Here is a 57,671-nt window from a genome sequence, read left to right on the forward strand (position 1 = left end):
GATCTGGTCGTCCGCGGCCTCGTGCGGCGGGCCGGGATGCGCTACGAGGCGCTCAACCTGGTGCGCGCGGCGGTGCTCGAACCCCAGCCGGACCGCGACTTCACCGGAGGCGTCGCCCTGTCCTGGCCCTGTTAGCGCACGGCACCGCTGGCGCGCTCCGGGAGTGGCCGGTCCGCCGATAGGCAGGAACAGCTGGGCGCCGCGCCAGAGGTGCCGTCCCGCCGTTCCCTTCCCGCCCGCCCACCCGCCCACCCGCCCGAGTGTCATCCGCCAGTGTTCACCCCCTCCTCAACGTGACGTGGCTATAGGACGCGGGGGCCCCGCGTATCACTGGAGGGAACGCGGGGCTCCCGCGTTCCCGACGGGAAACACGAAAGAGAGTCGCGGGCGGGGTGGGGCGTTACGGACAGTACTTCGGCGAGGGACAGGGCCGCAGGCTGTGCCGCGACGGCGACACCGAGGTGTGGGGTGAAGGGCATGTCCGGCGGGCCGGTGGTGACGCTGCTCAACCGGGGCGCGGACCCACGCCCGTCACGGCGGCGGAGATCGGCGTGCCCGCCGCCGCGTCGTACCGGGTGCTCGGCCTGTGGAACGGCGAGCTGCCCGCCACGCCGGGACCGCTCGGCGGTGAGGTGGCCGGGCACGGCGTCCTGGCGCTGCGGGTGTGGCCGGTGGGCTGAGGGACCCGCGAGGTCAGAACGCGGCGGTGAGGCAGGCGAGGCGGTCGCCCGCGGTGCCGGCCTTGCCGTGCTCGGTGCTGGTGTGCGCGGCGTGCAGGACCACCGAGTTCGCCTCGCCCCGGCGGAACTCCCAGGCCACGGTCGACGACGCGGAACCCGCTCCCTGCGCGTCGGTGGTGAGGTCGAGCCAGATCTCGTTGCGCGCGTTGGCGTACGCCGGGTCGACGCTCGGCGTCACCGGGTCCTTCTCGTGCTGGTAGTGCGGGCCGGAGTCGGCGGGCGCGGCACCGCACGGCTTGGTGTGCACGTGTGAGCCGTACCGGGTGCCCGGCAGCAGGCCGGAGACCCGCAGCACGACCGTCGTCCGTCCATTCGAGACGGACGAGGAGGTGGAGATCCTGGCGCCCGGCGGGACCCGGCCCACGTCGTGGGTGATGCCCTTGGGCTGCTCACCCGACTCGGCGGGCGCCGCCACCGCGGTCTCGGCCACCGGAGTGGTGGTCGTCGACGTGGTGGAGGCCGACGGGCCGGACGCCGGGACGTCCTGTGCGGAGCCGGAGTCCGAGCAGGCGGGCAGCGTGAGCAGAGCGGCTCCGGCGAGGGCAGCCACGGTCGTGCGCATGGTTCTCCTTGGGTCAGCTGTCCTCCAGGTTCCCATTCCTCTCTCCGCCACGAACGGGTGACCGGGGCTTCGCGACGAGCTCCGCGAACGCCTCGCGGTAGGCGGCGCACAGGTGGTAGTCGCTGTGGGTCTCCACCTTGTCCGGTGCGCCGCCGGTCTCGCCCGCGCGGCGGTCGACGGTGTTCTCCGCCCAGCCGTGCACCGGGAAACCGAGATAGTCGGTGCGCCGCCACAGGTTGATCCAGTGCCCCTCCAGCAGCGCGCTGAGCCCGGAACCCCCGGCAGGACCGGGAGCACGCCGCCACGGGTCGCACGAGAACATCGCGCCCGCCCGCACCGGCGGCGTGCCCAGGACGGCGGGACCCAGCAGCTCGGGGAAGATCCGGCCGAAGTACGGGCGCAGCTGCACGCCGTATGTCAGCAACTGGACACGGTCGAGGTATCCGGCGGGCAACGCGTACAGCGCCGCCACGGCCAGCACGGCGCCCAGGCTGTGCGCCGAGAGCACCACGCGGTTCGACTCCGACTCGTCGAGGAACTCCCTGGTGCGGTCGGCGATCTCGGGTACGGCCCGTTCCGCGTAGCACGGCGGCGCGAACGGGTGGGCGGTGCGCGGCAGGAAGCACATCAGGTCCCACAGCAGTCCCAGCGGCCTGCGGTTGGTGAGCATCCCGGCGCCGACGAACGACCCGACCACCGCGACCCCGGCGAGGCCGGTGACCCAGTCGCCCTTGCCCACGACCCAGGTGACGCCCTCCCACCGGGCCCATTCCGGGGAGGCGAACGTCAGGTAGCACGTCAGCGCCACCGCCAGCACGCCCAGCGTGGACAGCACCCCCACGACGTTCTCGGCCCGGTGCGCGACGGCGACGACGTGCCGTGCCCGCACGACGAGCACCGAGGCGTCGTCGTCCAGCACCGCGGGCGGCACGACCCGCTTCAGCAGCACCGCTGCCTGCGCGAGGACCAGCAGCACCAGCGGGACCAGCGCGCAGGCGAACGCCGCGCTGAACCACGAGTAGAACGCGGGCGCCACGAGCCCCGTCCCGGCCCAGCCCCGGAACGTCAGCACCAGCACGGTCGACGACATCACCGAGGTGAGCAGCGACAGTCCCAGCAGCACACCGGGTCCCGCGCCGTGCCACGCCTGCCACCGGTCACCGATGCGCGGCCGGGCCCGCCACGCCAGCGCGCCGCCGGACGCGGCGGCGCCGGCCCACGCGAGCGGAACCCAGTACGTGGCGACCATGAACGCCACGAACAGCAGGAGCAGCACCAACGGTCCCTTGGCGTCGTTGCGCCGCCACGACCACGCCGCGAGCACCGAGCCGAGCAGCGCCGTCGTCACCACCGCGGGACCCCATGACGCCAGCCACAGCGGTCCGGTGAAGACGGGCGCGAAGCCGTAGAGCCCGAAGCCGTGCGCCACCAGGACGACCACCGCGGACACCATCAGCAGCCACGACCACAGCCCGCCCTTCTCGTGGGACGGCACGTCCGGGCAGTCCGCCGCGGTCACCACGACCCTGCCCACCACGACCGCCAGCACCCCGGCGGCCAGCACGGTGAGGGCCAGGAAGAAGCCGTGCCGCCACAGCTGTGCGCTCGTCACCAGCACCACCACGCAGCACCCCGCCGCGATGTGCAGCCGGGTGAGCCGCCGGATGCGCGGGCTGCCCTCCCACATGGACGGCCGGCTGAGCACGACGCCGGGCCGCGGCTCGGGAACGCGCCGCATCGCCGTCATCTCGTACCGGCTGCGCGCCAGCGAGGTCAGCACCATCAACCCGAGCAGCAGCACCACCGGCACGGCCGACGCGGCGAGCACCCGGACGTGCTGCGGAGGGCCGCCGAGCAGGTCCATGAACTCCGGCAGCCGCCTGCACGTGGTGCCCGGCAGCGAGCACTGCACCGCGTAGAGGTCGACGGCCACCTCGCAGACGGCGAGCACGAGCAGCATCGTGAGGCCCAGCCCGAACAACCGGGTGGAGGCCGCACCGCGTCCGTTGTTCCACCAGACTCCGCGCCGCGCCGTTCCCGAGTCGTCCGGCAGCTTGCGCGACCAGTAGGCGACGTTCGCGAGCCCGAACGGCAGCAGCAACGCCCATCCGACGCGCCCCAGCGCGTTCGCGAGCACCGACGGCACCCCGCTGCCGGGAACACCGGGGCTGCTGCGCGCCATGCCGCCCCACGAGTACGCCTCCCGCCGCACCTCGGCGGGCACGCGGCCGGGGTGGTCGGGCGGCAGGTCGGCGAGCTTGTCCTGCCGGGGACGCCAGAAGCTGCCGAACCGGTCGCCGCGGAACTGCTCCACCGCGTGGTCGGGGAGCGCCAGCATCGCCGTCGGGGGTGTGTTGTTGACGCCGTGGATGCGCAGTTCCAGGACGCGTGGACTCATCGCCGGCCTCCCTTTACTCCGGTTGTCGTCATGGAGGTGCCGCCGGTTAGCGGCCGAACGGGTGAAAAGGGTGTATCCCGGCGCCTGCGGAAGCCTCTACTTGGCAAGGAGGCCCCACCATGACCACAACAGCTCACCCGAACGTCGCAAACTCCGTCGGACTCGCCGAGTTCCTGGCCACCGCGGGCACGCTCACCCTGGCGCAGCGCAAGCTCATCGTCGACCAGGCGCTCGTCCTGCTGGAGCAGAACTACGCGCATCTGCCTCTGAAGGTCGCCATGCACGCGGTGAACCCGGTGCAACGCCTCAGAGTCCTGAGAGCCAGACTCGAACGGCAGACCGACGCCACGGCCGAGCCCGAGTGGCAGTTCCACCGCGAACTGTCGAGCACCTTCCACTCGGTGCGCGACCTGCACACGAACTACCTGCTGCCCGCGCCGTTCGCGGGCAAGATCGCCTTCCTGCCGTTCCAGCTGGAGCGGTGCTTCGCCGCGGACGGCACCGAGCAGTACCTCGTCACCCGCGTGGTCGAAGGCTTCGACGGCCTGTCCGTCGGCACGGAGGTGACGCACTGGAACGGCACGCCGGTCGCGCGGGCCGTCGCGTTGAACGGCGCGGTCTTCGCGGGCAGCAACACCGCCGCGAACCTCGCCCGCGGCCTGGAGTCGCTCACGTTGCGCCCCTTGGTGATCCAGCTCCCGCCGGACGAGGACTGGGTCGTCGTCACCTACCGCGGCGAGGACGGCACGCGCGAGGACGTCCGCGTCGAGTGGCAGGTCACCGAGAACCTGCCGCCGATGACCGACGTCGACTCGCTGTCCCCGGCCGCGGCGGCGCAGGGCGTCGACCTCGACTCCGACGAGAAGGCGCGCGCCAAGAAGCTGTTGCACGCGCCCAAGGTCGTGCGCGCGGAGGCCGCGGGCGGCGCCGTCGCGATGGGGACGCAGGACGTCCCGACGACGATGCCCGGCGTGTTCCGCGCGCGTCCGGTCGTGACGCCGTCCGGCACGTTCGGGCACCTGCGGATCTTCACGTTCAGCGTCGACGACCCGGACGCGTTCCTCGCCGAGTTCGTGCGGCTCGCGGCCCTGCTGCCGCAGAACGGGCTCATCGTCGACGTGCGCGACAACGGGGGCGGCCACATCTTCGCCTCGGAGTTCCTGCTGCAGACCATGACCCCGCGCCGCGTCGACCCGGAACCCGTGCAGTTCCTCAGCACCCCGCTGAACCTGCGGATCTGCCGCCGCCACGCGGACGACCCGACCGGGCAGATCGACCTGGGCCCGTGGTTCCCCTCGCTCGACTCGTCGACCGAGACGGGACAGGCGTTCTCCTGCTCGCACACCATCACGCCGGTCGAGGGCGCGAACGCCGTGGGCCAGACCTACCACGGCCCGGTCGTGCTCGTGACGGACGCGCGCTGCTACTCCGCGACCGACATCTTCGCGGCGGGCTGGGCCGACCACGAGCTGGGCCCGATCCTCGGCGTGGACGACAACACCGGCGCGGGCGGCGCGAACGTGTGGACGCACGGCCTGTTGATGACGCTGCTGAAGATCCCGGCGCCCGGCGACACCGAGTCGCCGTACAAGCCGTTGCCCAACAAGGCGAACATGCGCGTGTCGATCCGCCGCACGTTGCGCGTCGGCAAGCTCGCCGGCACGCCCGTCGAGGACCTGGGCGTGCGGCCGACGCACCAGCACAAGCTGACGCGCGCGGACCTGTTGCAGGGCAACGTGGACCTGCTCGCACGGGCGGGCGAGCTGCTGGCGGAGCAGCCGGTGCGAAGGCTGGGCGTGGCGGTCGACGGCACGACCGTCTCACTGGACACCGTGAACCTCGACCGGGTGGACGTCTACGTCGACGGCCGCCCCATGACGTCCCTGGACGTGGCCGACGGCGTGCACACCGTGCCGCTGACCACGACCGGCGAGGAAGTGCGCGTCGACGGTTTCGCGCAAGGACGACTGGTGGCCGCGCGCAAGGTCACCGGTTGAGGGGAGCGGGCGCTTCCGGTGGCACCACGACCGGAAGCGCCCGCTCGCCTGCTACCGGTTCGCTACCCGGTGAAGGTGTACGCGCGGTCGGTGGCGACCGCGGTGAGCTCCGTGCCGAGGCCGAGCCGCCACGCCTGTGCCGTGACGACCTCGCCGTTCGGACGGAAGCTCGTCACCAGCTGCGTCCTGGACTCCTCGTCCTCCGCGACCACGACGACGCCGCCGAGCAGGTCGTCCTCGACCGAGACGCACTTCGTCCGTTCGCAGACCTGCGCGGGGGAGTCGGTGCGGAAGCCGGGGGCGAAGATCTCCAGGTACACGGAGGTGTACCGGTCGCCCTGGTACGTGAACCTGATCTGGTTGCCCACGAACTGCATCCCGTCGAACAGGCCCGCCGCCAGACCGCCCCACGCTCCCGGCGTGACGCGCTCGGCGCCGGGGAAGATCAGCGGGAACGTCGTGCTTTCGTGCGCTGACAACGCTTCCGTCATCACCTGGAGCTCTTCTTTGGTCTTGTGGATCGGTGTCACGTCCGCGACGGCCGTGCCCGCCAGTCCTGCGAGCGCGAGTCCTGCGAGAGCCATCGCGATCACTGTGCGCATGTTTCCCCCAAGCGGTTGTTTGCTTGCTTACGAGGACACAAACGCCCGCAAAGCCGTGGGAGGTTGCAAGGGCGCTTCCGGCACTGGACCGGAAGCGCCCGTCAGCGACTACCTGGTGAAGGTGTACGCGCGGTCGGAGGCCACGGCCGCCAGCTGCGGGTACACGTCAGCACGCCACGCCTGTGCCCACACGACCTCGCCGTTGGGGCGGAAGTTGTACGCCGCCGCGATGTTGAACGGCTCGAACTCGGTGAGCACCGTGACACCGCCGCGGTGGTCGGTGAACTCGCCGACGCACTTGTCGCGCTTGCACAGCTCCTCCGGCGAGTCCACGAACTCACCGGGGGCGTTGACCTGCGTGTAGACCTGCGTGTCCTCGCCCCGGTAGCGGAACGACACCACGTTGCCCATGTACTGCATGCCGTCGAACACGCCCTCGGACTCGCCACCCCAGTTGCCGGGAGTGACGTCCGCGGCGCCGCGGAAGGTCCGCGGGAACGTCTTCTCCTGGCGTTCGGAGAACTCGGCGGCCTGCTTTTCCAGCTCCGCCTTGGTCTTGTGGACCGGAGTGACGTCCTGCGGCGGCCACGTGAGGCCAGTGTCCGCCGAGGCCGTGCCGGCGAGACCCACGAGGGCCAGTCCCGTCAGAGCGGCCGCCATCACCTTGTGCATGCGCATTAATCCCCCTAGTGATCGGAAAACGCGTGCACCTGTTCAGAGGCCGGCGATGATCAAAAGGTTGTCAGCCGTCTTGAGATGGCCGATGTGCGGTGCCGTCCACGGTTCCCGCCTCACAGCCAGCCGCGGCGCATCGCCTGCACCCCTGCCTGGAACCGGGTCTGCGCGCCGCACCTGTCCATCAGCTGCCGCACCCGCCGCTGCACGGTCCGCGGTGCCAGCCCGAGCTGCCGCGCGATCGACTCGTCGGTCAGCCCGGCCGCGAGCAGGCCGAGCAGGTTCGGGTCCACACCGGACTCGGCCGCGTAGATCCCGCCGGGGCTGAACGGGATCCCCTTGTCCCAGTACAGCTCGAACGTCGAGCGCAGCACGTCCAGCAACGGCGACGGGCGGACCAGCAGCACCTTGTCGATCACGTCGCCGTTGACGACCGGCAGCACGGCGGCGTGCGTGTCGACGACGGCCAGCTTGAACGGCAGCGTCGGCGTGACGCGCGCCCGTTCGCCGGCCGCGACCAGCTCGATGATCTCGGTGACGCGGCCGGGCAGGTCCACGGCGGACCGGTCGTAGACGACGCGCCACCGCACGTCGCGCTGCCGCGTCGAGTCCTCCAGCACGGCGTGCTCCTCCTGCGGCGAGAGGTAGGGCGGCTGGTCGAGCACGCGGACCTCCTCCCGCGCACCGCGCAGCAGCGTCCGCCACAGGTCGAGCACGGCGTCCCGGCCGGACACCACCTCGACGAACGCGTTGTCCGCCAGCTCCTCGTCGCGGTTGCGCAGGTACAGCTCCATCAACGGGCCGACGTCCGCCCGCGCCCGGCGGTGCTCCTCCTCGCGTGCCGCGATCACCGCCTCGACCGCGAGGTCGGGGGCGACGGCCTGCCACACGTCGCCGGGCAGGTGCCGGACCACGCCGAGCTCCCGCAGCCGTTGCAGCTGGGCGCCGGAGACGCCGATCTCGTCGGTGGTGCGGCTGCCGCCGGTGACGAGGAGCTCGTAGACCGCCGTCAGCTCCGGCGAGACGCCCAGATGTCCGAACACGGCGCCATTCTGCTCCATTCGGGGCAACCGGGGTGTCGTGAACACGCCACTGTCGCCAATCGGTCTCCGCGAGACCTGTCTTCGCGGGTGTGGCCCGACTTACGGTCCTCGTCACCTCCGCAGCCGGTTCAGAACCCTGACGCCCTCAACGGCACGCGGAGGCCCTGCGTGGAAGGACCTCACGTGACCGGATTGCGACGCACGAGCCTGTGCGCCGCGGCGGTGTCCGCCGCCGTGCTCAGCATCGTCACCCCCGCCGGGGCGGCTCCCGCCCAGCCCCAGGCCCAGCCCGACTCGACTCAGCCCGGCCCGGCCCAGGCGGCCCGCCCGTTCGAACGGCTGATCGTCGGCTACAAGCCCGGCACCGCCGAAGCGATGTCCGACTCCGCTGCCTCGGACGACGTGCGCAGCAAGGGCAAGTCCCTGCACCGCCGCATGTCCGGCGGCGCCGTCGTCGTGAACCTCGGCGTGAAGACCGCCAATGCCGACGCGGCGATCCAGGCGTTCAAGAACGACCCCGATGTCGCCTACGTCGAGCCGGACCTGCTCATGCAGCCGTTCGCCGACCCGAACGACACCGAGTACTCCCGCCAGTGGGACCTGTTCGAGGCCACCGCGGGCATGAACGTGCCCGGCGCGTGGAACAGCAGCACCGGCGCGGGCGTGACCGTCGCCGTGATCGACACCGGCTACGTCGCCCACAGCGACCTGGCCTCCAAGGTCGTGGCGGGCTACGACTTCGTGTCCGACTCGGCCCGTGCCCGCGACAACAACGGCCGTGACGCCAACCCTGCCGACGAAGGCGACTGGGTGGCGCGCGGTGAGTGCGGCGTCGACGCCCAGGGCAACCCGGTGCCCGCCTCCGACCAGTCGTCGTCGTGGCACGGCACGCACGTGGCCGGCACGATCGCCGCCGCCACCAACAACGGCAAGGGCATCGCGGGCATCGCCTACGACGCCAAGATCCAGCCGTTGCGCGTGCTGGCGAAGTGCGGTGGCGCCACCTCCGACATCGCCGACGCGATCACCTGGGCCTCTGGCGGCACGGTCAGCGGCGTCCCCGCCAACGCCACGCCCGCCAAGGTCATCAACATGTCGCTGGGCGGCCAGTCGTCCTGCTCGACGACCTACCAGAACGCCATCAACGGCGCGGTCAACCGCGGCACCACGGTCGTCGTCGCGGCCGGCAACTCGAACCTGAACGTCGCGAACTTCACCCCGGCCAACTGCAACGGCGTCATCACCGTCGCGGCGTCGTCCCGTGAGGGCAACAAGGCGTTCTACTCGAACTACGGCACCCGCATCGACATCGCGGCACCCGGCGGCGAGACCCGCCGCGGCACCGACACCCCCGGCACGATCACCACGCCGCAGAACGGCATCTGGTCGACGCTGAACGCGGGCGCCACCACCCCCGGAGCGGAGAACTACCAGCCGTACCAGGGCACGTCGATGGCGGCACCGCACATCGCGGGCCTCGCGGCGCTGCTGATCGCGAAGAAGCCCTCCCTGACCCCGGCCCAGGTGAAGGACCTGATCAAGATCAACGCCCGCGCGCTGCCCGGCACCTGCTCCGGCGGCTGCGGCGCGGGTCTCGCCGACGCGGCGAAGACCGTCGCGGCAGTGGACTCGGCGCCGTCGACCGGCTTGGAGAACACGACGGACGTGGCGATCCCGGACCGCGGCGCCGCCGTCACGTCCTCGATCACCTCGACCTTGTCCGGCAACGCCTCCTCGGCGACCAAGGTGGGTGTGAACATCGTCCACACCTACCGCGGCGACCTGGTGATCGACCTGGTCGCGCCGGACGGCACCGCCTACCGGCTGAAGAACTCGTCCTCTTCGGACAGTGCGGACAACGTGGTGGCGACCTACACGGTCAACGCCTCGTCCGAGGTCGCGGCGGGCACGTGGAAGCTGCGGGTCCAGGACGTCTACTCCGGTGACACCGGGTACGTCGACTCCTGGAACCTGACCCTGCGATAGCTCCGCGGGTTCGCCGTGGGCGGCGCCTCCTCCCCAGTCCAGTGGAGGCGCCGCCCGTTCACGTTCCGCGGGTACCGTCGCGATCATGGCGACTTTGGTGACGTTCCACGCGCATCCGGACGACGAGTGCATCCTGACCGGTGGCGTGATGCGCAAGGCGTTCGAAGAGGGACACCGGGTCGTGCTCGTCGTCGCGACCCGCGGCGAGGCGGGCCTCGTCCCGGACTTCCTGGAGCCCGGCGAGGACCTGCCGCGACGCCGGGTCGCCGAGACGCACGCGTCAGCCGAGCTGCTCGGCGCGGCCCGCGTGGAGTTCCTGGGCTACCGCGACTCCGGGATGATGGGCGACGACCTCAACGACGCGCCCGGTTCGTTCTGGACGGCCGACGCCGAGGAGGCGGCACGCCGGCTCGCGGCGATCCTCACCGAGGAGAACGCCGACGTGCTCACGATCTACGACAGCTTCGGCGGCTACGGCCACCCCGACCACATCCAGGTGCACCGCGTCGGCAGGCGGGCGGCGGAGATCGCCGGGACCTCGAAGGTCTACCAGGCGATGGCGCGCAGGTCGGAGATCATCGAGGCGCACCGGCGTGCGGGGATGGAAGTGCCGGACGTCTTCGACGACGGCGTGCCGGAGTCCGAGATCAACGTCGGTGTCGACGTCCGGAAGTACCTGGACGTGAAGCGCAAGGCGATGCGCGCCCACGCCTCGCAGATCACCGAGGACTCGTTCTTCCTGTCGCTCGACGAGGAGACGTTCGCGCTCGCGTTCGGCACGGAGTGGTTCATCGGGGACGGCGAAGGCCCGTCCGACGCCTTGGCTCTCTAGCAAGCAGAACGGGGGCGGCCTCCTCGGCCGCCCCCGTCCCTTCACTCAGCTAGCTCACGCCGAACGGCGGCGGCGCAGGAACAGCAGGGTGCCGGCACCGGCACCCACGAGGCCGACGCCCGACAGCAGCATCACCATCGGGGCGGCACCGGTGGACGCGAGCGGCTCGTCCGGGGTGCTGCCACCCGGCGCGGGGGCCGGGGTGGTCGACGGAGCCTCGGAGGACGAGGGCTCCTCCGAAACCGAGGTGCTCGGCGCCGTCGACTCCGAGACCGTGGTGGTCTCGACCGGCGGGGTCGTCGTCTCGACCGGCGGGGTCGTGGTGGTCGTCTCCACCGGCTTCGTGGTGGTCGTCGTGGTCGGCTTGACGCACGGCGGGGTCGTGTGGGTCTTCTCGTAGTTGTACTGCTTGCCGTCGGACGCGGTCACCTTGATGGTGAACGTGTGCCCGACGGTGCCGTCCGCTTCGAACGTCTTCGGCTCCAGCTTGTTGCCGACCTGAACACCCCAGTTCTGGCCGAACTTCTCGTCGGCCAGAACCGTGTCACCGTCCTTGATCAGCACGGTGTTCTTGTTGCCGCCCGCGTACTGGGTCAGCTTGACCTTCAGCACAGCCTTGTCCTTGACGCACTCCGCTGACGACACCGGGGTGTGCGCGCTGGCCGGGGTGGCCAGCGCCAGCGAAGCGAGGGTCGCGGTCGCCGCCACCGCGAACGCGCCGAGAACTCTGCTTGCCATGGAAACTCCTGCTCTGCATTGGTGCGTTGGCGGTTCAAACACAATGAACTACTAAATCACCCGACCGGGTGAATCGCGTCACGCTAGCAATCCATAGCGCTCGAAAGGTCACCGTATGGCAACGTTGCGGTGTCACCACGGATAGCGCGGCATGTTTTCTGTTAATCCGATGACCCCCGCTACCAAGCGCATCTGCTCGACTCCGCGCGCGTCGGCGTCCAGCAGGCGGGGCGAGCAGATCATCACGGCGAGCACCTGGGCGCGCGAGAGCGCCACGTTGATTCTGTTTCGTGACAAAAGAAAGTCCAGGCCACGCGGCAGGTCCACGGTGGACGACGACGTCATGGACATGACGACCGCGGGTGCCTCCTGGCCCTGGAAGCGGTCCACAGTGCCCACGCGGGTGTTCTCGAACCCCGCCTCGGCGAGCTTTCTGCGGATGACCCGCACCTGGAGGTTGTACGGGGCCACCACCAGCACGTCCGCGTCGGTGAGCTCCCGTGAGCTGCCGTTGTCCGTCCACGTGCGACCGACTAGCCGCCGCACGGTGTCCACGACCGCGTCGGCCTCCTCTGTGGACGACGTGATGTTGTGGCGGTGATCGACTTCCCGCAGGTAGATGCCCGGCTCGATGCCCGCGATACTCCGTTCGGACGCGGACTCGTGCGAACGGAGCAATCCGGCGTAAGAAAGTTTCGAAACAGGTTCGCAGACGGCCGGGTGCATTCTTCTGGTCTCGGCCAGGAAATAGCCGAGATGCTCCGGAATGACGTCCGCGTCGCCCAGCAAATGGCCCAGGGCGGATGCGTCCGATCCCGGTGGGTGGACGCCCTGGACGACCTGGGGCAGCTGCTGCGGGTCGCCCAGCAGGACGAGGTTGCGCGCCGCGGTCGCCACCGCCACGGCGTCGGCGAGCGCGAACTGACCGGCCTCGTCGATGATCATCACGTCGAACGGCTGCGCCTTGATCACGGCGTTGGAGAAGGTCCACGCCGTGCCGCCGACCAGGTGTCCCTGCGGGTGCTCCTCACGCCAGCGGGCCAGCGCGCCGTTGTCCTTCGGCTGGTCCCACGGCACGCCCTCCTCGGGCTTCTTCCCCTTGTGGCGCTTGGCCATCGGGATGTCCGGGTCGACCGACGACAGCACGTTCTCCACGGCCTTGTGCGACGTGGACGTCACCGCGACCGTCTGGCCCTGGTCGATCAGGTGCTTCACGAGCTTGGTCGCGAGGTACGTCTTGCCCGCGCCGGGCGGCCCCTGCACCGCGAGCGTGCCGCCGTCGAGCTGGTCGACCGCCTTGATCACGGCCTGCACCACGTCGGGGTGCTGCGGCAGCGGCTGCGCGGGCGGGGTGCGCAGCAGCAGGTCGATGCCGGGGTTGCGGGGCAGCAGCGGCAGCAGGTGCACGGCCTGTTCGGCCAGCTCCGCGACGGCCTCGTCCTTCGGCGACGCGGGCACCGGGCTGCCCGGCAGCACCGCGAGCGGCAGGTCGCCGTGCTCCTGCGCCGCGCTCTCGGTCACCACCAGCTCGTACGGGTTGTCGTCGGCCACCACGGCCGGGCGCGTGACGCCGCCGGGGTAGAGCAGCCGCACCTGCTCGTCCTTGCCGAACGGGTGGGGCCGCTCCGGGTCGATCCGCGCCTTCACCTCGCGCTTGTGCGTGCGGACCCGTCCCTTGGGCGGCACCCAGTCCTCGGCCCTGAGCGTGATCGGCACCGCGCAGTTCGAGTCGGTCTCCAGGTCCGAGATCGGCGCGCTCGCCTGCCGGAAGAAGTCGCCCCACGCGGGGCTGGCCTCCCGCCGGTGGTACCCGACCGTCGCCGCGAACAGCGTGTGCCCCTCCGCCAGCAACGGCTCGGTGAGCGCCGCCATCCGCCGCGCCCGCTCGGCCGCCTTCTCCAGCGCGGCCTCGTCCCGCTCCGGCGGCGGCGCCGTCTCGACCTCGTGCTCGTGCTTGACCCGCACCAGCAGGTCGCGAATGCCGCGCGTGGGGTTCTCGTCGTCCAGCAACGGTTTCAACGCCTGCAGCGTGTACTCCCGCGTCGACACCCGAAGCGCCCGCCGCGTCAACGCGCCGAGGTCGACGCACCGCCGCACCAATTCGTCCACTTCGGACTCCTTGGTGGCACTGCGCGCCGCCCGGCCGGTGAGGTCGTGCGGCGTGAAGTGGTAGACCGTGCCGGTGGGCGTCCGTTCGACGAACTCCGCGAACGTCCCTTGCCAGCCCGGCGTCCGGAACGTGTCGCCGTCGACCTCCAGGAACACGTCGTCCTCGGCGGGCTCCGGCAGCACCGCCAGCGCTTCCGGCGCGACGACCTCGTAGCTGGTCACGCCCGTGCGTTCCTGCCGCACCTGCAACCGCGCCTGCGCCGCGAGCGCCGCGAAGCTGGCGGGGGAGAGCGTGGCGGGCCGCTCCTCGGTCTCCGCAAGCGCGTCGATGGTTTCAATGCCGACCGAAACCAGCTTCCGTCGCTGGTCCGCCCGCAACCCGGCCACCAGCGACAGGTCCCGCGCCTCCTCGCGACCGGAAGCGCAATGACGGGCGAACCGGCACCCCGTGCACGCCGCCCGCACCTCACCCCACGACCGCTCCGGCGCGGGGCCGGGCGTCGCGAGGCGGTTCTTCAACCGCCCGAGCAACGGCGCGAAGTCGGCGACGCGGAACGCGGTGCGCCGCCCGTCCACGATCAGATGTGCCCGCTCGGCCCCCAGCGCCTGCGCCGCCGCCACCAGCGACAGCACGGCCAGCGGAGTCGCCTCACCGGCCTCGTCGCACGGCTCATAGCCCTCCGGCGTGCGGACGAGCGTCCGCGCCGAGCAGTGGAACGTGCCGTCGAAGAACACGGCGTCCTCGACGAGGTCCTTGCCCGCCCGCATCTCCTCGGCGGTCCGCGCGGCCCGTCGGCGCAGCTCAGCCGGGTCGCCCCGCCGTTCCGCACGCGCCAGGTGGCTGCGGTGCTCGCATTCGAGCAGGTCGACGAGGTCGGACGGGCTGACGAGCATGGGGACCGATGGTAGTGCGCCGGTCCGGCGGAACCGGGAGGCGCGTCACCCGCGAGAGGCGAGTGCTCCCTCGACCACGGCCCGCCGCGGCACCCCGGCTCGCCGGCGCAGGAGCGAGACGACGAGAACGATCGCGAATACGGTACCCAGCACCGCGTGGTAGGCGACGTTGAACGCGGACTCCGGCACCACGTTCACCCAGAAGAGCAGCTCCCGGCTCAGGACACCGGTGCCCACGAGCAACGCGAAGCCGTGCCACGCCAGGGAAGGCAGGACGGCCGCCGCCGTCGCCCCGTCGGGACCCCGCTTCTTCGAGATCTGCCATCCCAGCAGGCCGACGGTGCCGGCGTTGACCGCGAGCGCGACCAGCGCCGTCAGGGCGATGAGCAGGTAGTGCCCCTGGTTCATCTCGGTGGCGGGCCGGCTCACCCACGCGGCCACCGCCTGCACGCACATCGCGGTCAGGGCCGCCCAGTGGAAGGCAGTGGTGCGCTGGTCGTTCACGGTTCCCCATTCGAACGCGGTGGCGGCAACTCACCCGGCACCACGATCATGCCGCAAGACCGGCGGAGAGCCCCGCACCGCGACTCCTGGCGGCACGGGCGGACGACCCGCGTCCATCCCCGGGACGCGGGTCGTCCACCCGTACCGCCAGGCCCCGCACGGCCCGGCGGCGAGGTCCTCAGACGTTCGCCTCCACGAGGTGCAGCAACGCCTCGTGGTGCGTGTCCGGGTAGTCGCGCGGCTTGAACGGACGCGTCTGCGCCCGCACGAGGGCCGCCGCGGCGGCCAGCTCCCCGGTCCGCACCTCGGTGTCCCGGTGCAGGAACGCGAAGTGCGGCTCACGGACCTCATCGGGCCAGAGAAGCGTGTGCAGGACGAGAACACCATGCTGTGGGCGGATGGCGGCGAGCGTCTCGCGTCCGCGCAGCGCGAACTTCACGATCGCCGCGGCTTTCGTCCGTTCGAGGGTCTCGCGCAGCAGCACGTACGACCTGACCGCCAGGTCGTCCGGCTCGACGTAGTACGGCCGGTGCAGCGCCACCGGGTCCAGGTCGCCCTGCGGCGCGAACTGCTGGACGTCGATCACGCCGTCCTCCGGCGCCGGCAGGTCGCCGGGGTCTATCTGCACGATGCGCCCGTCTTCGAGCTCGTAGCCGCGCCCTATGTCGTCAGGTGTCAGGCGCAGCGAGCATTCGCCGCACACCTGCTGGTGCCGCACGCGCCCGCTGTCCTCGCGGTGCACCAGGTGCATCCTGCTGCGGTGTTCGGTCGCGGCCGAGACCAGCCGGACCGTCATCGTCGTCATCCCGAACCGAAGTGCTCCCCGCCACACAGTCCTCATGACAAATGAGTACTCGAACAGGTGTTCAAATAGACCTGCTCAGTGACGAAACGGCTCGTTCGGGTGCGTCCGACGGGTACCCCGGACGCGTGCGTCACCAGCTCTGCCGGGGAACGCGGGGGCCCTACGTTTCCTTCAGGGGAACGCAGGGCCCCCGCGTTCCCCTGAAGGACGGCGGTCAGCGGAGGGCGCCGGCCAGGGGTCACCAGGCGGCGGGGGCGTAGTCCTTCAGGAAGCAGCCGTACACGTCCTCACCGGCCTCGCCGCGCACGATCGGGTCGTACACCCGTGCCGCGCCGTCGACCAGGTCGAGCGGGGCGTGGAAGCCCTCGTCGGCCAGGCGCATCTTCAACGGGTGCGGGCGCTCGTCGGTGATCCAGCCGGTGTCGACGGCGGTCATCAGGATGCCGTCGCTGTGCAGCATCTCCTCGGCACTGGTGCGGGTCAGCATGTTCAGCGCGGCCTTGGCCATGTTCGTGTGCGGGTGGCCGGAACCCTTGTAGGCGCGGGAGAACTGGCCCTCCATCGCGGACACGTTCACCACGTACTTGCGGCGGTGCGACGACTTGGCCATCGCCGGGCGCAGCCGCGAGATCAGCAGGAACGGCGCCGTCGAGTTGCACAGCTGCACTTCCAGCAGCTCCACCGGGTCGACCTCGTCGACGTTCTGCACCCACGAGTTCGTGTCCGCGGTGTCGGGCACCAGGCCGCCCGCGTCGATGTCCTTCGACCCGGCCATCAGCGCGAGCGTCGTGACGGAATGCGCCTCCGGGACGGCGGTGCCCGGCAGGGCGAGCTGGCCGTGGCCGCCGAACGAGATCAGCTCGGGGCGGCGGGCGTCGCCGGTCAGCGCCTCGTGCTCGGCGGCGGCCAGCGGCGCGTAGGCGCCGGGGGAGCGGCGGACGGTCTGCGCGGCGTTGTTGATCAGCACGTCGAGCGGGCCGTGGGCGGCGACCTCGTCGGCGAGCGCCAGCACCTGCGACGGGTCACGCAGGTCGATGCCGACGATCTTGAGCCGGTCGATCCAGTCGGCCGCGTCGGGCATCGAGGCGAACCGGCGGGCGGCGTCCTTGGGGAAGCGGGTGGTGATCGTGGTGTGCGCGCCGTCACGCAGCAGGCGCAGCGCGATGTACATGCCGATCTTCGCCCTGCCACCGGTCAGCAGCGCGTTGCGGCCGGTCAGGTCCGTGCGGGCGTCGCGCTTGGCGTGGTTGAACGCGGCGCAGGACGGGCACAGGTTGTGGTAGAAGGCGTCCACCTCGACGAACCGCGTGCGGCACGTGTAGCAGGAACGCGCGCGCATCAGCGTGCCGGCGGTGGCGCCCTGCGCGTTCGACACGAGCGGCAGGCCCTGCGTCTCGTCGTCGATGCGGTCGGGCGAGCCGGTGGCGGTCAGCGCCGTCACCGCCCGGTCGTTGGCCACGATGGCGGCCTTGCGCTCGGACTTCCGGAACTTCTTCGCGGCCTTGAAGATCTTCGCGGTGGCCCGGCGGACGCGCACCGCGTCCTCGTGCTCCGCGGGCAGGTCCTCGACCTGGGCAAGCACGCGCAGGCAGACTTCCAGCTCTGCGGGGTCGATCGAGGTCATGAGCAGGAATTTTACGCGTGGAGGGGTGGTGGTCCGGTGACCGGGCCTGAACTGCTGGTGCTGTGGGACATCGACAACACGCTGATCACGGCGCGCGGCTTCGGCCACCGGATGTACCGGCTGGCGTTCCGGGACGCGTTCGGCAGGGAGCTGAGCGGCCCCGTCGACCTGGGCGGACGCACCGAGCTGGACGTCATCGCCGAGATCTTGCGCGAGCACGGCATCGAGCACACCGACGAGTCGTCGCGGCTGCTCGCCGACGCGCTCGCCGGCTCGTTCCACAGCCGCCGCCACGAGCTGCCCGACCACGCCACCGTGCTGCCCGGCGCGCTGCGGGCGCTGGAGCACTTCGCGGCCGACCCGCGGGTGCACCAGGGTGTGCTGACCGCGAACCTGCGCAGCGTCGCGCTGCTCAAGCTGGAGGCCGTCGGGCTGGCGCACCTCGTCGACTGGGACGTGAGCGCGTTCGGCGACGAGCACCTGGACCGCGCGGGGCTCGTGACGCTCGCCCGCGACCGCGCCCGGCACCTGCGCCCGTTCGGCGCCGACGAGGTCGTGCTGGTGGGGGACACCCCGCACGACGTCCGCGCGGCTCTGAACGCGGGGGTGCGGGTGGTCGCGGTGGCCACCGGCCGCAACACGCCCGGCGAGCTCCGCGAGGCGGGCGCCGGGGCGGTGGTGGACGACCTGAGCGACCTCGGCGAGCTGGTCCGGCAGGTGTGGAAGGGCGTGCGGGAGGGAAACCGCACGACATGAACCCTGAAGCACCCGACGCCGACGTCCAGGAGCAGCGGCAGGAGGTCGTCCCGGAGCCCGCGGAGCCGTCCGGCGCCGCGCCGCTGGAGGCGAACGAGGCCGACGCGTACGAGCAGCACCAGGAGGTCCCGCTCGACGAGGAGGATGGCGTCTAACGGCCTCTTCTCCTCCGACGATCACGGCGTTATCGTGCGCGGCATGCCCACAGCAGGCGGCCCGACAGTCAAACGGCTGTCCGAGCCGGACGCCGACATCAAACCCAAGGCCCTCGGGTTGCCCAGGGGCCGGGCGGTGATCTCGGTCTTCGGCTCCACACAGGACATCGAGACGGATCTCGCGGCGAAGTTGTTGCCCGTGCTCAGATCCGTGGTCGTGACGGCGGCGCGCAACGGCGCCGTGTTCGTCACCGAAGGCACCGACAGAGGCGTTGTCCACTTGCTGGGCATGGCTTTGCAGGCGTGCGAGCAACGCTGGCCCGTCGTCGTCGGTGTCGCGCCGAGCAGCAAGGTGCACGACCTCACCGAGACCTCCACCAACGGCCAGGTCGCGCTGGAGCCCCACCACAGCGTCGCCGTCATCGTCCCCGGTTCGGAGTGGACGGACGCGACACCGGTGCTGTTCCGCACGATCGACGCCGTCCGGCACAAGAAGCCGGTGGTCGCTCTCGTCATCGGAGGCGAGAACGAGAAGGAGGTCGTCGACCACCTCAGCGGCGACAACCCGTTGCTGGTGCTCGCCGGGACGGGGGGACTCGCGGACCGCATCGCGACGGGTGACCTCACCGGCGACCTGGCGGTGCTCGTGCGCAGCGGCAGGATCTTCGTCGTCCACGTCGACGAGGGTGCCGGCAAGGCGGTCACCGCGCTGGAACGGTTGCTGGGCAAGGAGAAGCCCGTCCGTCCACCGAGGATCTGGCCGCGCCTGCGGTACCGGGCGCCGGAACCGCGCCCGCTCGTGGACCCCGGTTTCGTCGTGGCCTACCCGTTGCTCGCCGACGCGATCCACGACGCCAACCAGGTCGTGGCGCCCGCGTTCCACGAGCTCGACGCGCAGGCCGACGTGGAGCAGAACCGCTACCGGCTGATGGCCGTGCTGGCCATCGCGGGCGGGCTCACCACGACAGTGTTCGCCGCTCTGCAGACGTGGCTCAAGGACACGCCGTGGCCCGGTGTCCTGGTCGTGGCCGGTGGTGCGTTCGCGGCCGCCATCACGATCGTGGCGCGCAAGCGGGAGTCGCTCGACAAGTACCTCGCCGCCCGCTACCGCGCGGAACGCTTGCGGGCGTTGTACTTCGCGCACCTCGCGTCCCCGCCGCCGGGCACCGAGGAGGAACGTCAGGACAAGGTGGCGGACCTGGAGGCCGCGGTCAGCGACCGCAAGCACGAGGTGGTCAGGACATGAGCGACAAGCAGCGCCAGGCCCAGTTCGTCGACGCCTACCTGCGCCACCGCTTCCAGGACCGGCTCGAGCACTTCGAACGCGGCCGCAAGCGCTACTCCTCCGCTCGCACGTGGACGGTCGCGGTGTCCGCGGCCTGCTTCATCGCCGCCGCCGCTGCCGCCGCGGTGGGGATGGCCGACGGGCCGCGCAGGGCGATGTGGGGCTTCGCCGCCACGACCCTGGCCGCGCTGGGCACCGCGATGGCGCTCTACGAGGCCACGTTCGGATTCCGCCGCCTGGCACGGGAGAGCGCGACCACGTCCGTCGCGCTGCAACGTCTCGCGGTGGACGGTCCCACGCCGGACGACGTGGACGACGAACGGCTCGTCGCATTTGTGACCGAAGTGGAGTCCGTGCTGCGGTACGGCAGGTAAAGCGAAATCCTGGCGCCGAATGATCAACTCGGCGCCAGGAAAACGCTTTCGGCGATTGCACGCTGTGTGGACGGCTGATTACGGAAAGCACAAGTTCTGGTGTTTCGGTGGTCCCGTTGTCATGATGGCCTCATCCCCCGATGCGGAAGCAGGCACGACATGACTTGGGCGCGTCCCGCGATCGCCGAGCCGGAAACCGGCACGTTTGCCGAGGCCAAGGCTCTGGAGAAGGAGCACAGCGAGATCCAGAACAGCAAGGCCGCCCGTACCGTGGCCTGTCACGCCACGGACGCGCTCGACTGCGCTGACCTGCTCGAGATGCTCGGGCTCAGCGCGGCGGAGGGCAAGGTGCGGGTGTAGCCCCGCGACTGGATCCACCACTCGGCGACCAGCAGGTTCACCACGAACGACAGCCAGTTCGCGGTGACGAAGACCATCAGCCCGTCCGCTTCGGGCAGCAGGCCGCCGAGCAGCAGGCCCCACAGCCGGCCGGTCACGGCGGCGCCCGTCAGCGCGAACCCGCGGATCATCCAGACGCGGTGCGCGGCGAACCGGCGCCGCCGGGCGGTCCGCAACCCCTGCACGGCGCTGACGAACCACAGCACCGAGAGCACGCTCAACGGCCCGGCCGACGCCAGTCCGGCGAGGGCGAGCTGCGCGCAGACCAGGCCGAGCACCGACGACGGCAGAACGGCGGCGAAGTAGACGCGGCCCATGACCCGGTGCACGCGCGGGTGTTTCGCGCGCAGACCCGGCCAGAACTGCGATACACCCGTGAGGACCGCGACCGTTCCGGTGAAGATGTGCGCGACCAGGAGCCCGTAGTGCACCGGTCCGTGCAGCGGCGGTCTTGCCTGGTCCATGTCCAGTGTGACGTACGCGCTCGCGGCGAAGGCCGTGATGCCCGCGCAGACGAGTCCCGACACCGCCAGCCAGGCGGTGTACCCCCAAGAAGTTCTCATGCACCTCAGCGTGGCTGCTCCGTCACCCGAACGCGGTGGGGAACGCCCCCGAGCGCGCGGTGGGGTGCCCCCTACTGAGATGATGCGCTCATGCGGACGGTGGAGATCTCCGAAGAGCCGATCAGGCTAGGGCAGTTCCTCAAGCTGGCGGCGTTCGCCGAGGACGGCGCGCACGCCAAGGAGCTGATCGAGGACGGGGAAGTCCACGTCAACGGCGCTGTCGAGCTGCGCCGCGGCGCACAGCTGCGCGCGGGCGACGTCGTGGTGGTCGGAACCGACGAGGTCCGCATTTCCGTCCGGCCGTAGCTCATTACTCCGTTCAGCCGCAAGAACATGCAATTTTGCAGACGTTCGGCCTAGTGCCCGGCGGGCTCTCCTGCGCTATTTCGCGCGAGCCATAGACCCCTTTTATGTCCCTTGTGGACATGAGGATTCGTCTTGTGCGCCACCGTTTCCCGGTGGGTGAGACGGGAGTCACGTCCACTATTCGCACCGAGGGCAAACTTTTTTCGCCGTCGTGTAACACCGGTGCCGGACGGGGCGAATCACCGGTTGCGAGCTCCGGTGGCCGAGCCCTTCTGTCGCCCTGCCGGAGATCGGAAATCCAAAGGTCTTCGGGGTGACCTGCGTATGTGCATGTCCGAAATCGCCGCTGAGCCGGGGAGATCAGAACGATGAGTGAGCAGGTCCGCGCGGCCCGTGATGTCGACGGGACGCGCTCCACGCTCAATCCGCTGACCGCACACAGACCTACGCACCCTCCCGTCGCCCGCTGGGAGAGCCGTTACCGCTACGCCGTGATCACGGCCGACGTGCTGACCGTGGTGCTGGTGGTCATCGCCACCGGTGCGGTCATGAGCATGCGTCACGCGGCCTTCGGGCCGCTTTCCCTCGTGCTGCTGGACGTACTCACAGTGGTTCTCGTGGTCGCGTCGCTCGCGATCAACCGCGTGTGGACTCCGGCCGTCCTCGGGCAGGGCGCGGAGGAGTTCCGAAGACTCGGCCGGGGTTTGTTCGGTGCCGTCGTGGCGCTCGGTCTCGGAGCGCTCGCCGTCGACATCCCCGGCGCCCGCTTGTGGGTCTTCGTCGTAGTCCCCGCGATCGCCCTGGTCGCGTTCCCCATGCGCTACCTCCTTCGCCGCCCGCTGCACCGCGGCCGCAGTGAAGGGCGCTTCCTGCTCTCCGTCCTCGCCGCGGGCAACCTGGAGACGGTCGAGGACCTCATCCACCGCACCCGCCGCCTCGCCCACCTGGGCTGGCGCGTGGACGCCGTCTGCACCATCGACGGCCGCGGCCGTGAAGGCACCGTGGTCGAGGACGTGCCCGTCGTCGGCCAGCTGCGCGAGCTCGCCGAGCACGTCCGCCGCGGCGGCTACCGCATCGTCGCCGTCACCCCCGACGCCTACTGGACACCTCGCCGTCTCCAGCAGCTCGCCTGGGCCCTCGAAGGCTCCGGAGCCGAGATGGTCGTCTCGCCCGGCCTCATGGAGGTCGCCGGCCCGCGCCTGCACATGAGCGCCGTGCTCGGCATGCCGCTGCTGCGCGTGAGCGAACCGGCCCTGAGCGGGTTCCGCCGCCTGGTCAAGGAGGCCGTGGACCGCGTCGGCGCCTTCCTCCTGCTGCTCCTGCTGGCCCCGCTGATGTTCGCCGTCGCCGCCTTCGTGATGATCGACAGCCGCGGCCCCGTCTTCTACCGCCAGAAACGGGTCGGCAAGGGCGGCGCGCCGTTCACGATCATCAAGTTCCGCACGATGGTCACCAACGCCGACGCGCTGCGCGCCCGGCTGGCCGAGGCCAACGAGGGGCACGGCCTGCTGTTCAAGGTGAAGAAGGACCCGCGCATCACCAAGGTCGGCTCCTTCCTGCGCCGGTACTCGATCGACGAGCTGCCCCAGCTGTTCAACGTCCTCGCGGGCAGCATGTCGCTCGTCGGACCGCGCCCGCCGCTGCCGGAGGAGACCGCGAGGTACTCCTCCGACGTGCGCCGCCGGCTGCTCGTGAAGCCGGGGCTGACCGGCCTGTGGCAGGTGAGCGGGCGCAGCGACCTGTCGTGGGAGGAGTCGGTGCGGCTCGACCTGCGCTACGTCGAGGACTGGTCGCTCGCGCTCGACCTCGTGATCATGTGGAAGACCTTCCGCGCCGTCTTCGGCGGGCAGGGGGCTTACTGATGGGGACCTCACCTGTGGTTGGAATCGCTGTCATCGGCGCCGGGTACTGGGGCCCGAACCTCGTCCGCAACGCCCAGGCCACGCCGTCGCTGCGGCTGCGGTACCTGTGCGACCTCGACCTCGCCAAGGCCCGCCGCGTGCTGGGGGAGTACTCGACGGTGCGCGCCACGGCGTCGCTGGACGAGGTGCTCGCCGACCCCGAGGTCCACGCGGTCGCCATCGCGACCCCGGCGGCCACGCACCTGCCCGTCGCGCTGGCGGCGCTGGAGGCGGGCAAGCACGTCCTGGTGGAGAAGCCGCTCGCGGCCAACTTCGAGGACGGCCTCAAGCTCGTCGAGACCGCCGACCAGCGCGGCCTCACGCTGATGCTGGACCACACGTTCGCCTACACCTCGGCCGTGCAGCACCTGCGCCAGATCATCCGGGGCGGCGAGATCGGCGACATCCAGTACATCGACTCGGTGCGCATCAACCTCGGGCTGGTGCAGCCGGACGTGGACGTGCTGTGGGACCTCGCCCCGCACGACCTCTCGATCTTCGAGGCGATCCTGCCCGACGACGTGCGCCCGGTGGAGGTCGCCGCCCACGGCTCCGACCCGATCGGCGCGGGCGTCGCCTGCGTCGGCCACCTCACGGTCCGCCTGTCGAACGGCGCCATCACGCACGTGCACGTCAACTGGCTGTCGCCGACCAAGATCCGCACGATGGTCATCGGCGGCTCGCAGCGCACGGTGGTGTGGGACGACAACAACCCGGCGCAGCGACTGTCCATTTACGACCGGGGCGTGGACCGGTCGGTGGAGCAGCAGAAGATCTCCTACCGCACCGGCGACATGGTGGCGCCGGCGCTGGTCGAACGCGAGGCGCTGCGCACGATGATGGCCGAGTTCGCCGCCGCGATCACGGAGAAGCGCCCCCCGCTCACCGACGGCCGCGCGGGTCTGCGCGTGCTGGCGGTGCTGGAGGCCGCGTCGGAGTCGTTGCGCTCCGGCGGCTCGTTCGTTCCCGTTCAACAAGTCGAAAGCAGGGTTTCCTCATGACCGCCCAGAAGGAGCTCGCGCAGCCGATCACCGGGCAGCGTGCTCTCGTCACCGGTGGCGCCGGCACGATCGGCTCCGCGGTGGTGGACCAGCTGGTCGCGGCCGGCGCCGCCGAGGTCGTGGTGCTGGACAACTTCGTGCGCGGCCGCCGGGAGAACCTGGCCGCGGCACTGGAGTCCGGCGTCGTGAAGATCGTCGAAGGCGACATCAACGACAAGGCGCTGGTGCGGGAGCTGACCGAGGGTGTGGACCTCGTCTTCCACCTCGCGGCTATCCGCATCACGCAGTGCGCGGAGGAACCCCGCCTGGCGCTGGAATGCCTGGTCGACGGCACGTTCACCGTGCTGGAGGCCGCCGCTGCCGCCGGGGTGAAGAAGGTGGTCGCGTCGTCGTCGGCGTCGATCTACGGCCTCGCGGAGTCGTTCCCCACCGACGAACGGCACCACCCGTACAACAACGACACCTTCTACGGCGCCGCGAAGGCGTTCAACGAAGGCATGTTGCGCAGCTTCAAGGCCATGTACGACCTGGACTACGTGGCGTTGCGCTACTTCAACGTGTACGGCCCGCGGATGGACGTCCACGGCCTGTACACCGAGGTGCTCATCCGCTGGATGGAGCGCATCGCCGACGGCAAGTCACCGCTGATCTTCGGTGACGGGGCGCAGACGATGGACTTCGTGCACGTGCACGACATCGCCCGCGCGAACATCCTCGCTGCCAAGGCGCCCGTCACGGACACGGTCTACAACATCGCGTCCTCGCAGGAGACCTCGCTCAAGGAGCTCGCGCTCGCGCTGCTCGCCGCGATGGACTCCAACCTGCCGCTGGAACACGGCCGGGAGCGCAAGGTGAACGGCGTGACGCGCCGGCTCGCCGACATCAGCCTCGCGGCCGCCGAGCTCGGGTGGAAGCCCGAGATCGAGATGGACGGCGGGCTGCGCGACCTCGTCGCGTGGTGGCGCGCGGAGAAGACCGCCGCCGAGAAGACCGCCGCCGAGAAGACCGCCGCCGAGAAGACCGCCGCGGAGCAGGGCGCCTGACGTCGGCGGGCGAAGAGCCGCTCCACCCCTGAACCGCGGCCGCGACGCCGCCGATTCCCCCAGATCGGCGGCGTCGCGGCCGCACCTGCACCGCCATCCCCAGCACGCACGTTCGTCCGCGAAGCGAAGAGGTTGAACAGTGATTCCGGTTATGCGGCCGTTCCTCGGCGAAGAAGAGGCACTCGCGGCCGCCGAGGCCGTGCGGTCCGGCTGGGTCGCCCAGGGCCCGCGCGTCCGCGAGTTCGAGGAGTCCTTCGCCGCGTCGGTCGGCGCCCTGCACGGCGTCGCGGTGTCGTCCTGCACCACCGGCCTGCACCTCGCGGTGCACGTCCTCGGCATCGGTCCCGGTGACGAGGTCGTCGTGCCGTCGCTGTCGTTCATCGCCACCGCCAACTCGGTCCGCTACGTCGGCGCGACCCCGGTCTTCGCCGACATCGAGGCCGAGACCGGCAACCTGACCGCGGCCACCGTGGAACCGGTCCTCACCGATCGCACCCGCGCGGTCATGGTCGTGCACCAGGCCGGTGTGCCCGCGGACGTCGACGCCATCAAGGCGCTGTGCGAACCGCGCGGGATCGCGGTCATCGAGGACGCCGCCTGCGCGTCCGGCTCCACCTACAAGGGCAAGCCGGTCGGGGCGGGCGCGCTGCTGGCCGCCTGGTCGTTCCACCCGCGCAAGCTCCTCACCACCGGTGAGGGCGGCATGGTCACCACGGACGACGCCGACTGGGCCGTTCGGCTCAAGCGTCTGCGGGAGCACGGGATGAGCGTCTCCGCGGCGGACCGCCACCACGGCGGGTCGGCGGTGATCGAGCAGTACCTGGAGACGGCGTTCAACTACCGGATGACCGACATCCAGGCCGCCGTCGGTCTCGTGCAGCTGTCCAGAATGGACGCGGTGATCGCCCGTCGCCGTGAGCTGGCCGCGCGTTACCACGAGCTGCTGGACGGCATCGGCGTCAGCGCCGTCACCGATCCCGAGTACGGCACGACGAACTACCAGTCCTTCTGGATCCGGCTGCCGGAGGACGGCCCTGACCAGCTCCAGGTCCTTTCGGGACTCGCCGAACGCGGTGTCAGCGCGCGGCGCGGGATCATGGCCTCGCACCTGGAGCCCGCCTACGACGGACACCCGAGCGCACCGCTTCCGGTGACGGAGGTCTTCACGGCCAGGACCGTGATCCTGCCGCTGTTCCACGAGCTGACGGAGTCCGAACAGGACAAGGTCGTCTCGGCGCTGGCGGACACGCTCCACACATCCTGACTGACCGTCCGTGGTGGAACCATAAAAATTTCGGAAACACCAGCACTTTCTTCCGTTGACACGTAACAGCTTTGACCGGATCGCCGACGTTCGGAGTAGCAGCCCTGTGCTGTCCAGCGTAGTGCGCGGATCACACACGGTAACTCCCGTTCGAGAGGTGAAACCCCATGGTGGCTCAGCAGTCGCGTCTCGTGCGGTTGCTTGTGATCGCGGCCTTAGTCGCATCGACGATCTTCGCGCTCGGCGTCTTCAACGCACCCAACGCCAACGCTGCTCCGTGTGACTTCCCCGTCACCAACAAGGTCGCGTGCGAGAACACCCAGGCCGGTGCCGACAACTGGCAGGCCACCTACCGCGACGACGCGATCCTCGGCTACACCACGGACATCAGCTACAACGTCGGGCAGACCGTCAGCTTCAAGATGCTGACGTCCGCGTCGTCGTACAAGCTCGACATCTACCGGATGGGTTGGTACAACGGCAAAGGTGCCCGCTACATGGGCACCGTCCAGCGCAACACGCCGCAGAACCAGCCGCCGTGCCTGCGTGAGCAGGAGAGCGCCCTCATCGACTGCGGCAACTGGGCGGTCTCGCTCACCTGGACCATCCCGTCCAACGCGGTCTCCGGCATCTACTACGTGCGCATGACGCGCAACGACACCGGCGCCGAGAACGAGATGGCGTTCGTCGTCCGCGACGACAGCTCGACCTCGAAGATCTTCTTCCAGACCTCCGACGCCACCTGGGTCGCCTACAACCGCTACGGCGGCAACAGCCTCTACTTCGGTGACGGCCCCGGCCAGGGCGGCAGCTCGTACAAGGTCAGCTACAACCGCCCGTACACCGGCGGCGACGGCGACGAGAACTTCATCTTCAACGCCGAGTACCCGATGCTGCGGTTCCTGGAGCGCAACGGGTACGACCTGAGCTACACCACCGACGTCGACTCAGCGCGGCGCGGTCACCTGATCAAGAACCACAAGGTCTTCATGGCCGTCGGCCACGACGAGTACTGGTCGAACGAGCAGTGGAACAACGTGATGGCCGCCCGCGACGCGGGCGTGCACATGGCGTTCCTCACCGGCAACGAGATCTTCTGGAAGACCAAGTACGCCAAGAGCATCGACTCGTCCCAAACGGACTGGCGCACCATCGTCTGCTACAAGGAGACGAAGGGCACGCAGAACGACGGCGAGAACACGTGGACCGGCACGTGGCGCGACCCGCGCTACAGCCCGCCGCAGGACGGCGGCAGGCCGGAGAACGCGTTGCTCGGCAACATGTTCACCGTCAACGGCCGGCGTGACGACTCGCTCCAGGTCCCGGCCGCCTACGGCAAGATGCGGCTCTGGCGCAACACGGACCTGCAGAGCATGACCGCGGGCTCCACCTACACGTTCGAGCCCGGCACGCTCGGCTACGAGTGGAACACCGTGTACGACAACGGCTTCCAGCCTGCCGGTGTCGCCCAGATGTCGCGCACCACGGTGCAGCTCGACGGCTACTACGCGCTGAAGAACTACGGCGACGAGTACGGCTCCAGCACCGAGACGCACGCGATCACCTACTACCGCGCCCCGTCCGGCGCGCTGGTGTTCGGCGCGGGCACGGTCCAGTGGGCGTGGGGCGTCGACGACGAGCACGCGTTCCTCACCAACACGCCGACGTCGGACAAGCGGATCAAGCAGGCGACGGTCAACTTCCTCGCGGACATGGGCGTGCAGCCCTACCAGCTGTGGGGACCGGACCAGCTGACGATCTCCGGCGCCATCACCGACACCGCGCCACCGGGCGTGCAGATCACGAACCTGCCGTCGCAGTCGACGGTCGGCCAGCCCTACACCTTCGGCGGCACCGTGATCGACGCTGCGGGCCGCGTGGCGGGCGTCGAGGTCTCCACCGACGGCGGCAACCGCTGGCACTACGCGGACTGGCAGGCCGGTCAGACGACGTGGAGCTACACCTACACGCCGTCGCAGTCCGGCACGGCGCAGCTCAGGGTCCGCGCTGTCGACGACTCGCTGAACCTCTCCTCACCCGTCTCGGCGACCCCGAGCGTCGGCGCCAAGACCTGCCCGTGCGGCATGTTCTCCGGCCTGGAGGTCCCGAAGGTCACCTCCGCGGACGACAGCTCGCAACTGGAGCTCGGCGCGAAGTGGCGGGCCGCCACCGACGGCTACGTCCGGGGCGTCAAGTTCTACAAGGGCACGGGCAACACCGGCACGCACACCGGATCGCTGTGGTCGGCCAACGGTGACCTGCTCGCCACCGGTACGTTCACCAACGAGACCGCGACCGGCTGGCAGACGCTGCTGTTCCCGGTGCCGGTCCCGGTGCAGGGCAACACGACCTACATCGTCTCGTACTTCACGCCGACCGGTCACTTCGCGTACGACTCCGGCGGGTTCTACCAGCAGCAGGCGTACATGCAGCCGATCACCGGGCTGATGTCCGGTGTGGACGGGCCGAACGGCGTGTTCCGCTTCGGCGCGGGCTTCCCGAACAGCACGTTCGACCACACGAACTACTGGGTCGACGTGGTGTGGGCACCGGACCCCGGTCCCGACACCCGCGCCCCGCTGCAGACGGAGAAGTCCCCGGTGGCCGACGCCGGTTCCGTCGCCCTCACCGCCGCGGTGTCCGGCACGTTCGACGAGAACGTGACGCTCAGCTCGGCGCAGGTCACCGTCACCGGCCCGAACGGCGCGGTCACCGGAACCAAGTCGATCTCCAACGACGCCCGCACGATCACGTTCACGCCGTCCGCGCCACTGGCGGCGGCCACGGCCTACACGGTGACCATGAGGGCGGCCGACACGGCGGGCAACCTGTCCGCGCAGACGAGCTGGACGTTCACGACCGGCTCGCCCAGGCCGGCGGCCTGCCCGTGCACGATCTGGGACGACTTCGCTTCCCCCGCGGTCGTCGACGCGGGCGACGCGAACCCGGTCGAGGTCGGCACGAAGGTCCGCTTCGACGGCAAGGGCGAGGTCCTCGGCGTCCGCTTCTACAAGGGCACCGGCAACACCGGCACGCACACCGGTTCACTGTGGACGGCCAACGGCCTGCTCCTCGCGACCGGCACGTTCTCCGGTGAGACGACGTCCGGCTGGCAGAAGCTGATGTTCAACCAGCCGGTCCAGGTGCAGGCGAACACGACCTACGTCGTGTCGTACTACGCACCGAACGGCCGTTACTCCGTCAGTTCCGGCTTCTTCAACGGCCAGGGCGCGGACTACAAGTCGCTGCACGCCCTGCCCAACGGCACGGATGGCGCGAACGGCGTCTACAAGTACGCGAGTGGTGGCGGGTTCCCGGACTCGTCGTACAACGCCACGAACTACTGGGTCGACGTCATCTACCGCAACGGCCTCAACGGTGACACCACGCCGCCGACGATCACGAACCGCACTCCGGCCGTGAACGCGACGAACGTGGGCTTGCAGAGCGCTCTCACCGTGACGTTCAGCGAACCGGTCGACCCCGCGTCGGCGCAGATCTGGCTGCTGGACCCGAAGGGCGCCAAGCTGACCGGCTCGGTGTCGCTGTCCGGCGACCAGAAGACGGTGACCTGGACGCCGTCCGGCAAGCTCGTGTCCGGCACGCAGTACAAGGCGCACGTCGGCATCGCGGACGCCAACGGCATCGCCATGCCGGAGGCCGCGGAGTGGACGTTCACGACGACGACCACGCCGACCTGCCCGTGCTCGATGTTCAGCACGGCGACGACACCGGACGTGCAGGCCGCCGACGACTCCGGCGCGTACGAGCTGGGTGTGCGGTTCAGCCCGACCCAGTCCGGCCAGATCACCGGCGTCCGCTTCTACAAGGGCGCGGGCAACACCGGCACGCACACCGGCTCGCTGTGGAACGCGAGCGGCACGCGCCTGGCCACCGGCACGTTCTCCAACGAGACCGCGACCGGCTGGCAGACGCTGACGTTCTCGCAACCGGTGATCGTCAGCGCGGGGCAGACCTACACCGCCTCGTACACGACCACCACCGGCCACTACGCGGTCAACAGCGGCTACTTCGGCACCGGACCGGTGAACTCCGGCCCGCTGACCGGGTTGCAGGAGCAGAACGGCGTCTTCACGGCAGGCAGCGGGTTCCCGACGATGACCTACGGCTCCAGCAACTACTGGGTCGACGTCGTCTACCAGCCCAATGCCGACAACGACGCCCCGGTGCTGCAAAGCCGCACCCCGCTGCCGGGCGCGTCCGAGGTGGAGCTGACGTCGACCGTCACCGCGTCGTTCGACGAGCCCGTCGACCTGACCGGCGCGCAGTTCACCGTCACCGACCCCGGTGGCGCGAAGATCGCCGGCACGCTGTCGCTCTCACCGGACTCGCGGATGGTCACGTTCACCCCGGCAGCGAGGTTCGCGGCGTCCACTGTGTACTCGGTGAGCGTCAGGATGGCGGACACGTTCGGCAACATGATGGCGAGCCCGCAGACGTGGTCGTTCACGTCGGCGACGACGCAGACGTGCCCGTGCTCGCTGTTCAGCGGCGCGACGGTGCCGACGGAGACCTCCTCCGACGACACCAGCCCGTACGAGCTGGGCGTGAAGTTCACCTCCGGCACCAACGGCCAGATCACCGGGGTGAAGTTCTACAAGGGCGCCGCCAACACCGGCACCCACACCGGGTCGCTCTGGACCGAGGACGGGCAGCGCCTCGCGACCGGCACGTTCACCAACGAGACGGAGACGGGCTGGCAGACGCTCGTGTTCGACCAGCCGGTGCAGATCACGGCCGGGACCACGTACGTGGCCTCGTACACGACCACCGTGGGCCGTTACGCCGTCACGCCGGGATACTTCGGTTCGGTGACCTCGCCGCCGCTGGCAGCCACTGCCTCGGCCGGTGTGTTCACGGCCGGCTCCGGGTTCCCGGCGTCGAGCTACGGCGGCTCCAACTACTGGGTGGACGTGGTCTTCGAGTGACCAGACCGTTGCTGCTGATCGGAGCAGGTGGACTCGCCCGCGAGGTGCTCGCGGCGGTCCGCCTCCTCCCGGACGTCTGGAACCCCGTCGGGGCGCTGGACGACTCCGCCGCCCTGCACGGCACCCTGGTCGACGGGGTGCCCGTGCTGGGCGGGCTCGACCGCATCGGTGACCACCCGGACGCGGCCGTCGTGGCGTGCATCGCCAACGCGCGGCGGCCGTTGTCCCGGCTCAACCTGGTGTCCACACTGGACCTGCCGGACGAACGATGGGCGACCGTCGTGCACCCGGCGGCCGTCACGTCCGGCGCTTCCCTGGGCGCCGGAACGGTTCTGCTCGCGGGGGTCGTGATCACGACCCCCCTTTCTGTCGGCCGGCACGTCGTGGCGATGCCGCACGTGCTGATCACCCACGACGACGAGGTGTCGGACGGCGTCACGTTCGCCGGCCGCGCCTCGCTCGGCGGGGGAGTGTTCGTGGGGGAGTCCGCGTACCTGGGACAGGGATCGATGGTGCGCGAGGGAGTGAGGATCGGCGCCGGTGCCGTGGTCGGCATGGGCGCCGTCGTCCTGCGGGACGTGCCCGCGGGTCAGACGTGGGCCGGTGTCCCGGCCCGCCCGTTGCTTGGGGAGAGCGCGTGATCGAGATTCCGCTGGTGGACCTGCGAGCCCAGCACGAGCAGGTCGCCGACGAGGTGGCCGACGGCTGGGCGGAGGTGCTCAAGACGACGGCCTTCATCAACGGCCCGCAGGTCGCCAGGTTCGAGTCGGAGTTCGCCGCCTACCAGGAGGTCCCGCACGCCATCGGCGTCGCCAACGGCACCGACGCCATCGAGCTGGCGCTGCGCGCACTGGGGGTCGGCCACGGCGACGAGGTCGTCCTGCCCGCCAACACGTTCATCGCCACGGCCGAGGCCGTCGCCCGCTGCGGCGCGACCCCCGTGCTCGTGGACTGCACAGATGACACGCTCCTGATCGACGTCACCCAAGTGTCCTCTGTGGTCACTTCGCGGACGAAGGCCGTGGTGCCCGTGCACCTCTACGGCCAGGCCGCCCCGGTCGAGCTGCTGCCGCACGGCCTGCCGGTCGTCGAGGACGCCGCCCAGGCCCAGGGCGCCCGCCGCAACGGCGTCGCCGTCGGCGGCCTCGGCGTGGCCGCCGCGACCTCGTTCTACCCCGGCAAGAACCTCGGTGCGTACGGCGACGGCGGCGCCGTCCTGACGACGTCCGACGCCGTCAACGAGTCCGTCCGCCTGCTGCGCGAACACGGCTCGCCGCGCAAGTACGAGCACCCGGTCCTCGGCTTCAACAGCCGCCTCGACACGCTGCAAGCCGTTGTCCTGTCAGCGAAGCTGCGCCGCCTGGAGGGCTGGAACCAGGCCCGCCGCGCCGCCGCCCAGCGCTACACGGACATGCTGGCCTCCGTCGAACGCGTCCGCACCCCTGTCGTCATGGACGGCAACCTGCCCGTCTGGCACCTCTACGTCGTGCGCGTCCCCGACCGCGACCGCGTCCTGTCCGCCCTGCACGCCGCAGGCATCGGCGCGGGCATCCACTACCCGACCCCGCTGCACAAGACGGGCGCCTTCGCGCACCTGTCCGGCTCGTTCCCCGTCGCCGAGCAGTCGGCCGCGGAACTGCTGTCGCTGCCGCTGTTCCCGGAGATCACCGAGGCACAGCAGACCCGCGTGGTCGAGGCACTGACGGAGGCCCTGCGATGACCGGTGTCCGCGTGCACCCGAAGGGCCTGTGCGAGTCCGACGACGTCGGCGACGGCACGCGCGTCTGGGCGTTCGCCCACGTCCTGCCCGGCGCGCGCATCGGCCGCGACTGCAACATCTGCGACGGCGCGTTCGTCGAGTCGCGGGCGGTGCTGGGCAACAACGTCACGGTCAAGAACGGCACACTCGTCTTCGACGGCGTCACGTGCGAGGACGACGTCTTCCTCGGCCCGAACGTGCTCTTCACCAACGACCTCCGCCCTCGCGCCCACGTCAAGAAGTCCGGCGACGCTCTGGAAACCACCCTGGTCCGCCGTGGCGCCACCCTCGGCGCGGGCACGGTCGTCGTGTGCGGCACCGAGATCGGCGAACACGCCTTCGCCGCGGCCGGCTCGGTCATCACGCGCTCGGTGCCCGCCCACGCTTTCGTCGCGGGGAACCCGGCCGTCGTGAAGGGCTGGGTCTGCGCGTGCGGCGTCCGTCTGTCCGACGACCTCGCGTGCCCCGAGTGCGCCACGCGGCACGAGGAGACACCGGACGGCCTGAAAGCAGTGTGAGGTTCCGTCCGTCCGCTGGCCGACCTACACGCCCAGGTGTCATCCACCCAGGTGAGCCCAATGCCTCCGCGTGCCCGGCTTTCGGTACGCGGGAGCCCCGCGTACCAACAGAGGCCACGCGGGGCCCCCGCGTGACATGAGGGGAACACGAAAGTGGGGCGTTCGTGGAACCGGGGGTCACGGACAGCTCTGCTGGTGACGTGATGATCGAAACCGCGGACGCACCGCCGGAGATCGCAGTAAGGTCCCGGCGGTGCATCTACTGACCCCCTCACAACAGGACCGGATGCGGCACCTCGCCCGGCGCAGCCCTGCGTTCATCGGCATGCGGATCGTCGTCCACGAGGACCACGTCGAGGTGACGCAGCCCGAGTCGTTGGAGCTCGGGTTCGAGACGCTGTCGGCGACCCTCGCCCGCACCCCCGCCGAGGACTGGCCGGACCTCGTCGACGACCACTTCCGCCGCGTGCTCACCCTCGCGACCACCGACACCTCCGACCTCGAAGGTCCCACCGAGTCCGTGCTGCAACACACCTACGTGCGGCTCGCCACCACCGACAGCGGGGTGGCGGAGGTGGCGTCCTACGCCGAGGAGATCGTGCCCGGCCTGCTGTGGACGCTCGCCTTCGACCGGCCGGAGTCCATCTCCGTCATGAAGGACGAGGACGTGCGGCGGCACGGCTTCGAGGAGCTCTGGAACGCCGGCCTGCGGAACCTCTCGCAGGAGCTGCCGGACCGGTTCATGGAGGCGGGCGGCGTCCACTACCTGCAAGGCTCGGACTACGTCGGTTCGCTCGCCCTGATCCTCCCGTGGGTCGTCGAGACCGTGACCGGACTGACCGAGATGCCGCACGGCGCACTCGTCGCGATGCCCGCGCGTGACCAGTTCCTCTTCTACGTCATCGGGAACGAAGGCACCGAGGGCGTGCTGGCGGCGATGGAGGAGATCGGACGTCTCGCCGCCGAGTGCTACTCGGAGAGCGCCTACCAGCTCAGCTCGCGGGTGTACTGGTGGAGCGCGTCCAACGGTTTCGAAACCGTGGGGCACCACAACGGAACCGGCATGACCACCTACTACTCGGACGACTTCGAGAACGTGCTCTTCGACGTCGGCGTGCGGTTCGGCTGACTTCGGCGAAATCGCGGACGCGCCGCCGGAGACGTCAGTAAGGTCCCGGCGGTGCATTTACTGACCCCCTCACAACAGGAACGGATGCGGCACCTCGTCCAGCACAGCCCCGCGTTCGAGGACATGCAGATCGTGGTCCACCAGGACCACGTCGAGGTCACCCATCCCGAGCAGTGGGAGTTCGGCTTCGAGTCGCTGGCCCGCAAACTCGCCGGCAGTCCGGACGAGGAGTGGCCGGATCTCATCGAGGACCACTTCATCGTCCTCATCGCCTTCGCGGAACCCGACCCCGCCGAGCTCTCCAACCTCGCCGACCTCCAGGGCCCGACCGAGGACGTGCTCCCGCGCACCTACGTGCGGCTCGCCGCCGCGGACAGCGGGGTGGCGGAGAAGGCGGGCTACGCCGAGGTGGTCGCACCCGGCCTGCTGTGGGCGTTCGCGTTCGACGGGCCCGAGTACATCTCCGTCATGACGGACAAGCACGTGCGGCAGCACGGTTTCGAGCAGCTCTGGAACGCCGGCCTGGAGAACCTCTCGCGGGAGCTGCCCGAGGACTTCATGGAGGTCGAGGGCGTTTACTTCGGGCACGGCTCGGTCTACGTCGGCTCCCTCCCGGTGATCCTCCCGTGGGTCATCGAGACAGTGACCGGAGCCGCCGTCGAGCCGCACGGCGCGCTCGTCTCCATGCCCGCGCGCAACCAGTTCTTCTTCTACGCCATCCGGAGCTCGAACGCCGCGGGCGTGGATTCGGCGGTGCACGAGATGGCACTCCTCAGCGGCGCCAACTACGAGGACAGCGGCGAGGAGCGCCAGCTCAGCCCGCTGGTGTACTGGTGGAGCGAGGCGACCGGTTTCCAAGCGGTCGCGCACCACGACGAAACGGGCGCTCACCGCTACTTCCCGGACGAACTCCAGAAGGTGCTCTCCGACCTCGGCGTGCCGCAGACCTGACCACCCGATCAGGTGCCGCTACCCCGCTCGCCGTGCCGCACGCGGGGTCTCCGCGTACGCGTGATTAGTACGCGGGGACCCCGCGTACTCAGCGGCACCGGACGTTTTCGCCCGAACGAGTAATCGGTTGGAGCCGCTTCAACACCTACCGTCGCGGAGATGACCGCGATCATCTCCACCGCGTACAGCAGGGACCTGGGCGACGAGCTGCGCAGGCTGCGCGAGACCTGCACGAGGCTGGGCGGCCGTGCGATGGCCGCCCAGCTCGGCTGGGACCCCAGCAAGGTGTCGAACATCGAGAACGGCAAGGCCCGCGCCTCCGAGATCGACCTCGCCCAGTACCTCGCGACGTGCGGCAAGGACCTGGACTACTTGCAAGAGTTCAGCAGCCGCTACCGCCACGCCTTCGAGCCGTACATCGTGCTGGTCAACGACAACCTCCGCACGATCACGATGGCTGAGTCGACGGCCACGAAGATCACCTCGTACGACGTCCTGACCGTGCACGGGTTGGTGCAGACGCGGTCTTATACGCGTGCGTTGTTCAGGGAAGCTGGACGCGTCTCTGAAGATGACATCGATGAGTACGTCGAGCTGCGGATGGGACGGCAGACGATCTGGCGGCGCGTTCACCGCCCGCAGTGCACCTTCTACCTGCACGAGTTGGCTCTGCGCGTGCACCCAGGCGATGACGTGGTGATGTGGGAGCAGTGCCGCCGTCTTTTGCATCGCTCACACGTCCTGCGAATCGTGCCTGCTGATGCCAACGGCGTGGCCATGCGGTCGAAGTGCACGCTGTTCGAGTTCGACAAGGCGGCGCCGGTCGCCTACTGCGAGTCCGACCTGGCCAAAGTCTTCGCTCAGGACAGCGCGGCGATCGCCGACAGCCGGAAGCAGTTCGAGCGGTTGGATGCAGTGGCCTTGGACGAGGAACGATCTCGGAGCATGCTGATGGGGTACGTCAGCCGACTTCGAGGGGACCAGGATGAGTCGCACGTGGCGCAAGAGCAGCTATAGCGATGGTGACGGCAACGGCGAGTGCGTTGAGGTGTCGCTGACCCGCGACGCTCTCGTCCGTGACTCCAAGAACCCGTCCGGCGAGGTCCTGGCCTTCTCCACCCCCGCGTGGCAGCGGCTGATCACCTGGCTGAGTTGACCAATGGCCAGCCGACCCGAGGAGACCAGGATGAACCGGACGTGGCGGAAGAGCAGCTACAGCGGTGGCACGACCGACAGCGACTGCGTCGAGGTGTCGCTGACCCGCGACGCTCTCGTCCGTGACTCCAAGAACCCGTCCGGCGAGGTCCTGGCCTTCTCCACTCCCGCGTGGCGGCAGCTGATCACCTGGCTGAGCTGACCAGCTGCCTGGCCTCCTGCCGCGCTATCCGCAGCAACGCCCCCGACACCCCCAGCAGCAGGAACGCCATCCCCGTGGCGACGCTGAAGCTCAGCAGGTCGAACGTGGCCGCGCCGAGTGCCGACGTCAGCATCGCGCCGACCAGGCACACCGCGATGCCGCGCACGTTCTCGTCCTTGGACAGCGACCGGGCCCGCAGCGCGGCGAAGATGCCGCCGAGGAACAGCAGCACGAAGGCGAGAAGGCCCAGGTAGCCGTTCTCGATCATCGTGAGCAGGTACTGGTTGTCGAGGATCGTGTACTTGGACGGCAGGAACGTGCCGAAACCGCGGCCCAGCCACGGGTGTTTGGCGATCTCGATCCACGCGCCGTCGTAGTCCTTGGTGCGGCCCTGGAACGACGGGTCGTCCTCGATGTTGGAGAACATCGACGTCACCGTGCCGAACAGGCCCGGCACGACGGCCGAGGCGCCGCCCAGGAACACCGCGCCCACGCCGAGCAGCGGCAGGCCGCGGCGGCGGGGGAGCAGGAGGCCCAGGACGATGCCCGTGATCACCAGGCCGAGGATCGCCGTGCGGGACAGCGAGAGGATCGACATCAGGCTGAGCAGCGACAGCGCCGCCCACCAGCGGCCGGCCGGTTCGCCGCGGTCGCGGGCCTGGAAGACGAAGTGCGCGGCGAACGGGACGCCCAAGACGCAGACCAGGCCGAACTCGATGGGGTGGTTCACCGTGCCCGCCGGGCGGAAGAAGATCGACCGGGACTCCAGCGCCGAGTAGCCGTTGTCCTGCACGCGCAGGCCGGGCAGCGTCACGTAGGACGCCAGGTCCAGGCCGAGGCCGAACTGGATCAGGCCGATGAACGCGCCGAACGTCAGGCAGCCCACCATGATCTTGAGCACGCGGCTCAGGCGGTCGGTGGTGCGGACCGCGTCGATCACGAACACCGCCAGCGCCGACATCGCCACGACCCTGATCAGGGCGGAGTCGGACACCGACAGCTCGTCGGCGGGCAGGTAGCGGCGGGTCGCCAGGGCGTACGTGCACAGGTGCAGCAGCACGTAGACGGCGAACAGCGTGCGGACGGTGTTGCGGCCCTTGGCGAGGCCGAGGTTGTCGACGAGGTGCGCGGCGAACCACAGCACCGCCAGGCACAGGGCCACGAACAGCGCGGGTGGCAGCGTGATCGGGACGAACGCGATGGTGAACCGGGCGGGGACGACGAGCAGCGCCAGCACGTAGAAGATCACGAGCGTGGCGCCGTCGGCGCGCTGCTGGGTCAGTCGTCTTTCGTCGGCCATGCCGGGTTCGGCTTGGGTGCGGGGATGATGACCGTCTTCTGGTGGGCGTTCGGGACGCCGCCCTGCGGGCGCGGGGGCTGGCCGTTGCCGTTGCCGCCGGGGACGGGCCGCGACGGCGGGGCGTGCGAGGGCGGGGGCGGCGGCGGAGCGTCCTTCTCGGACGGTGGGGCCGCGCCGGACTCCTTCTCCTTGCGCCGCTTCAGCTTGGTCAGGACGGAGTCGGCGGCGAACGTCGAGGCGAGCGTCAGCAGCAGCAGCACGACGGTCGCCGCGCCGACGTACCGGACCTTGCCGCCGATCTTGGCCGACGCCGTCGTGGGCTTCACCAGGACCTGCGCGGTGATGAACGTCTGCTCGGGCGCGTTCAGCGCCTTCTGCTGCGCGGCCAGCTCGTTCACGGTCTTCTCGAGCACCTTGCCGACGAGGCCCTCCGCCTCCTCGGCCGAGTCGGCCTCGCTCGTCACGAAGAGCAACGGGCCGCCCACCGGGCCGGTGTTCGCGGTGTAGGTCGACGTCGAGTCCTCGCCCGCCAGCTCCTCCGCCGTCTTCGGGTCGCCGAGGATCTGGGTGAGGATCTGCGCGGTGGTGGTGAGGCTGCCGTCGAACTGCAGCAGCGGGTTGACCTTCACCACGTCCTCGGGCTTGGTCTTCTCCGAGTAGCGGCCACCGGCCGCGGGGGAGGTGAGGACCAGCACGCCGCTCGACTCGTACCGCGTCGGCACGCTGACGTAGACGAACAGGGCGAGGACACCGGTGAGCAGCACTGCGGGCAGGGCGATGTACCACCGCCGCCGCAGCACTCGTACGGTTCCCCAGAAGTCCATCAACATCCCCGATCCGCGGCTCGGTCTTGCGAACGAGATGTTCGCAGGCTATCGCCCACCAGGAAAATCGGGGTGAGCTGCCGATTGTTACAGCCGGTAGCGCGGCGGCGATGAAGGAGGGGAATCCAGGAGGCAGAATGCGTGTGCGACGACTGGCCGTGGCTGGTGCGGCCATTCTCGTGGTCATCGGCGGAACGGCGGCGTACGTCGTCACGGCCGCCACCGACGCGAAGCAACCGGCTTCCGCCGACGCGGAGCCCGTGGCCGAGGCCAGGGCCGGTGACCTGCTGTTCGTCGACCTCGCGGGCGGCCAGCACCGGGTCGAGAAGCTGGCGGGCGGCACGCGCAGCCCGACCGACATCGCCTGCCAGCGCTTCTTCGCCGCCGCGGGCACGAGCGTCTGCCTCAAGCTGTCCGGCCCCGGCCCGTCCTACGCCGCCGAGGTGAGCCGCGACGGCAAGCCGTTCCGGACCGTGCCGCTGCCCGGCATCCCGAGCCGCGCGAAGGTCTCGGTGACCGGGAACCTGGTGACGTGGACCAGTTTCGTGAGCGGCGACTCGTACGCGGTGCCCGGCGGGTTCTCCACCAGGACGGGGTACCTCGACCTGCGCACCGGTGCGACGGAGGAGTCGATCGAGCACTTCACGGCCACTGTGGAGGGTTCCGTGCTCACCGCGAGTGACGTCAACTACTGGGGCCTGACCGTCGCCTCCGACGACCGGACCTTCTACGCGACGATCGCGAGCGGCGGGTTCACCTGGCTCGTGAAGGGCGACCTGGAGACGAAGTCCGTGACGTCGCTGCGCCGCGACGCCGAGTGCCCCTCGCTTTCCCCGGACGGCACCAAGATCGCCTACAAGAAGCGCATCGGCCGTCTCGGCCCGTGGGACCTCGCTGTGCTCGACCTCACCACGAACGAGGAGAAGCGGCTGCCGGGCACCGCGGGCATCGACGACCAGACGACGTGGCTCAGCGACACCGAGGTGGCGTTCGCCGCCGTGCCGAAGGACGCGAGGCTGCCCGCCGTTCACGTCGCCCCCGCCGACGGCTCGGAGCCCGCACGGGTGCTGATCCCGGACGCCACCTCGCCGTCGCCCGTCACGTAGCCAGCTCGCGGCCGAGCACCTTCTCCAGCTCGAGTCCCGCCGCATCCCAGGACCGTCCCTCCACACTGGACGCGGCCGCGCGTGCGGTCGCGTCGAAGTCCGGCGATGTGACCACTTCGGACAGCGCACGCGCCAGCGAGTGCGGGGTCGGTGCCGCGTACCGGACGTGGTCGTTGTCCAGTACTACGCGGTTGAAGTGCGCGTCGTTCACCACGGGGATGCATCCGGCGGCGAGCATCTCGTGCGGCACCAGGGAGACGTTCGTCATCGACAGCGACAGACCGGCGAAGCAGCGGTTGTAGATGTCGTTGAGGTCGTCGGGCGTGACCAGGCCGTGGTCGACGAACTGGGGGCCGAGCTGCCCGATCTTCTCGCCGTAGACGTGGATCTTGAGGTCCGGGTGCCGCTCGGCGAACAGCTCCAGCGCGAGCAGGCCCAGCTCGAACGCGCGCCGCGGGGCCTTGCGCCGGGCGTAGAAGACGATGCCGTCGCGCTTCTCGCCGCGCAGCGAGTACCGGTCCGCGTCACAGCCGAAGTCGAAGTGGTCGGCGGGCATGCCGTGCTCGTCGAGGACCTTGTCGGCGAGGAACCGCCCGGCGGTGAAGCCGTGCATGCCCATCCGGTAGGTGTTCTCCGCGAGCGTGTAGAGGCCGCCCTGCGGGTAGAACCACGGCTCGTAGTCCTGCACGAGGTAGAACCTCTTGCCCTGGCAAGGGTCGTTGAACGCCGGGTAGGCGGTGATCCACGCCGTCGCGAACACCGCGTGCGCGTCCGCCATGCCGTCGGTCACGTCGTGGATCGTGCCCCGGAAGAAGGGGAACGCCTCGCGGATGCGGGGTTCGAGGTCGGCGGCGGTGTTGCCGAACGTGTCGTACAGGTACAGCTGGCACGTGTGACCGGCCGACTCCAGGTGCCGGATCAGCCGGAACATCGTGGTGTGGCCGCCGGAGCCCTTGGACGGGGGAGTGGTGACCCAGTTGACGGTCAGCCTGCCGTCCGGAGGGATCGGCGGCACGACGACAGGCCGGTGCGCCTCGACGTCGGCCTTGCGGACGTCCTCCAGCCGCACCGGCAGGTCCTCGCCCTCGACGCCGAGACGGCGGGACGCGGCGCTGACGAGGCGGGCGCCCAGCTGCTTCGCCCCCTGCTCGCGGACGATCTTCGTGACCTGTCTCAGCCGTCTCACGCGGTGGCCCTCTTCTTCAGAACGGCAAGGACTTCGTGTCGCAGCGGGAACACCACGAGCGCGTAGGCGAGGCACGCCAGCACACCGCCCACGAGGATCTGCAGCAGCTCGCTGTCGATCACCGAACGGACGCCCAGCACCACGGCGACCATCAGCACACCGCCGAGGAACGGCCGCAGCAGCCGCGCGCCGAGAGCCCCGGCGCGGATGCCGTAGGGCCGGAACGTGACCAGGTACGCGGGCGTGATGACCAGCACGGCGACGATCACGTGGGCCGCCGCGACGCCGCGGATGCCGTCGAGGTGCGCCCCGAGCGCCAGCAGCGGCACCAGCGCGCCGAGCCAGACGAGGTGGATCCACAGGATCGCCCGCGACCGGCCCGCGGACGCCAGGAAGTCGTACCCCAGCTCCAGCGCCACCCGCACCGCGCCGAGCAGCACCAGCAACGCCAGTGCGGCCGCCGCGGGGGCCCAGCGTTCGCCGTAGACGACGCGGATGAGCGGTTCGGCCAGTGCCGCCAGCAGCACGCACGCGGGCACCGTGACGAGCGCCAGGAGGCCCAGCGCGCGCCCGAACGACCGCTGGAACAGCTCGGGGTCCTCGCGGACCTTCGAGAACGCGGCCAGCGACACGCTGCGCACCGGCGCCGAGAACGCCGCGACCGGCCAGCTGGCCAGGTTGAACGCCAGCAGGTAGAAGCCCAGCGGCACGGTGCCGAGCAGCGCGCCGACCACGATGTAGTCGACGTTCATCACACCGAAGATCAGCAGGCTGGACCCGGCGAGCGGCAGCCCGAACGCGAGCAGCTCCTTGGCCTGCGTGGGATTCCAGCCCGGCCGGAACCGGTCCTTCGTGAGCCAGAACATGATCACGGCGGCCGACAGGTTCTGCGCGATCCGCTGCCACGCGAGGCTCCACGCACCGAACCCCATCAGCGCGAGCACCACCGCGACCGCCGTACCGGCCACGAACGCGGCGGTGTCGGCGTAGAACTTGTGGTCCTGCCGGAAGTTGCGCTGCATCATCGCCCCCGGCACGGCGGACGCGCCGGCGATGACGAGGGCGATCGACATGAGCTGGATGACGCCGGTGGCCTCCGGCGCGTCCATCGCGTTCGAGAACCAGGGCGCGCCGACCACGCAGATCAGCGCGAGGATCGTGCCGGACGCCAGCGACAGCGTCGTGACGGTCGGCGCCATCTCCTCGACCGGGTCGTTGGTGCGCACGAGGGCGGCGCTCACACCCAGTTCGGACACGCTCAGCACGATGTTGAGCACGACGAGTGCGACGGCGAACACACCGAACTGCTCGGGTGCGATCAGCCGGGCCAGCAGGATGCTGATGCCGACGGCGGCGAGGCGTTGCAACAGGGAGTTGATCGCGCTCCAGCGGATGGCCGAGGAGACGCGGCCTTCGAGCTGGGCGGTGTTGCCCGCGCCGGTGTCCTTCGAGCCGGGTTCCTGGTCGATGGCGCTCACCACTCGCCCCGCCACTTCCACCGCTGGGTCCCGACCCACAGCTTCGCCCGCTTGTAGGCGTGGGGAGCAAGGAAGAGCTGGGTGCGGCTCAGCAGCCGCGGGTTGAACCGCTGCCTGCGCAGCAGGGCCCGGTACTCCGGCAGCTCCTCCAGCGCCGGGTACGTCTCCCGCGCGAAGTCGAGCAGCTCCTTCTCGGTGCCGTCGAGCTGGTCGCGGTCGTGCAGCCGCACCGCCCGCCACAGCGCGTCACCGGCGATGGCCTTGCGCGCCAACGGCTTCAACCGCCGCGGCAGGCCCGGGTTCTGCTCCAGCACGAGGTCGAACACGTCACGCCGCTGCTCCAGGTCGGCGAACACCGACTTGAACGTCGTGCGCATCATGGAGTTCTCGTGCACCCGGTAGTACGCGGCCGGCTTGCCGCTGACGTACCCGATGTCCGACACGGCCGCGATGCGCAGCCACATCTCCAGGTCACCCGCGTGCGGCAGGTCGGCGCGGTAGCCGCCCACCTTCTGCTGGACCTTCGTCCGCACGACGACCTCCGGCGAGGAGATCACGTTGCGGCTGCTGCGGAACCGGTTCTCGATCCACTGCTCGCCGCGCCAGACCTTGGTCGTCGTGGGTAACTGCGTCACCTTGGGCAACGCGTTGTGGTCGCTGTAGTACACGACGCGCCCGTAGACCATGCCCACGTCCGGGTTCTGCTCGAAGACCGCGGCGGCGCGCTGCAACGCTCCCGGCGCCAGCAGGTCGTCGGCGGACAGCAGCACCGTGTAGTCGGCGCTCGCCCAGTCGAGCAGGCCCTCGTTGTAGGTGGCGATGTGCCCCTTGTTCACCTCGTGCCGGTAGCCCTCGACGCGTTTGTCGGCGGCCATCAGCTCGGCCATCACCTCGGGCGTGTTGTCCGACGACGTGTCGTCGATCACAAGCACCCGCACGTCCACGCCGGGCTGGTCCAGCACGCTGCGGACGCACGACGGCAGGAAATGGGCGTAGTTGTAACAGGGGATCACGACGTCCACTGTGGGAAGCGTTGGCACACCCTGGGTATCGGTATCGGCTCCGATCCGTTAGCGCGCAACGTTCGGGTCCCATCAAGCGATGTAAGGGCGTGCATCGAAGTCCAAGTCCGCGATAGTCGGGCCTGACGCGGCCCCTGGGGGCGCGGCCGGACGACCCACATACAACACCGGTATGCGGGTCGTCCGGCCGCACCGCCAGGAACCACCTCAGGCGCGACTCTCATCGAACAGGACTCCGATACACGCCCTTGTGCCCGGAGAAGGGGAGTCATGGCCGACCACGTCATCCTGACGCGCTTCAACCTGCCGTCCAAAGGTGCCGAGAGCTACATCCGGGCGAAGGAGGGGTGGCTGACCGAACGCGTCGCCCTGTTCGAACGCTACTGCCTGCCATCGGTGCTGGCGCAGACCGACAAACGGACGCGGTGGCTCATCTACTTCGACCCCGAGTCACCGCAATGGCTCAAGGACCGGATCGCCTCACACGGTGACGCTTACACGCCCGTGTACCGCGCGGAGGTCTCGCGGCAGGAGCTTCGTTCCGACATCCGGTCGCTGTTCTCCGCCACCGGCTCCGAGCTCATCACCACGAACCTCGACAACGACGACGGTCTCGCCGTCGATTTCGTCGAACGCCTCTGCGCCGCGCCCCGGCCCACGACGACCGCCGCGTACTACCTGGTGAACGGCCTGATCAAGTCGCCGGGCGGCCTGTACCACCGGGTCGACCGGCACAACGCGTTCGTGTCGGTCCGCGAGTCGTGGGAAGAGCCCGTGACGTGCTGGGCGCACTGGCACAACCAGATGCACCTGCACTTCCCCGTGGTGGAGCTGGGTGGCGCACCCGCGTGGCTCCAGGTGGTGCACGGCAACAACGTGTCCAACCGCACACGCGGCCGGCTCGTGTCGCCCGAGCCGTACCGGGCGGCGTTCGGCGACGCGCTGGACGACGTGTCCACGCCGGGTGCGCGCGCGGTGGCCCAGGACCGCCTGGTGGCGCAGCCGGTGCGGTTCCTCCGCGACTCGGGCCGCGTCGCCGCGAAGAACGCGGCCATGAAGGTGCTGGGCAAGAACGGCTTCGAGACGATCAAGCAGAAGCTGGCTGCTCGCGGTTGATGCCGTAACTGACGATGAGCGTCGCGGTGAGTGCTACCAGCGCCACCGCGACGCCAGTTGAGACGCTCGTGTACTGCAAGAGGAGTCCAAAGGCGACGGACGACACGAGCCGTCCCAGCGCCTGACCCGTCTGCACGACCGACAGCCCGGACGCCCGCAGCGACTCCGGTGCGGTCTCGCTCACCTTGGCCGACAGCACGCCGTCCGTGGCCGCGTAGAACAGGCCGTGCAGCAGCAACGCGGCGATGGCGACGCCCATCCCACCTTCCGGGATGAACAGCAGCGCGTACACGCCCAGCAGCAACGCGTGCCCGGCCAGGAACATCCGCCAGCGGCCGACCTTGTCGGAGAGCTTCCCGAGCGGCGCGGCGGCCACCAGGAACACGATCGCCGTGCCGAGCGGCAGCAGCGGCAGGTAGCCGAGTGAGATGTTCGTCGCCTTCTGCACCAGCACGTAGACGAACGCGTCCGACACCGTGGCGAGGCCCAGCAGGCCGGCGGAGACGGTCGTGCGGCGGAACCCCTTGTCGGTGAGCAGGTTGAGCCCTGCCCGGAACGACGGCCGCGGCCCCTTGGGCGGCTTCTCCGCCTTCGGTTCCCGCACGAATGCCACCAGCACGATCAGCCCGATGACCGCGAACGCCGCCGACACCGCGAAGATCGGCCCCGGCACCATGCCGATCTGGGCCAGCAGCAGGAACGTGACGAGCGGGCCCAGCAACGCGCCGAACGTGTCCATGCTGCGGTGCACGCCGAACGCCGCGCCCAGCCGGTCCTCCGGCGTGGCCAGCGAGATCATCGCGTCCCGCGGCGCGGTCCGGATGCCCTTGCCCGCGCGGTCGGCGGCCATCAGCGCGCCGATGCCGAACGCCGACGCGCCCACCAGCGGGAACAGCAGCTTGGTGACGGCCGACAGCCCGTAGCCCGCGGCCGAGACGGCCTTCGGCCTGCGGAACCGGTCGGAGACGCCGCCGCCGACGAGCCTCAGCACGGCCGTGGCACCGGTGTAGATGCCGTCCAGCAGACCGAACTGCGCGTACCCGAGCTGCAACGTGAACAGCAGGTACACCGGCAGGAACGCGGTGATCATCTCGGCCGAGACGTCGGTCAGCAGGCTGACCGTGCCGAGGGCGAACACCGTGCCGGGCAACCGCTTGCGGAAGTCGGTCTTGGCGGGGCGTGACGAGGCGACGTACATGAGATGTCCTACCAGCTGAGCGTTTGGTGCCAGACCTCCAGCGACAGCAGCGTCCAGATCCGCGGCTGTTCGTTGCGGTCTCCCGAGTCGTGGCCGTCGAGCAGCGACCTCACCGCGGCCCGGTCGAAGGTCCTGCCCACGAACGACGTGGGTCCTGTCAGCAGGTCGTAGGCCATGTCCCGCAACCCGTCGCGGAACCAGGCGTCGAGCGGCACCTTGAAGCCCGACTTGGGCCGGTCGACGATGTCGGCCGGGAGGTGCTGCCGCGCCACCTCCTTCACGACCCACTTGGTCGTGCCGCCGCGCACCTTCACGTTGCTGGGCAGTGAGAACGCGAGCTCGGCGACGCGGTGGTCGAGGAACGGCGGACGCAGTTCCAGCGACGCGGCCATTGACATGCGGTCGCCGCGTTCGAGGAGGTTGTCGGCGAGCCAGGTGTGCGAGTCGGCGTAGAGCATGCGCCGCAACGCGTCCCCGCGCCCGTTCTCGTACGGCGCGAGCACCGACCGGGTCGCCGGGCCGCCCAGCAGCTCGGCGCGCTCGGCGAGCGTGAACGGCGCGAACCAGCCGCGCATCCGTTCGGCGTAGGTCGGTTCGCCGATGGCGCGCAGGGCGATGCCCAGCCGTGCCTTCGAGGCCGGGAGCGCCTTCTCCAGGCGGCGCAACGCGGCCGACGGCGCGACGCCCGCCAGCCGGGTGGCCTGGGCGAAGCGGTACTTCGGGTAGCCGCCGAACAGCTCGTCGCTGCCCTCACCGGACAGCACGACCTTCACGTCCCTGCGGGCCAGCTCGGCGAGGCGGAACACGGCCACGTCGGCGGGTTCGGACAGCGGCGCGTCGCGGTGCCAGGACAGCTTCGCCCAGCTGTCGCGGAAGTCGTCGGCCGTCACGACCACGCTGTGGTGCTCGCTGCCGACGATCCCGGCGACCTTGTCCGCCCAGTGCAGCTCGTCCACCCGCGGGTCGCCGAACCCGGCGGAGAACGTGTGCAGCTCCGCGCCGCCGCGCTCGCGCGCCACCAGTGCCGTGATCAGCGACGAGTCGACGCCGCCGGACAGGTACGCGCCGACCGGCACGTCCGCCACCAGCGCGTCGCGCACCGACGCCGTCAGCGCCTCGTCGACCAGCCGGACGGCCTCCTGCGGGCTGACCCGCCGGACCTCCGACTCGCGCGGCAGCTCCCAGTACGGCTCCGTCCGCACCTCGCCCGACGCCGAGACGACGAGGTGGTGGCCCTGCGGCACCTTCCTGACCCCGCGCACCAGCGTGTGCGGTGCCGGAACCGACCGGTGCGCCAGGTAGTCGTGCAGCGACTCGGTGTCGACCTCGGCCGTGCCGATCGCCGGCAGCAGTGCCTTGATCTCGGACGCGAAGGCGAACATCGCCGAGTCGGCGTAGTAGTACAGCGGCAGGATGCCCAGCCGGTCGCGGAAGAGATGCGTCTCGCCGGTCTTCGCGTCGTGCAGGGCGTAGGCGAACTGGCCGCGCAGCTTCGTCACGGCGGCCGGGCCGTGCTGCTCGTACAGCGCCAGCAGCACCTCGGTGTCGCCGTTCGTGCGGAACGGGTAGTCCAGCTCCTCGCGCAGCTGCCGGTAGTTCAGGATCTCGCCGTTGAAGGCGATCGTGGTCGTGCCGGACGCGCCCGCCATCGGCTGCGGCGAGCCGGCCAGGTCGATGATCGACAGCCGGGTGTGAGCGAAGCCGATCGAGCCCTCCGCCCAGAACCCGCTGTCGTCAGGGCCGCGGTGGTGCAGCCGCTTCGCCATCTCGGCGAGCAGCTCACGGGAGACGGGGGCGCCGTCGAACCGCCGGATGCCTGCGATTCCGCACATGGGTTACTTCTGCCCTTCCGCGAGCTGCATGAGCTCGCGGGCACGGGAGTCCCACGAAGCGGTCAGCACGGCCGCACGACGTTCGGACGGGGTCTTCAGACCGCCGTCCTTGAGGGTGAGGCGGATCTGGTCGACGAAGTCGGCCTCGCCCTTGGCGATCCGGATCACGTCGCCGTAGCGCGCGACCTCGGGGAAGTCCGTCGACACCACGGCCAGGCCGAGGGCGAGGTACTCCTTCATCTTGATCGGGTTGGCGTGCTTGATCCAGTCGTTGTCGAGCCACGGCATCAGCGCCACGTCGAAGCCGGAGCCGTAGCCGGGGATCTGCTCGTAGGAGCGGAAGTCCAGCCAGTGGACGTTCGGGTACTTCTCGTAGCGCTCCATCGAGCAGGTGGCGTCGCCGATCAGCACGACCGACGCGTCCGGGAACTCCTGCGCGACCCGTTCGATCAGGTCGAAGTCCACCAGGTAGTCGTCGAGGCTGCCGAAGAACCCGATGCGCGGCCCCGGGATCGACGCGATGTCCGCGGGCAGCTCGGTGCGGCGGGTGAAGTGGTCGACGTCCACGCCGTGGTCGAGGAAGTGAGCGCGCTCACCCGTCAGCGCCGACTCCTCGTCCTGCAGAGCCCGGCTCACGTACAGCACGGTGTCCGAATTGGACAGCAGCTGGTTCTCCAGCGCGGCGATCGTGCCCTGGTCGGCCTCGGGGAACGCGGAGTGCCGGTCGGAGCGGTTGAACACCAGGCCCTTCGTCTTCATCGGCTGCACGACGTCCCACGCCGTGGGAATCGTGGCGACGACGACCGGCGTGCCCATCCGCAGGAAGAAGCACACCGCGCGGACCTGGGCACGGACGAGGACGGAGTTCAGCTTGCGCAGCCACGGCTTGCCGTAGAACGGCAGGGGAGCGGGCGTCATCACGTAGAAGTTCGGCGTCTCGGGGACCGGACGGCGCACGAGCATCGCGACGCTCTTGGCCTTGCGCAGGATCCGGCGCAGGAACTGCGTGCTCTTGCCCGGCGACGGCATGCGCAGGCCGATGCTGTTGACCAGCAGCACCTTGCGGTGCTTGGCGACCCGGCGCAGCAGCTGGAAGTCGGAGTGCGCCCGGTTGTGGTACCACCAGTCCTGCGCGGAGAAGCACAGGTAGCTCGGCCCTTCGGAGGCGACCTCCTCCGGCCAGCGGCGCATCCCGAACAGGCTCCTCAACGCGGTGCGGTGCTTCGGCGACGCCGCGCGGAGCCCTTCGTTGACCACCATCGCGAGCCACATCCCGAACCCGGCGAACCGGCCGTGGCGCTCGCGGTGCAGCCGGACCTTGTTCGTGATGAGCATCGACCACAGCCGGGCGTTCGTGGACACCTCGCCGCCGATGTGCGTGACCGTCGCGCGGGGCTCGAACCACACGCCGCCGACGGTCAGCATGTAGTCGGTCTCCTCCGAATAGAGGAAGAACCGTTCGTCCAAAAGGCCGTACCGCTCAACGGTTTCGCGCTTGACCAGCCACGCGCAGCCGGTCGCCCAGTCGGCGGCGTGGGCGCCCTGGTAGGCGAGCGCGGAGGTGACCGTCTCGCCCAGCCCGATCCGGCCGGCACGGCCGCCGCCGACCAGGGCCTCCGCGAACGCGCCCGCGACCCGCGGCCTGCGGCGCAGCGAGTGCGACAACGCGCCGCTCTCGTCGACCACGCGCGGCACGACGATCGGCTGGTCCACCGCGCGAAGCGCCTCCAGGGCGCCGGGGTGCAGGCGGATGTCGGCGTTGAGCACGAGGACGTCGTGACCTTCCGCGGCCTTGATGCCGAGGTTCACCCCCGCCGCGAACCCGGCGTTCACCGGGCTGCGCAGGACTTCCACGCCGGGGCGAGTGGCGGCCGCCACAGTTCCGTCGGTGGAGGCGTTGTCGACGACGATGACCCTGACGTCATCGGGCAGCGAGTCCAGGCATCCCGCGATGACCTGTTCGCTCTGGTACGTGACGATGACCACCGCGACAGGTGACCGCTCCACAACCGCTCCTCGCACTCGGGCTTGTGCCCGCTACATCGAGCGTTTCCGAACTGTCGTTACGAAGTGCGGCCCAGCTGTAACCGTTCGGCCCTCCCGAACGAGAACCAACACGTGACGTCATCTCCGCACGTGTTGATCATCGTGCAGAACCTTCCCGTGCCGCTGGACCGCCGGGTGTGGCTGGAATGCCGCGCTCTCACCGCGGCCGGGTACGAGGTTTCGGTGATCTGCCCCAAGGGTCCGGGTGATCCCGCGTACCAGGTGCTCGACGGAGTGCACCTGTACAAGTACGCTCCGCCGCCGCAAGCAGAAGGCGCGCTGGGCTATGCGTGGGAGTTCCTGTACTGCTGGGTGCGCACGGCGTTGCTGAGCGTGAAGGTCCGCGCCCGCAGGCGATTCCACGTCATGCAGGCGTGCAACCCGCCGGACACCTACTGGGCGCTCGCACTGCTGTGGCGGCTCGGCGGGGTGAAGTTCCTGTTCGACCACCACGACCTCAACCCCGAGGTGTTCCTGTCCCGCTTCGGCGAGCCGAAGGGCGTCGCGGGCAAGCTCCAGTACCGGGTCCTGAAGTGGCTGGAGCGCAGGACGTTCCGCACGGCCGACCGGGTGACGTCGACCAACACCTCGTACCAGAAGATCGCGTGGACGCGCGGTTCCGTGCCGCCCGAGCACACCTCCGTCGTGCGCTCCGGCCCGGACACGACGGTGATGCGTCCCGTCGAATGCGTGGACGAGCTGCGGCGCGGTGGCAAGCATCTGGTGGCGTACCTGGGGATCATGGGGCCGCAGGACGGCGTCGACGGCGTCCTGGAGGTCGCTCGCCGCGTCGTGTTCGACCGCAGGCGCACCGACGTCCGGTTCGCGCTGCTCGGTTTCGGCGACTGCCTCGAAGACCTGAAGAAGCAGTCCACCGCATGGGGACTGGACCCGTACGTCGAGTTCACCGGACGCGTCGGGCCGGAACAGATCACCCGTTACCTGTCGACGTCGTCGGTCGGCCTGGGGCCGGACCCGCTGTCGCCGTTGAACGACGTGTCCACCATGAACAAGACGATGGAATACATGGCCTACGCGCTGCCGGTCGTCTCGTACCGGCTGACGGAGACCGTGGTGTCGGCCGGCGACTGCGCCGTCTACGTCGAGCCGGGTGACGTCGAGGCGTTCACGACGGCTCTGCTCGACCTGCTCGACGACGCCGAACGCCGCGCACGCCTCGGTTTCGAGGGCCGCCGCCGCTGCGAGGCCGAGCTCGACTGGCGTCCGCAGGCCGAGAACTACGTGGCGGTGTTCGACGGCCTCACCGGCTTCGCCTCGCGCGGCCCGTTCCCCGGCGGCAGGCCGGAGCTGGGGCCGGGCACCGACCAGTGGGGCAACAAGATGATCGACGTGAGCGACGACGCCGCGCTCCGCGCGTTCGCCGTGACCCGGACGGGAGAATGATGTTCGTCAGAAGGATCGCCGTCGTCGGCACCGGCTACGTCGGCCTGACCACCGGCGCCTGCCTGGCGTCGCTGGGCCACAGCGTGGTCTGCGCGGACGTCGACGCCGAGAAGGTCGAACGGTTGTCGCGCGGCGAGGTCGACATCCTCGAACCGGGCCTCGCCGAGCTGGTGGCCGAGGGCCTCGCGTCCGGGCGCCTGTCGTTCGTGCTCGGCGCGTCCGCCGCGGTGACGGAGGCCGAGGTCGTCTTCCTCTGCGTGCCCACGCCGATGGGCGTCGGCGGCATCGCCGACCTCCAGGCCGTCGAGTCCGTTGTGGACGAGACGCGCGAGCTGCTGCCGTCCGGCTGCGTGATCGTGAACAAGTCGACGGTGCCCGTCGGCACCGCCGTGCGCACCGCGGAGCTGCTGCGGCGTGACGACGTCGCCGTCGTGTCGAACCCCGAGTTCCTGCGCGAGGGCACGGCCGTCCACGACTTCCTGAACCCGGACCGCATCGTCGTCGGCTGCGACCAGCAGGACGCCGCCGAACGCGTCGCCGCCCTCTACGCCCGCCTCGGCGCGCCGACGGTGCTGACCGACGCCGCGTCCGCCGAGATGGTCAAGTACGCGGCAAACTGCTTCCTCGCCATGAAGCTCTCGTACGTCAACGCGGTCGCGGAGCTGTGCGAACGGCTCGGCGCGAACATCACCGACGTCACCGAGGGCATGGGCTACGACAAGCGCATCGGCCAGGCGTTCCTCAACCCCGGTCCCGGCTGGGGCGGTTCGTGCCTGCCCAAGGACACGCACGCGATGCTCCAGGTCGCCGACGCGGCCGACTTCGAGTTTCGCCTGCTGCGCGCCACGATCGACACCAACGAGCGCCAGCGCCAGCGCATGGTCGAGAAGGTCCGCCTCGCCGTCACCGGCAAGCGCGGCGGCTCGCTCTCGCACGTCCGCCTTGGCCTGCTGGGCCTGACGTTCAAGGCGGGCACGGACGACCTGCGCGACTCACCGGCACTGGCCGTGGCGGCGATGCTCAAGCAGGCGGGCGCCGACCTGGTCGCCTACGACCCGGCGCTGCCCGGCGGCAGGGACCTCGGCTCGGTGTCCGTTGTGGACGATCCTTACCAGGCGGCCAAGGACGTGGACGGCCTCGTCGTGCTGACCGAGTGGCCGGACTTCCGCTCCCTGGACTGGGCCCGGCTCGCCGAGACCGTGCGCCGGCCCGTCGTCGTCGACATGCGCAACATCCTCGACCCGGACGTGATCCGCCGGGCGGGCTTCACCTGCACGTCGCTCGGCCGCCGCTGAGTGCGGACCCGCCGCGGTGGTTCACGACCACCGCGGCAGGTCCGGCCCGCTCGTCGTGATGCCCGCGAAGAGATCGGACTCCGGCAGCGGCGCGTCCGTCACGTCGAACTTCCGGAAGTAGTGCTCCCGCAACGAGAACTGCCCCGGCAGCTGCTGGCTGGCGTGGCACTGCAACGCTTTGCGCTTCACGTCCGCGACCTCGGCGATGTCGATCGTCGTCGACCCGTCCACGGCCGTCAGGTAGAGCTTGGCCGGGATACCGGTGCGCTGCACAGCGAGCGCCGCCACCCGGTTCGCGTGCACGTGGTCGCGATGCGTGCTGTAGTGCGTGACCACCACCTGCGGCTGGAAGTGTTCGAGCAGGGAAGCCAGCCGCCCGGCGGCCGTCTCGACCGGGATGGTGCAGAACCCGCCCTGCGGCACCTCGCCGGCCGCACCGGAGTCGTGGTAGCCGAGCAGTTCGAGGTCGCTGATCCCCAACGCGTCACAAGCCGCGTACAGCTCCGCCCGCCGATGCGCCGCCACCGCCTTCGGGTGGTGCCCGAACTCACCGGGCACCGCACCACTCGCAGCGTCGTCGAACTCGCCGTTGGTGCACGTCACCACCACGGTGCGGGCACCCTGCCTGGCATACCGGGCGAGCATGCCCCCGGTCGACGTCGACTCGTCGCCGGGGTGGGCGTGAATCGCGAGCAAGGTTCTCGGTCCTGCGAACTGCACACCGGAAAACGTACCCGGAAACTAATCTGCGGTGCGTGACCGACTTGCCGTCCGGCCTGAAGCCGTTGGAACTCGCACACCACCTCCGCGCGCAGATCTCACGTGGACACGACTACGCGCGTTCCAGGAAACATGGTTTCCGGTTGAGGTCCGTGGTGGTCCGACTGACCACATTGGTGCTTTCGGCGGTGTCCACCATCATCCTCGGCCTGCAGAACCTCGACCCCTGGACCGGCACCGCGTTCGCCCTGGTGGCGGTCGTGACGGTGGTGTCCGCATTGGAGCCGTTCTTCGCCTGGCGGTCGTTGTGGGTGTTGATGGAGGAGGCGTCGCACCGGTTCCACCGGCTGGAGGACGACCTGGGGTACTACATCGCCTCCACACCGGCGGAGGAGGTGGAGGAGGAGCGGATTCGGGAGATGTTCGTCCGATATCAGGAGATCTGGGACTCGTTGAGTTCTCGGTGGATGCAGTTGAGGGACAACGACTGACTCTCCCCGCCCGCTTCCCACCTGCCGGTTCAACAACGCGAAACACCCTCGTGTACCGGCCGCGGAAGACCGGGCCGAAAGGGAACGCGGGGGCCCTACGTTTCCTCACGGGGAACGTGGGGCCCCCGCGTTCCCGCACAGGACGGCGGTGGGACGAGGCTGCCGGTCAGGTGCTCAGGGGGTGCCGGCGGGCTTGCCCTTGGCGTCGGGGGCGTTCGGGTCCAGCAGGTGGTTGTCCTGCCAGACGGCCCACTTGTAGCCCACGCCGTTGGCGGTGACGTAGGCGGCGCCCCAGCCGGAGCCGGTGAAACGGTTGTTGATGGACTTCATGTTGCGGCCGTACTGGTTGCCGTGGCTCGACTCCAGGCCGAGCTGGTAGCCGCCGCCCTCCAGGAGGTTGCCCTCGACGGTGACGTTGTCGATGTCGCCGCCGTAGGTCTGGATGAACAGGGCGCCGGTGTCCTGGCCGGTGGAGCAGTCGATGCGGTTGTTGCGGAAGGTCAGGGTCCGGCCAGGGTTGCGGGTCAGGGGGAAGTCCCGGACGGTGGCGCCGTCGTTGTGGGCGTCGCCCGCTGTGCGCAGGCCGCGGACGTAGTTGCCTTCCGCCAGGCCGCTCAGGGAGCTGCCGGTGTTGTAGAAGCAGATGCCGGAGCCCATGCCGGTGATGTAGTTGCGTTGCAGCGTGCCGATGCCCAGGAAGGCGCACGACTTCGCGATGGTCGAGGCGGAGAGCTTGGAGCCGTCGATGTTCGAGTCTCGGATGGTGACCGGGGCGCTCGTCACCTGGCAGGAGTTGTTGCCGCACGGGCCGTTCGTGGTGACCAGGGGTGCGGCCTCGCCGAGCTTCAGCGGGCGGATGCAGGACTTCTCGACGGTGATGTTGCCCGCGAAGAGGACCAGGGGCTGTTCGATGCGCTTGCCCGAGATCACGGTGCCCGCGGCGGGGGAGGCGGGGCCGGTGTAGACGGGGAGCGCGTCGCAGCTCAGGCCGACGGCGGCCAGGCCCGTGTTCGACTGGGTCAGCTTCCAGCCGGGGGAGCCGGCCGGTGCGGGCTGGGCGGCCGGGGGCTTCACGGGGCCGTTCGTCGCCGACTGGGGTGCGGTGGTGGAGCTGCTGGGGGCGGGGGAACTGCTGCTGGACGGGGGCGGGGAGCTTTCGGTGGTGCTGGTCGAGGTGGCGATGGTGCTGCCGGCCACCGGTGTCGGCTGGCCCGCCTGGGTCGGGGCGCAGGCGGCCAGCGAGAGGACACCGCCGGTCAGCAGTACGGCCAATCTCAGTTTCACGGCTGGTTCTACCTCCACGCGTGTTCACGACGGGGGACCGTGAACTCGCTGATTGTGTCGTCGGCCGTTGCGGAATGTGTACAGACTCGTGCGGGGGAGTTTGTACCGGGGGCCGTTGAACGGTCAGCACGATGCACGGCACGACGAGTGGAGTCAAGCGGAACTCGTTGTGCCACAACATCGTCTTCCTGCCCGGAAGGAATGCCTCAGCGCGTGTGGGCAGGTAGATCACGGTTCGGTGAACGAGCCATATGATTTTTTGATGTGTGAGATCAGCGACCGGTGAATGTCGCGCGGCCCGGTCCGTCGGTGAGGAAGCTGTGGACGGCGCGCGGAAGATCTTCGGTCTCGAACAAAGCGGACGCGATGGTCGTGACGGCCGCGTCCGCGGCGGGAACGCCGCCGTTCTCGAAATGTGCGAGAACCTGTTTGGTCGCGAAATGCGCCCGGGTCGGGCCGGTCGCGAGTGCTCCGGCGAACCGTTCGGCCTCCGCCGCGAAGCCCTCGTCGGGGAGGACGCGGTTCACGACGTTCCAGCGTTCCAGCGTCGCGGCGTCGTAGAGGTCGCCGGTCATCACCAGCTCCTTCGCCCGGCCGACGCCCGCGCGGGCCGCCAGGCGCTGCGTGCCGCCCATCGTCGGCGTCAGGCCCACGACCTTCTCCACCAGGCCGAACCGGGCGCTTTCGGCGGCCAGGACCAGGTCGCACGCCAGCGCCACCTCGAACGCCCAGGTCAGGCACAGGGCGTGGGCGGCGAAGACGGTCGGGATCTCCAGCGCGGCGATGCGGTGCGGGAGCAGGAGCATCCGGTCGAACAGCGCCTGCGCGTCCTCGCGGTACTCCTGCGCCGCGAACAGCCCCACGTCGACGCCGCCGGACACGACCCGGCCGGAGGCGTTGACGAGCAACGCCCGCGCGTCGCCCAGCTCGTCCAGGGCGTCGTGGAACTCGGCGTCGAGGTCGAGCGAGTAGAGGTTCAGCGGCGGAGCGTCGATCGAGATGACCGCGAGCTCCGCGCGGCGGGTCAGGTGGATCTTCAAGCCTGTCTCACAACCAATCACGGCGCTTGAACATGACGTACAGGAACCAGGAGAGGCCGAGGATGCCCGCGGTGGCCACCCAGAAGCCCCACCTCTGGTCGAAGCCGGGGTACGGCACGTTCATGCCGTAGTAGCCCGAGATCGCCGTCGGCACCGCGATGATCGCGGCCCAGCTGGTGACCTTCTTCATGATGGAGTTCAGCCGGTTGCCCTGGACCGCCACCTCGGCCTCGCGCAGGTTCGTGACCAGCTCCCGCATCGACTCGGTCAGCTCGGCCGTGAACAGCGTGTGGTCCTTGACGTCCAGGTAGTACGGCATCATCACGTCGTCCACGAGCTGGTGCTCGCGGTGCAGGAGCGTGCCGAGCACCTCGCGCATCGGCAGTGCGACGCGCCGCAGCTGCACGAGGGCGCGCCGCAGCTGCAACGCCTTGCGGCCGACGTGCGGCTTCTCGTCGTAGATGCGGTCTTCGAGCGCCTCGATGTCGTCGTCGAGCTGTTCGGCGGCGGCGTAGTGGCCGTCCACGACGTCGTCGAGCAGGCCGTGCAGCAGGAACCCGACACCGCTCGACGCGAGCGCGGGCGCGCTGTCCCACCGCCGCTGCACGCCCGAGAGGTCGTAGTCCTCGCTCTCGCGCACCGTCACGAGCGCGTTGCGGGTGACGAACACGTCGACCTCGCACGTCCTGATCTCGTGCCCGGCGTAGCGGACCGCGTAGACGGAGAGGAACAGGTGGGTGGGGTAGCGGTCGACCTTCGGCCGCTGGCGCTCGGTGAACGCGTCCTCGATCGCCAGCTCGTGCAGGCCCAGCTCGTCACGCAACAGGGTGATCTCGTCCTCGGAGGGCGCGCAGAGGTCGAACCACACGACCGAGGACTCGTCCTCCAGGTGCCCGGCCACGTCGGCGACCGGGAAGCCCGAGCCGGCGAGTTCGCCGTTGCGGTACAAGCGGGTCCGACCCATGGGTGACAACGATACGTAGATCTACTCAGATGTGAGGTTTGAGCCCGAGTTCCCGCTACCCTCGATCCGGTGAAGGTGGACCAACCACAGCGCATAGGCGACTACCTGCTCCTGGGCAGGCTTGGTCGTGGTGCCATGGGAACGGT

The 57,671-nt window shown here is 69.9% G+C and carries 52 protein-coding genes (2 of these 52 cut by a window edge); 29 read left to right on the plus strand and 23 right to left on the minus strand.

What is annotated here, in order from left to right; translation table 11 throughout:
* Together BLT23_RS13750 and BLT23_RS13755 are read left to right on the plus strand one after the other, a co-directional pair.
* Positions 1–135: the end of a helix-turn-helix domain-containing protein gene (locus tag BLT23_RS13750; protein ID WP_090049088.1), read on the plus strand. It extends 924 nt beyond the left edge of the window; only the last 135 of its 1,059 coding nucleotides appear in the window; the start codon falls outside the window, past its left edge; the stop codon is at positions 133–135.
* 257 nt (positions 136–392) lie between these two features.
* On the plus strand, positions 393–680 hold the full coding sequence (locus tag BLT23_RS13755; RefSeq protein WP_090049090.1) for a hypothetical protein: 288 nt from the start codon (positions 393–395) through the stop codon (positions 678–680).
* A gap of 13 nt (positions 681–693) precedes the next feature.
* On the opposite strand, the gene BLT23_RS13760 is transcribed toward BLT23_RS13755, so the two are convergent.
* Both BLT23_RS13760 and BLT23_RS13765 read right to left on the minus strand, forming a co-directional pair.
* Positions 694–1,302, minus strand: a complete 609-nt coding sequence (locus BLT23_RS13760) for a superoxide dismutase family protein (RefSeq protein WP_090049094.1) — start codon at positions 1,300–1,302, stop codon at positions 694–696.
* Positions 1,303–1,315: 13 nt separating this feature from the next.
* Positions 1,316–3,700, minus strand: a complete 2,385-nt coding sequence (locus BLT23_RS13765) for a hypothetical protein (protein ID WP_090049096.1) — start codon at positions 3,698–3,700, stop codon at positions 1,316–1,318.
* A gap of 119 nt (positions 3,701–3,819) precedes the next feature.
* Between BLT23_RS13765 and BLT23_RS13770 the strand changes: the two genes are divergently transcribed.
* Complete coding sequence (locus BLT23_RS13770) at positions 3,820–5,697, plus strand: S41 family peptidase (protein WP_090049098.1); 1,878 nt, start codon at positions 3,820–3,822, stop codon at positions 5,695–5,697.
* A 62-nt stretch (positions 5,698–5,759) separates the two neighbouring features.
* Here BLT23_RS13770 and BLT23_RS13775 read toward each other — a convergent pair whose 3' ends face one another.
* From BLT23_RS13775 to BLT23_RS13785, 3 genes are all read right to left on the minus strand, one after another.
* Entirely contained in the window at positions 5,760–6,281 is a 522-nt protein-coding gene (locus BLT23_RS13775; protein ID WP_143035927.1) for a hypothetical protein, read from the minus strand.
* A 126-nt stretch (positions 6,282–6,407) separates the two neighbouring features.
* Positions 6,408–6,971 carry a hypothetical protein gene (locus BLT23_RS13780; RefSeq protein WP_143035928.1) on the minus strand — a complete coding sequence of 188 codons (564 nt, stop codon included), beginning with the start codon at positions 6,969–6,971 and terminating at the stop codon, positions 6,408–6,410.
* A gap of 119 nt (positions 6,972–7,090) precedes the next feature.
* Complete coding sequence (locus tag BLT23_RS13785; protein ID WP_176946735.1) at positions 7,091–8,017, minus strand: LuxR C-terminal-related transcriptional regulator; 927 nt, start codon at positions 8,015–8,017, stop codon at positions 7,091–7,093.
* 183 nt (positions 8,018–8,200) lie between these two features.
* On the opposite strand from BLT23_RS13785, the gene BLT23_RS13790 reads away from it, so the two are divergent.
* Together BLT23_RS13790 and BLT23_RS13795 are read left to right on the plus strand one after the other, a co-directional pair.
* Positions 8,201–10,003 carry a S8 family peptidase gene (locus BLT23_RS13790; RefSeq protein ID WP_218133739.1) on the plus strand — a complete coding sequence of 601 codons (1,803 nt, stop codon included), beginning with the start codon at positions 8,201–8,203 and terminating at the stop codon, positions 10,001–10,003.
* 85 nt (positions 10,004–10,088) lie between these two features.
* Entirely contained in the window at positions 10,089–10,835 is a 747-nt protein-coding gene (locus tag BLT23_RS13795) for a PIG-L family deacetylase (protein WP_090049110.1), read from the plus strand.
* A gap of 54 nt (positions 10,836–10,889) precedes the next feature.
* Here BLT23_RS13795 and BLT23_RS13800 read toward each other — a convergent pair whose 3' ends face one another.
* The 5 genes from BLT23_RS13800 to BLT23_RS13820 all read right to left on the minus strand — a co-directional run bounded on the left by BLT23_RS13800 (position 10,890) and on the right by BLT23_RS13820 (position 17,509).
* Positions 10,890–11,573, minus strand: a complete 684-nt coding sequence (locus BLT23_RS13800; protein ID WP_090049112.1) for a hypothetical protein — start codon at positions 11,571–11,573, stop codon at positions 10,890–10,892.
* A 132-nt stretch (positions 11,574–11,705) separates the two neighbouring features.
* Entirely contained in the window at positions 11,706–14,576 is a 2,871-nt protein-coding gene (locus BLT23_RS13805; RefSeq protein ID WP_090049114.1) for a bifunctional RecB family nuclease/DEAD/DEAH box helicase, read from the minus strand.
* Positions 14,577–14,621: 45 nt separating this feature from the next.
* Complete coding sequence (locus BLT23_RS13810; protein WP_090049116.1) at positions 14,622–15,080, minus strand: hypothetical protein; 459 nt, start codon at positions 15,078–15,080, stop codon at positions 14,622–14,624.
* Positions 15,081–15,258: 178 nt separating this feature from the next.
* Positions 15,259–15,921, minus strand: coding sequence for a non-homologous end joining protein Ku (gene ku / locus BLT23_RS13815; RefSeq protein ID WP_090049118.1), 663 nt, complete (start codon positions 15,919–15,921; stop codon positions 15,259–15,261).
* Positions 15,922–16,123: 202 nt separating this feature from the next.
* Positions 16,124–17,509 carry an SDR family oxidoreductase gene (locus tag BLT23_RS13820; RefSeq protein WP_090049120.1) on the minus strand — a complete coding sequence of 462 codons (1,386 nt, stop codon included), beginning with the start codon at positions 17,507–17,509 and terminating at the stop codon, positions 16,124–16,126.
* Between the two features lie 36 nt (positions 17,510–17,545).
* On the opposite strand from BLT23_RS13820, the gene BLT23_RS13825 reads away from it, so the two are divergent.
* Genes BLT23_RS13825 through BLT23_RS13835 form a run of 4 tightly spaced genes read left to right on the plus strand, consistent with a single transcriptional unit; the run spans position 17,546 to position 20,079 of the window.
* A complete protein-coding gene (locus BLT23_RS13825) occupies positions 17,546–18,265 on the plus strand; it encodes an HAD family hydrolase (RefSeq protein ID WP_090049123.1) in 720 nt (239 codons plus the stop codon).
* Positions 18,262–18,420, plus strand: a complete 159-nt coding sequence (locus tag BLT23_RS40700; protein WP_176946736.1) for a hypothetical protein — start codon at positions 18,262–18,264, stop codon at positions 18,418–18,420. The genes BLT23_RS13825 and BLT23_RS40700 overlap by 4 nt, the downstream gene beginning before the upstream one ends.
* A gap of 43 nt (positions 18,421–18,463) precedes the next feature.
* Positions 18,464–19,666: a hypothetical protein gene (locus BLT23_RS13830; protein ID WP_090049124.1), complete on the plus strand. Its 1,203-nt coding sequence runs from the start codon at positions 18,464–18,466 to the stop codon at positions 19,664–19,666.
* Positions 19,663–20,079, plus strand: coding sequence for an SLATT domain-containing protein (locus tag BLT23_RS13835; protein ID WP_090049126.1), 417 nt, complete (start codon positions 19,663–19,665; stop codon positions 20,077–20,079). The genes BLT23_RS13830 and BLT23_RS13835 overlap by 4 nt, the downstream gene beginning before the upstream one ends.
* A 278-nt stretch (positions 20,080–20,357) precedes the next feature.
* Here the strand turns inward: BLT23_RS13835 and BLT23_RS13845 are convergent, their stop codons facing one another.
* Positions 20,358–21,041, minus strand: a complete 684-nt coding sequence (locus BLT23_RS13845) for a DUF2306 domain-containing protein (protein ID WP_090049130.1) — start codon at positions 21,039–21,041, stop codon at positions 20,358–20,360.
* Positions 21,042–21,131: 90 nt separating this feature from the next.
* Between BLT23_RS13845 and BLT23_RS13850 the strand changes: the two genes are divergently transcribed.
* The 14 genes from BLT23_RS13850 to BLT23_RS13915 all read left to right on the plus strand — a co-directional run bounded on the left by BLT23_RS13850 (position 21,132) and on the right by BLT23_RS13915 (position 37,219).
* Entirely contained in the window at positions 21,132–21,347 is a 216-nt protein-coding gene (locus BLT23_RS13850) for an RNA-binding S4 domain-containing protein (RefSeq protein WP_090049132.1), read from the plus strand.
* Positions 21,348–21,715: 368 nt separating this feature from the next.
* On the plus strand, positions 21,716–23,209 hold the full coding sequence (locus BLT23_RS13855) for a sugar transferase (RefSeq protein WP_090049134.1): 1,494 nt from the start codon (positions 21,716–21,718) through the stop codon (positions 23,207–23,209).
* 14 nt (positions 23,210–23,223) lie between these two features.
* Positions 23,224–24,249 carry a Gfo/Idh/MocA family protein gene (locus BLT23_RS13860; protein WP_245743937.1) on the plus strand — a complete coding sequence of 342 codons (1,026 nt, stop codon included), beginning with the start codon at positions 23,224–23,226 and terminating at the stop codon, positions 24,247–24,249.
* Positions 24,246–25,292, plus strand: coding sequence for an NAD-dependent epimerase/dehydratase family protein (locus tag BLT23_RS13865; RefSeq protein WP_090049138.1), 1,047 nt, complete (start codon positions 24,246–24,248; stop codon positions 25,290–25,292). The genes BLT23_RS13860 and BLT23_RS13865 overlap by 4 nt, the downstream gene beginning before the upstream one ends.
* Positions 25,293–25,431: 139 nt before the next feature.
* Positions 25,432–26,556, plus strand: coding sequence for a DegT/DnrJ/EryC1/StrS family aminotransferase (locus BLT23_RS13870; RefSeq protein ID WP_245743938.1), 1,125 nt, complete (start codon positions 25,432–25,434; stop codon positions 26,554–26,556).
* A gap of 167 nt (positions 26,557–26,723) precedes the next feature.
* Positions 26,724–31,505 (plus strand): DUF4082 domain-containing protein, encoded by a 4,782-nt coding sequence (locus BLT23_RS13875; protein WP_090049143.1) that lies wholly within the window; start codon positions 26,724–26,726, stop codon positions 31,503–31,505.
* Positions 31,502–32,146 (plus strand): acetyltransferase, encoded by a 645-nt coding sequence (locus BLT23_RS13880; protein WP_090049145.1) that lies wholly within the window; start codon positions 31,502–31,504, stop codon positions 32,144–32,146. The genes BLT23_RS13875 and BLT23_RS13880 overlap by 4 nt, the downstream gene beginning before the upstream one ends.
* Positions 32,143–33,225, plus strand: a complete 1,083-nt coding sequence (locus tag BLT23_RS13885) for a DegT/DnrJ/EryC1/StrS family aminotransferase (protein ID WP_090049147.1) — start codon at positions 32,143–32,145, stop codon at positions 33,223–33,225. The genes BLT23_RS13880 and BLT23_RS13885 overlap by 4 nt, the downstream gene beginning before the upstream one ends.
* Entirely contained in the window at positions 33,222–33,782 is a 561-nt protein-coding gene (locus BLT23_RS13890) for an acyltransferase (protein ID WP_090049149.1), read from the plus strand. Before BLT23_RS13885 ends, BLT23_RS13890 begins: the two co-directional genes overlap by 4 nt.
* A gap of 253 nt (positions 33,783–34,035) precedes the next feature.
* Positions 34,036–34,911: a DUF1444 domain-containing protein gene (locus BLT23_RS13895; protein ID WP_143035929.1), complete on the plus strand. Its 876-nt coding sequence runs from the start codon at positions 34,036–34,038 to the stop codon at positions 34,909–34,911.
* Positions 34,912–34,962: 51 nt separating this feature from the next.
* The gene (locus tag BLT23_RS13900; RefSeq protein WP_143035930.1) at positions 34,963–35,862 is read left to right on the plus strand and encodes a hypothetical protein; all 900 of its coding nucleotides are present in this window, start codon (positions 34,963–34,965) and stop codon (positions 35,860–35,862) included.
* 159 nt (positions 35,863–36,021) lie between these two features.
* Entirely contained in the window at positions 36,022–36,879 is an 858-nt protein-coding gene (locus BLT23_RS13905) for a helix-turn-helix domain-containing protein (protein ID WP_090049155.1), read from the plus strand.
* Positions 36,848–37,018: a DUF397 domain-containing protein gene (locus tag BLT23_RS13910; RefSeq protein WP_090049157.1), complete on the plus strand. Its 171-nt coding sequence runs from the start codon at positions 36,848–36,850 to the stop codon at positions 37,016–37,018. The genes BLT23_RS13905 and BLT23_RS13910 overlap by 32 nt, the downstream gene beginning before the upstream one ends.
* A gap of 30 nt (positions 37,019–37,048) precedes the next feature.
* Complete coding sequence (locus BLT23_RS13915) at positions 37,049–37,219, plus strand: DUF397 domain-containing protein (protein ID WP_090049159.1); 171 nt, start codon at positions 37,049–37,051, stop codon at positions 37,217–37,219.
* On the opposite strand, the gene BLT23_RS40705 is transcribed toward BLT23_RS13915, so the two are convergent.
* Positions 37,203–38,519 (minus strand): O-antigen ligase family protein, encoded by a 1,317-nt coding sequence (locus BLT23_RS40705; RefSeq protein ID WP_176946737.1) that lies wholly within the window; start codon positions 38,517–38,519, stop codon positions 37,203–37,205. The genes BLT23_RS13915 and BLT23_RS40705 overlap by 17 nt on opposite strands.
* Positions 38,498–39,343: a YveK family protein gene (locus BLT23_RS40710; protein ID WP_176946738.1), complete on the minus strand. Its 846-nt coding sequence runs from the start codon at positions 39,341–39,343 to the stop codon at positions 38,498–38,500. The genes BLT23_RS40705 and BLT23_RS40710 overlap by 22 nt, the downstream gene beginning before the upstream one ends.
* Before the next feature lie 137 nt (positions 39,344–39,480).
* On the opposite strand from BLT23_RS40710, the gene BLT23_RS13925 reads away from it, so the two are divergent.
* Entirely contained in the window at positions 39,481–40,449 is a 969-nt protein-coding gene (locus tag BLT23_RS13925) for a TolB family protein (RefSeq protein WP_090049161.1), read from the plus strand.
* Here the strand turns inward: BLT23_RS13925 and BLT23_RS13930 are convergent.
* Genes BLT23_RS13930 through BLT23_RS13940 form a run of 3 tightly spaced genes read right to left on the minus strand, consistent with a single transcriptional unit; the run spans position 40,442 to position 44,153 of the window.
* Positions 40,442–41,635 carry a rhamnosyltransferase WsaF family glycosyltransferase gene (locus BLT23_RS13930; protein ID WP_090049164.1) on the minus strand — a complete coding sequence of 398 codons (1,194 nt, stop codon included), beginning with the start codon at positions 41,633–41,635 and terminating at the stop codon, positions 40,442–40,444. The genes BLT23_RS13925 and BLT23_RS13930 overlap by 8 nt on opposite strands.
* Positions 41,632–43,113 carry a lipopolysaccharide biosynthesis protein gene (locus BLT23_RS13935; RefSeq protein ID WP_245743939.1) on the minus strand — a complete coding sequence of 494 codons (1,482 nt, stop codon included), beginning with the start codon at positions 43,111–43,113 and terminating at the stop codon, positions 41,632–41,634. Before BLT23_RS13935 ends, BLT23_RS13930 begins: the two co-directional genes overlap by 4 nt.
* Complete coding sequence (locus BLT23_RS13940; RefSeq protein ID WP_090049167.1) at positions 43,110–44,153, minus strand: glycosyltransferase; 1,044 nt, start codon at positions 44,151–44,153, stop codon at positions 43,110–43,112. Before BLT23_RS13940 ends, BLT23_RS13935 begins: the two co-directional genes overlap by 4 nt.
* 252 nt (positions 44,154–44,405) lie before the next feature.
* On the opposite strand from BLT23_RS13940, the gene BLT23_RS13945 reads away from it, so the two are divergent.
* Entirely contained in the window at positions 44,406–45,251 is an 846-nt protein-coding gene (locus BLT23_RS13945; RefSeq protein WP_090049170.1) for a glycosyltransferase, read from the plus strand.
* Here the strand turns inward: BLT23_RS13945 and BLT23_RS13950 are convergent.
* The 3 genes from BLT23_RS13950 to BLT23_RS13960 are packed head-to-tail and all read right to left on the minus strand — an operon-like array spanning position 45,223 to position 50,288.
* Positions 45,223–46,449: an MFS transporter gene (locus tag BLT23_RS13950; protein ID WP_090049172.1), complete on the minus strand. Its 1,227-nt coding sequence runs from the start codon at positions 46,447–46,449 to the stop codon at positions 45,223–45,225. The two genes, BLT23_RS13945 and BLT23_RS13950, sit on opposite strands and share 29 nt — an antisense overlap.
* A gap of 8 nt (positions 46,450–46,457) precedes the next feature.
* Positions 46,458–48,281, minus strand: coding sequence for an asparagine synthase (glutamine-hydrolyzing) (gene asnB / locus BLT23_RS13955; RefSeq protein WP_176946739.1), 1,824 nt, complete (start codon positions 48,279–48,281; stop codon positions 46,458–46,460).
* 3 nt (positions 48,282–48,284) lie between these two features.
* A complete protein-coding gene (locus BLT23_RS13960) occupies positions 48,285–50,288 on the minus strand; it encodes a glycosyltransferase (RefSeq protein ID WP_090049174.1) in 2,004 nt (667 codons plus the stop codon).
* A gap of 129 nt (positions 50,289–50,417) precedes the next feature.
* Between BLT23_RS13960 and BLT23_RS13965 the strand changes: the two genes are divergently transcribed.
* Complete coding sequence (locus BLT23_RS13965) at positions 50,418–51,731, plus strand: glycosyltransferase family 4 protein (RefSeq protein ID WP_245743941.1); 1,314 nt, start codon at positions 50,418–50,420, stop codon at positions 51,729–51,731.
* Entirely contained in the window at positions 51,731–53,026 is a 1,296-nt protein-coding gene (locus BLT23_RS13970; protein WP_090049177.1) for a UDP-glucose dehydrogenase family protein, read from the plus strand. Before BLT23_RS13965 ends, BLT23_RS13970 begins: the two co-directional genes overlap by 1 nt.
* Before the next feature lie 21 nt (positions 53,027–53,047).
* On the opposite strand, the gene BLT23_RS13975 is transcribed toward BLT23_RS13970, so the two are convergent.
* Positions 53,048–53,746 carry a PIG-L deacetylase family protein gene (locus BLT23_RS13975; RefSeq protein WP_090049179.1) on the minus strand — a complete coding sequence of 233 codons (699 nt, stop codon included), beginning with the start codon at positions 53,744–53,746 and terminating at the stop codon, positions 53,048–53,050.
* 35 nt (positions 53,747–53,781) lie between these two features.
* On the opposite strand from BLT23_RS13975, the gene BLT23_RS13980 reads away from it, so the two are divergent.
* The gene (locus BLT23_RS13980; RefSeq protein ID WP_245743942.1) at positions 53,782–54,237 is read left to right on the plus strand and encodes a DUF4231 domain-containing protein; all 456 of its coding nucleotides are present in this window, start codon (positions 53,782–53,784) and stop codon (positions 54,235–54,237) included.
* A gap of 174 nt (positions 54,238–54,411) precedes the next feature.
* Here BLT23_RS13980 and BLT23_RS13985 read toward each other — a convergent pair whose 3' ends face one another.
* The 3 genes from BLT23_RS13985 to BLT23_RS14000 all read right to left on the minus strand — a co-directional run bounded on the left by BLT23_RS13985 (position 54,412) and on the right by BLT23_RS14000 (position 57,525).
* Complete coding sequence (locus BLT23_RS13985; RefSeq protein ID WP_143035931.1) at positions 54,412–55,521, minus strand: right-handed parallel beta-helix repeat-containing protein; 1,110 nt, start codon at positions 55,519–55,521, stop codon at positions 54,412–54,414.
* A 272-nt stretch (positions 55,522–55,793) separates the two neighbouring features.
* Complete coding sequence (locus BLT23_RS13995) at positions 55,794–56,561, minus strand: enoyl-CoA hydratase/isomerase family protein (protein ID WP_245743943.1); 768 nt, start codon at positions 56,559–56,561, stop codon at positions 55,794–55,796.
* A gap of 7 nt (positions 56,562–56,568) precedes the next feature.
* Positions 56,569–57,525 (minus strand): magnesium transporter CorA family protein, encoded by a 957-nt coding sequence (locus BLT23_RS14000; protein WP_176946740.1) that lies wholly within the window; start codon positions 57,523–57,525, stop codon positions 56,569–56,571.
* 69 nt (positions 57,526–57,594) lie between these two features.
* On the opposite strand from BLT23_RS14000, the gene BLT23_RS14005 reads away from it, so the two are divergent.
* On the plus strand, positions 57,595–57,671 hold the beginning of the coding sequence (locus tag BLT23_RS14005; RefSeq protein ID WP_245743944.1) for a serine/threonine-protein kinase. 1,249 nt of this gene lie beyond the right edge of the window; 77 of the gene's 1,326 nt are visible here — the first part of the coding sequence; it begins with the start codon at positions 57,595–57,597; its stop codon lies beyond the right edge, outside the window.

Source organism: Lentzea fradiae (assembly GCF_900100955.1).
Lineage (GTDB): Bacteria > Actinomycetota > Actinomycetes > Mycobacteriales > Pseudonocardiaceae > Lentzea > Lentzea fradiae.

Bases quoted from the DNA above. Each gene is read 5' to 3' on its own strand.
- BLT23_RS13970 (WP_090049177.1), top strand. From the start codon at position 51,731: ATGTTCGTCAGAAGGATCGCCGTCGTCGGCACCGGCTACGTCGGCCTG.
- BLT23_RS13950 (WP_090049172.1), bottom strand. From the start codon at position 46,449: ATGTACGTCGCCTCGTCACGCCCCGCCAAGACCGACTTCCGCAAGCGG.
- BLT23_RS13820 (WP_090049120.1), bottom strand. From the start codon at position 17,509: ATGACCTCGATCGACCCCGCAGAGCTGGAAGTCTGCCTGCGCGTGCTT.
- BLT23_RS13855 (WP_090049134.1), top strand. From the start codon at position 21,716: ATGAGTGAGCAGGTCCGCGCGGCCCGTGATGTCGACGGGACGCGCTCC.
- BLT23_RS40705 (WP_176946737.1), bottom strand. From the start codon at position 38,519: ATGGCCGACGAAAGACGACTGACCCAGCAGCGCGCCGACGGCGCCACG.
- BLT23_RS13910 (WP_090049157.1), top strand. From the start codon at position 36,848: ATGAGTCGCACGTGGCGCAAGAGCAGCTATAGCGATGGTGACGGCAAC.
- BLT23_RS13905 (WP_090049155.1), top strand. From the start codon at position 36,022: ATGACCGCGATCATCTCCACCGCGTACAGCAGGGACCTGGGCGACGAG.
- BLT23_RS13770 (WP_090049098.1), top strand. From the start codon at position 3,820: ATGACCACAACAGCTCACCCGAACGTCGCAAACTCCGTCGGACTCGCC.
- BLT23_RS13865 (WP_090049138.1), top strand. From the start codon at position 24,246: ATGACCGCCCAGAAGGAGCTCGCGCAGCCGATCACCGGGCAGCGTGCT.
- ku (WP_090049118.1), bottom strand. From the start codon at position 15,921: ATGAGGACTGTGTGGCGGGGAGCACTTCGGTTCGGGATGACGACGATG.
- BLT23_RS13765 (WP_090049096.1), bottom strand. From the start codon at position 3,700: ATGAGTCCACGCGTCCTGGAACTGCGCATCCACGGCGTCAACAACACA.
- BLT23_RS13775 (WP_143035927.1), bottom strand. From the start codon at position 6,281: ATGGCTCTCGCAGGACTCGCGCTCGCAGGACTGGCGGGCACGGCCGTC.
- BLT23_RS14000 (WP_176946740.1), bottom strand. From the start codon at position 57,525: ATGGGTCGGACCCGCTTGTACCGCAACGGCGAACTCGCCGGCTCGGGC.
- BLT23_RS13875 (WP_090049143.1), top strand. From the start codon at position 26,724: ATGGTGGCTCAGCAGTCGCGTCTCGTGCGGTTGCTTGTGATCGCGGCC.
- BLT23_RS13795 (WP_090049110.1), top strand. From the start codon at position 10,089: ATGGCGACTTTGGTGACGTTCCACGCGCATCCGGACGACGAGTGCATC.
- asnB (WP_176946739.1), bottom strand. From the start codon at position 48,281: ATGTGCGGAATCGCAGGCATCCGGCGGTTCGACGGCGCCCCCGTCTCC.
- BLT23_RS13945 (WP_090049170.1), top strand. From the start codon at position 44,406: ATGGCCGACCACGTCATCCTGACGCGCTTCAACCTGCCGTCCAAAGGT.
- BLT23_RS13835 (WP_090049126.1), top strand. From the start codon at position 19,663: ATGAGCGACAAGCAGCGCCAGGCCCAGTTCGTCGACGCCTACCTGCGC.
- BLT23_RS13850 (WP_090049132.1), top strand. From the start codon at position 21,132: ATGCGGACGGTGGAGATCTCCGAAGAGCCGATCAGGCTAGGGCAGTTC.
- BLT23_RS40700 (WP_176946736.1), top strand. From the start codon at position 18,262: ATGAACCCTGAAGCACCCGACGCCGACGTCCAGGAGCAGCGGCAGGAG.
- BLT23_RS13845 (WP_090049130.1), bottom strand. From the start codon at position 21,041: ATGAGAACTTCTTGGGGGTACACCGCCTGGCTGGCGGTGTCGGGACTC.
- BLT23_RS13925 (WP_090049161.1), top strand. From the start codon at position 39,481: ATGCGTGTGCGACGACTGGCCGTGGCTGGTGCGGCCATTCTCGTGGTC.
- BLT23_RS13780 (WP_143035928.1), bottom strand. From the start codon at position 6,971: ATGCACAAGGTGATGGCGGCCGCTCTGACGGGACTGGCCCTCGTGGGT.
- BLT23_RS13830 (WP_090049124.1), top strand. From the start codon at position 18,464: ATGCCCACAGCAGGCGGCCCGACAGTCAAACGGCTGTCCGAGCCGGAC.
- BLT23_RS13800 (WP_090049112.1), bottom strand. From the start codon at position 11,573: ATGGCAAGCAGAGTTCTCGGCGCGTTCGCGGTGGCGGCGACCGCGACC.
- BLT23_RS13760 (WP_090049094.1), bottom strand. From the start codon at position 1,302: ATGCGCACGACCGTGGCTGCCCTCGCCGGAGCCGCTCTGCTCACGCTG.
- BLT23_RS13890 (WP_090049149.1), top strand. From the start codon at position 33,222: ATGACCGGTGTCCGCGTGCACCCGAAGGGCCTGTGCGAGTCCGACGAC.
- BLT23_RS40710 (WP_176946738.1), bottom strand. From the start codon at position 39,343: ATGGACTTCTGGGGAACCGTACGAGTGCTGCGGCGGCGGTGGTACATC.
- BLT23_RS13805 (WP_090049114.1), bottom strand. From the start codon at position 14,576: ATGCTCGTCAGCCCGTCCGACCTCGTCGACCTGCTCGAATGCGAGCAC.
- BLT23_RS13915 (WP_090049159.1), top strand. From the start codon at position 37,049: ATGAACCGGACGTGGCGGAAGAGCAGCTACAGCGGTGGCACGACCGAC.